53 protein-coding genes and 1 pseudogene (2 of these 54 cut by a window edge) are annotated in these 57180 nt (G+C 62.1%); 19 read left to right on the top strand and 35 right to left on the bottom strand.

Annotation, left to right across the window (positions count from 1 at the left end; translation table 11 throughout):
- The 3 genes in view from FJ443_RS07705 to FJ443_RS07695 are tightly spaced (at most 16 nt apart) and all read left to right on the top strand, a layout consistent with a single transcriptional unit that may run on beyond the window.
- Positions 1-688 carry the 3' portion of a D-amino-acid transaminase gene (locus FJ443_RS07705; RefSeq protein ID WP_140498074.1) on the top strand. The gene continues 203 nt to the left of window position 1, outside the view, so only the last 688 of its 891 coding nucleotides appear in the window; the start codon falls outside the window, past its left edge; its stop codon occupies positions 686-688.
- 16 nt (positions 689-704) lie between these two features.
- Positions 705-1733: a P1 family peptidase gene (locus tag FJ443_RS07700; RefSeq protein WP_140663376.1), complete on the top strand. Its 1029-nt coding sequence runs from the start codon at positions 705-707 to the stop codon at positions 1731-1733.
- Between the two features lie 2 nt (positions 1734-1735).
- On the top strand, positions 1736-2536 hold the full coding sequence (locus FJ443_RS07695; protein WP_140525154.1) for a M55 family metallopeptidase: 801 nt from the start codon (positions 1736-1738) through the stop codon (positions 2534-2536).
- Here the strand turns inward: FJ443_RS07695 and FJ443_RS07690 are convergent.
- Positions 2523-3503 (bottom strand): LysR family transcriptional regulator, encoded by a 981-nt coding sequence (locus FJ443_RS07690; protein ID WP_140497338.1) that lies wholly within the window; start codon positions 3501-3503, stop codon positions 2523-2525. The genes FJ443_RS07695 and FJ443_RS07690 overlap by 14 nt on opposite strands.
- 295 nt (positions 3504-3798) lie before the next feature.
- Here FJ443_RS07690 and FJ443_RS07685 point away from each other — a divergent pair, with 295 nt between their 5' ends.
- From FJ443_RS07685 to FJ443_RS07655, 7 genes are all read left to right on the top strand, one after another.
- On the top strand, positions 3799-5424 hold the full coding sequence (locus FJ443_RS07685; protein ID WP_140663374.1) for an amidohydrolase: 1626 nt from the start codon (positions 3799-3801) through the stop codon (positions 5422-5424).
- 67 nt (positions 5425-5491) lie between these two features.
- On the top strand, positions 5492-7084 hold the full coding sequence (locus tag FJ443_RS07680; protein ID WP_140515182.1) for an ABC transporter substrate-binding protein: 1593 nt from the start codon (positions 5492-5494) through the stop codon (positions 7082-7084).
- 111 nt (positions 7085-7195) lie between these two features.
- Positions 7196-8131 (top strand): ABC transporter permease, encoded by a 936-nt coding sequence (locus FJ443_RS07675; protein ID WP_140497345.1) that lies wholly within the window; start codon positions 7196-7198, stop codon positions 8129-8131.
- A 3-nt stretch (positions 8132-8134) separates the two neighbouring features.
- Complete coding sequence (locus FJ443_RS07670; RefSeq protein WP_140497347.1) at positions 8135-8956, top strand: ABC transporter permease; 822 nt, start codon at positions 8135-8137, stop codon at positions 8954-8956.
- A complete protein-coding gene (locus FJ443_RS07665; RefSeq protein ID WP_140497349.1) occupies positions 8953-9870 on the top strand; it encodes an ABC transporter ATP-binding protein in 918 nt (305 codons plus the stop codon). Before FJ443_RS07670 ends, FJ443_RS07665 begins: the two co-directional genes overlap by 4 nt.
- Entirely contained in the window at positions 9867-10817 is a 951-nt protein-coding gene (locus FJ443_RS07660; RefSeq protein ID WP_140663372.1) for an ATP-binding cassette domain-containing protein, read from the top strand. Before FJ443_RS07665 ends, FJ443_RS07660 begins: the two co-directional genes overlap by 4 nt.
- A gap of 9 nt (positions 10818-10826) precedes the next feature.
- Positions 10827-12353, top strand: coding sequence for a M81 family metallopeptidase (locus FJ443_RS07655; protein ID WP_140663370.1), 1527 nt, complete (start codon positions 10827-10829; stop codon positions 12351-12353).
- 143 nt (positions 12354-12496) lie between these two features.
- Here the strand turns inward: FJ443_RS07655 and FJ443_RS07650 are convergent, their stop codons facing one another.
- From FJ443_RS07650 to FJ443_RS07640, 3 genes are all read right to left on the bottom strand, one after another.
- Positions 12497-13408 (bottom strand): alpha/beta hydrolase, encoded by a 912-nt coding sequence (locus FJ443_RS07650; protein WP_140663368.1) that lies wholly within the window; start codon positions 13406-13408, stop codon positions 12497-12499.
- A 395-nt stretch (positions 13409-13803) separates the two neighbouring features.
- On the bottom strand, positions 13804-14544 hold the full coding sequence (locus FJ443_RS07645) for an SDR family oxidoreductase (RefSeq protein ID WP_140497357.1): 741 nt from the start codon (positions 14542-14544) through the stop codon (positions 13804-13806).
- Between the two features lie 33 nt (positions 14545-14577).
- Complete coding sequence (locus FJ443_RS07640) at positions 14578-14790, bottom strand: 4-oxalocrotonate tautomerase family protein (protein WP_140497359.1); 213 nt, start codon at positions 14788-14790, stop codon at positions 14578-14580.
- A 125-nt stretch (positions 14791-14915) separates the two neighbouring features.
- Between FJ443_RS07640 and FJ443_RS07635 the strand changes: the two genes are divergently transcribed.
- Entirely contained in the window at positions 14916-15854 is a 939-nt protein-coding gene (locus FJ443_RS07635; RefSeq protein ID WP_140623821.1) for a LysR family transcriptional regulator, read from the top strand.
- 58 nt (positions 15855-15912) lie between these two features.
- Here the strand turns inward: FJ443_RS07635 and FJ443_RS07630 are convergent, their stop codons facing one another.
- From FJ443_RS07630 to coxB, 5 genes are all read right to left on the bottom strand, one after another.
- Positions 15913-17283 carry a cytochrome c gene (locus tag FJ443_RS07630; protein WP_140663366.1) on the bottom strand — a complete coding sequence of 457 codons (1371 nt, stop codon included), beginning with the start codon at positions 17281-17283 and terminating at the stop codon, positions 15913-15915.
- Between the two features lie 107 nt (positions 17284-17390).
- On the bottom strand, positions 17391-17732 hold the full coding sequence (locus FJ443_RS07625) for a hypothetical protein (RefSeq protein WP_140497365.1): 342 nt from the start codon (positions 17730-17732) through the stop codon (positions 17391-17393).
- Between the two features lies 1 nt (position 17733).
- Positions 17734-18336: a cytochrome c oxidase subunit 3 gene (locus tag FJ443_RS07620; RefSeq protein WP_140515191.1), complete on the bottom strand. Its 603-nt coding sequence runs from the start codon at positions 18334-18336 to the stop codon at positions 17734-17736.
- Positions 18333-20276, bottom strand: a complete 1944-nt coding sequence (gene ctaD / locus FJ443_RS07615; protein WP_140663364.1) for a cytochrome c oxidase subunit I — start codon at positions 20274-20276, stop codon at positions 18333-18335. Before ctaD ends, FJ443_RS07620 begins: the two co-directional genes overlap by 4 nt.
- Positions 20273-21487, bottom strand: coding sequence for a cytochrome c oxidase subunit II (coxB, locus tag FJ443_RS07610; RefSeq protein ID WP_246681200.1), 1215 nt, complete (start codon positions 21485-21487; stop codon positions 20273-20275). Before coxB ends, ctaD begins: the two co-directional genes overlap by 4 nt.
- A 128-nt stretch (positions 21488-21615) precedes the next feature.
- Between coxB and FJ443_RS07605 the strand changes: the two genes are divergently transcribed.
- The 3 genes from FJ443_RS07605 to FJ443_RS07590 all read left to right on the top strand — a co-directional run bounded on the left by FJ443_RS07605 (position 21616) and on the right by FJ443_RS07590 (position 24225).
- Entirely contained in the window at positions 21616-21927 is a 312-nt protein-coding gene (locus tag FJ443_RS07605; protein WP_140497373.1) for a hypothetical protein, read from the top strand.
- Between the two features lie 428 nt (positions 21928-22355).
- Positions 22356-23651, top strand: a complete 1296-nt coding sequence (locus FJ443_RS07595; RefSeq protein ID WP_140663360.1) for an Nramp family divalent metal transporter — start codon at positions 22356-22358, stop codon at positions 23649-23651.
- A gap of 85 nt (positions 23652-23736) precedes the next feature.
- Positions 23737-24225, top strand: a complete 489-nt coding sequence (locus FJ443_RS07590; protein WP_140497376.1) for a hypothetical protein — start codon at positions 23737-23739, stop codon at positions 24223-24225.
- A 69-nt stretch (positions 24226-24294) separates the two neighbouring features.
- On the opposite strand, the gene FJ443_RS07585 is transcribed toward FJ443_RS07590, so the two are convergent.
- A complete protein-coding gene (locus FJ443_RS07585) occupies positions 24295-26406 on the bottom strand; it encodes a catalase (RefSeq protein ID WP_140663358.1) in 2112 nt (703 codons plus the stop codon).
- A 293-nt stretch (positions 26407-26699) separates the two neighbouring features.
- Here FJ443_RS07585 and FJ443_RS07580 point away from each other — a divergent pair, with 293 nt between their 5' ends.
- A complete protein-coding gene (locus FJ443_RS07580; RefSeq protein WP_140555722.1) occupies positions 26700-27263 on the top strand; it encodes a sigma-70 family RNA polymerase sigma factor in 564 nt (187 codons plus the stop codon).
- On the opposite strand, the gene FJ443_RS31930 is transcribed toward FJ443_RS07580, so the two are convergent.
- The 12 genes and pseudogenes from FJ443_RS31930 to FJ443_RS07525 form a co-directional block, all read right to left on the bottom strand.
- Positions 27264-27392 carry a hypothetical protein gene (locus FJ443_RS31930; RefSeq protein ID WP_263485998.1) on the bottom strand — a complete coding sequence of 43 codons (129 nt, stop codon included), beginning with the start codon at positions 27390-27392 and terminating at the stop codon, positions 27264-27266. It lies immediately after the preceding gene.
- A gap of 209 nt (positions 27393-27601) precedes the next feature.
- Positions 27602-27820, bottom strand: a complete 219-nt coding sequence (locus FJ443_RS31590) for a hypothetical protein (protein ID WP_224519089.1) — start codon at positions 27818-27820, stop codon at positions 27602-27604.
- Positions 27821-28033: 213 nt separating this feature from the next.
- Positions 28034-28750, bottom strand: a pseudogene (locus FJ443_RS31585) (class I SAM-dependent methyltransferase); the annotation flags it as partial.
- A 70-nt stretch (positions 28751-28820) separates the two neighbouring features.
- Positions 28821-29801 (bottom strand): GNAT family N-acetyltransferase, encoded by a 981-nt coding sequence (locus tag FJ443_RS07565; RefSeq protein WP_181169760.1) that lies wholly within the window; start codon positions 29799-29801, stop codon positions 28821-28823.
- An 8-nt stretch (positions 29802-29809) separates the two neighbouring features.
- Positions 29810-30874: a glycosyltransferase family 4 protein gene (locus tag FJ443_RS07560; protein WP_140497386.1), complete on the bottom strand. Its 1065-nt coding sequence runs from the start codon at positions 30872-30874 to the stop codon at positions 29810-29812.
- Complete coding sequence (locus tag FJ443_RS07555; RefSeq protein ID WP_140497388.1) at positions 30871-31707, bottom strand: PIG-L family deacetylase; 837 nt, start codon at positions 31705-31707, stop codon at positions 30871-30873. The genes FJ443_RS07560 and FJ443_RS07555 overlap by 4 nt, the downstream gene beginning before the upstream one ends.
- Positions 31708-31714: 7 nt before the next feature.
- On the bottom strand, positions 31715-32641 hold the full coding sequence (locus FJ443_RS07550; protein WP_140497390.1) for a beta-xylosidase: 927 nt from the start codon (positions 32639-32641) through the stop codon (positions 31715-31717).
- Positions 32634-33395: a TIGR04290 family methyltransferase gene (locus FJ443_RS07545; RefSeq protein WP_140497392.1), complete on the bottom strand. Its 762-nt coding sequence runs from the start codon at positions 33393-33395 to the stop codon at positions 32634-32636. Before FJ443_RS07545 ends, FJ443_RS07550 begins: the two co-directional genes overlap by 8 nt.
- Before the next feature lie 2 nt (positions 33396-33397).
- Entirely contained in the window at positions 33398-34195 is a 798-nt protein-coding gene (locus FJ443_RS07540; protein WP_140497394.1) for a sugar phosphate nucleotidyltransferase, read from the bottom strand.
- Entirely contained in the window at positions 34195-35295 is a 1101-nt protein-coding gene (locus FJ443_RS07535; protein WP_140663356.1) for a glycosyltransferase, read from the bottom strand. Before FJ443_RS07535 ends, FJ443_RS07540 begins: the two co-directional genes overlap by 1 nt.
- Positions 35296-35309: 14 nt before the next feature.
- Positions 35310-35906: a histidine phosphatase family protein gene (locus FJ443_RS07530; RefSeq protein WP_140663354.1), complete on the bottom strand. Its 597-nt coding sequence runs from the start codon at positions 35904-35906 to the stop codon at positions 35310-35312.
- A complete protein-coding gene (locus FJ443_RS07525) occupies positions 35903-37006 on the bottom strand; it encodes an inositol-3-phosphate synthase (protein ID WP_140497400.1) in 1104 nt (367 codons plus the stop codon). The genes FJ443_RS07530 and FJ443_RS07525 overlap by 4 nt, the downstream gene beginning before the upstream one ends.
- A 467-nt stretch (positions 37007-37473) precedes the next feature.
- On the opposite strand from FJ443_RS07525, the gene FJ443_RS07520 reads away from it, so the two are divergent.
- A complete protein-coding gene (locus tag FJ443_RS07520) occupies positions 37474-38913 on the top strand; it encodes a hypothetical protein (RefSeq protein ID WP_246675860.1) in 1440 nt (479 codons plus the stop codon).
- 3 nt (positions 38914-38916) lie between these two features.
- Here FJ443_RS07520 and FJ443_RS07515 read toward each other — a convergent pair whose 3' ends face one another.
- The 9 genes from FJ443_RS07515 to FJ443_RS07475 form a co-directional block, all read right to left on the bottom strand.
- Complete coding sequence (locus FJ443_RS07515) at positions 38917-39102, bottom strand: hypothetical protein (protein WP_140497402.1); 186 nt, start codon at positions 39100-39102, stop codon at positions 38917-38919.
- A gap of 139 nt (positions 39103-39241) precedes the next feature.
- Positions 39242-40282 (bottom strand): UDP-glucuronic acid decarboxylase family protein, encoded by a 1041-nt coding sequence (locus tag FJ443_RS07510; RefSeq protein WP_140497404.1) that lies wholly within the window; start codon positions 40280-40282, stop codon positions 39242-39244.
- A 23-nt stretch (positions 40283-40305) separates the two neighbouring features.
- On the bottom strand, positions 40306-41409 hold the full coding sequence (locus FJ443_RS07505; protein ID WP_140655449.1) for a glycosyltransferase: 1104 nt from the start codon (positions 41407-41409) through the stop codon (positions 40306-40308).
- A complete protein-coding gene (locus FJ443_RS07500) occupies positions 41409-42500 on the bottom strand; it encodes a glycosyltransferase (protein ID WP_140663352.1) in 1092 nt (363 codons plus the stop codon). Before FJ443_RS07500 ends, FJ443_RS07505 begins: the two co-directional genes overlap by 1 nt.
- Positions 42497-43627, bottom strand: a complete 1131-nt coding sequence (locus FJ443_RS07495) for a glycosyltransferase (protein ID WP_140663350.1) — start codon at positions 43625-43627, stop codon at positions 42497-42499. The genes FJ443_RS07500 and FJ443_RS07495 overlap by 4 nt, the downstream gene beginning before the upstream one ends.
- A 2-nt stretch (positions 43628-43629) precedes the next feature.
- A complete protein-coding gene (locus FJ443_RS07490; protein WP_140663348.1) occupies positions 43630-44730 on the bottom strand; it encodes a glycosyltransferase family 4 protein in 1101 nt (366 codons plus the stop codon).
- Positions 44715-46007: a TIGR04295 family B12-binding domain-containing radical SAM protein gene (locus FJ443_RS07485; protein WP_140497414.1), complete on the bottom strand. Its 1293-nt coding sequence runs from the start codon at positions 46005-46007 to the stop codon at positions 44715-44717. Before FJ443_RS07485 ends, FJ443_RS07490 begins: the two co-directional genes overlap by 16 nt.
- Positions 46004-47083: an NAD-dependent epimerase/dehydratase family protein gene (locus FJ443_RS07480; RefSeq protein ID WP_140663345.1), complete on the bottom strand. Its 1080-nt coding sequence runs from the start codon at positions 47081-47083 to the stop codon at positions 46004-46006. Before FJ443_RS07480 ends, FJ443_RS07485 begins: the two co-directional genes overlap by 4 nt.
- Entirely contained in the window at positions 47080-48186 is a 1107-nt protein-coding gene (locus FJ443_RS07475; protein WP_140663342.1) for an SDR family NAD(P)-dependent oxidoreductase, read from the bottom strand. The genes FJ443_RS07480 and FJ443_RS07475 overlap by 4 nt, the downstream gene beginning before the upstream one ends.
- Before the next feature lie 216 nt (positions 48187-48402).
- Between FJ443_RS07475 and FJ443_RS07470 the strand changes: the two genes are divergently transcribed.
- Positions 48403-48675 (top strand): hypothetical protein, encoded by a 273-nt coding sequence (locus tag FJ443_RS07470; RefSeq protein WP_140497420.1) that lies wholly within the window; start codon positions 48403-48405, stop codon positions 48673-48675.
- 40 nt (positions 48676-48715) lie between these two features.
- Here the strand turns inward: FJ443_RS07470 and FJ443_RS07465 are convergent, their stop codons facing one another.
- Positions 48716-49414 carry a response regulator gene (locus FJ443_RS07465; RefSeq protein WP_224655943.1) on the bottom strand — a complete coding sequence of 233 codons (699 nt, stop codon included), beginning with the start codon at positions 49412-49414 and terminating at the stop codon, positions 48716-48718.
- A 185-nt stretch (positions 49415-49599) separates the two neighbouring features.
- Between FJ443_RS07465 and FJ443_RS07460 the strand changes: the two genes are divergently transcribed.
- Together FJ443_RS07460 and FJ443_RS07455 are read left to right on the top strand one after the other, a co-directional pair.
- Entirely contained in the window at positions 49600-52707 is a 3108-nt protein-coding gene (locus FJ443_RS07460; protein WP_140650290.1) for a CheR family methyltransferase, read from the top strand.
- A complete protein-coding gene (locus tag FJ443_RS07455; RefSeq protein WP_140663340.1) occupies positions 52704-53075 on the top strand; it encodes a response regulator in 372 nt (123 codons plus the stop codon). The genes FJ443_RS07460 and FJ443_RS07455 overlap by 4 nt, the downstream gene beginning before the upstream one ends.
- A 404-nt stretch (positions 53076-53479) precedes the next feature.
- Here FJ443_RS07455 and FJ443_RS07450 read toward each other — a convergent pair whose 3' ends face one another.
- The 3 genes from FJ443_RS07450 to FJ443_RS07430 form a co-directional block, all read right to left on the bottom strand.
- Positions 53480-54658 carry a zinc-dependent alcohol dehydrogenase gene (locus FJ443_RS07450; protein WP_140497428.1) on the bottom strand — a complete coding sequence of 393 codons (1179 nt, stop codon included), beginning with the start codon at positions 54656-54658 and terminating at the stop codon, positions 53480-53482.
- 72 nt (positions 54659-54730) lie between these two features.
- Complete coding sequence (locus tag FJ443_RS07445) at positions 54731-55516, bottom strand: SDR family NAD(P)-dependent oxidoreductase (RefSeq protein WP_140663338.1); 786 nt, start codon at positions 55514-55516, stop codon at positions 54731-54733.
- An 806-nt stretch (positions 55517-56322) separates the two neighbouring features.
- A protein-coding gene (locus FJ443_RS07430) for an FdhF/YdeP family oxidoreductase (protein ID WP_140561668.1) crosses the window boundary here: on the bottom strand, positions 56323-57180 show its 3' end. 1476 nt of this gene lie beyond the right edge of the window; 858 of the gene's 2334 nt are visible here — the last part of the coding sequence; its start codon lies off the right edge, out of view — the gene reads right to left on this strand; its stop codon occupies positions 56323-56325.

Here is a 57180-nt window from a genome sequence, read left to right as displayed (position 1 = left end):
GACGCTGCCTGAGATAGAAGCCATTCAATTGGAACTGATCTCGCTCAACGGATTGGATGAAGGAACGGTCTATCTTCAGATTTCGCGCGGCGAAGCCAAGCGCAATTTCCTGTTTCCCGATGATCTTGAGCCGACCATGGTCGCCTTCACAAGCGCCCGCAAACTCGTAGGAACCAAGGCTCAGGCCGAAGGCGTCGCCGTCGACCTGGCGCCTGATCCGCGCTGGGCACGGCGCGACATAAAGACCGTCATGCTGCTGGGGCAGGTTCTGGCAAAGCATGCTGCAAGCGAGAAAGGCTTCGATGATGTCTGGTTTGTCGAGGGTGGACAGGTGACCGAGGGCGCATCGGCGACGGCTTTCATCGTTACGCACGACGGCCGTGTCATTACTCGCGCCAATTCTCAAGCCATCCTGCCCGGCTGTACGCGGCGAGCAGTGGCGCGTCTATGTGAAGACCAGGGCATTTTGTTTGAAGAGCGTGCGTTCTCGCCAGAGGAGGCGTTTTCGGCGGCGGAAGCGTTCCTGACCTCCGCCTCGAGCCTGGTCACCCCCGTCATCCGTATTGCCGGCCACAGGATCGGAAACGGCCAACCTGGTCCATTGACACGCCGCCTGCAGGAAATTTACGTCCAGACAGCTTTTGCAGAGATGAACGGGCATGCGGCCGGAAGAGCGGCCCTTGCTTGATGAGTGGGATGTGAAAATGGGCGCGGCACGGCGTTTAGGCCTTGGCATGGGGCGGCTGCCGCCCGGCCCGAACAATGCGATCACGGACGTGCCGGGTGTCCTGGTCGGCCACAAGACGATCATCGCCGACGGGCTGGCGACAGGCGTCACCGCCGTCTTGCCCCATGGCGGCGACCTGTTCAGATCCAAGGTCAGGGCGGCGGTCGATATCATCAACGGTTTCGGCAAGTCCGTCGGGCTCATGCAATTGTCCGAACTGTGCACGATCGAAACGCCGATCCTTCTGACCAACACGTTCTCGGTCGCACCATGTGCGGAGGCGCTGATCAAGCGTGCCATTGCCGCCAACCCGGAGATCGGGCGCAAGACCAGCACGGTCAATCCCGTCGTTTGCGAATGCAACGACGGCGGCATCAATGATATTCAGGCAATGGCGGTCACCCGGCATGACGCCGAAGCGGCGCTGGATGCCGCGAGCGCCGGTCCGGTCGAACAGGGCAGCATCGGCGCCGGCACCGGAATGACGTCGTTTGGCTTCAAGGCGGGTATCGGCAGCGCGTCCAGGTCTGTCGAGATCGGGTCTCGCGCCTTCACGCTTGGCGCTCTGGTGTTGTCCAATTTCGGCAGGGCAGGGGATCTTGTCCTCCCGGATGGCCGCAGAGCCGATCCCAAAGGGCTCGGCGAGCCTGAAAGCGGGTCGATCATCATCATTCTCGGCACGGATATTCCTCTTGACGACCGGCAATTGAACCGTGCCGCCAGCCGGGCCGGCGCCGGCATTGCCCGCCTCGGTTCGTATTGGGGACACGGCAGTGGCGATATCGCCATCGCCTTCACGACCGCCGATCCTCTGCCGCACGTCTCGCCTTCACCGTTCATTTCGATTTCGCGTGTCGATGACAGATACATCGACCTCGTTTTCGAAGCGGTTGTGGAAACCACGGTCGAGGCCGTTCTGAACGCCCTGTGCGCCGCGCAAGGCGTGGTTGGACGAAATAGACGCAGGATTCCGGCGTTGACCGACTGGCTGAAGGAGCCCCTTTGAGCATGAAGATTTTCATTTCGGCCGATATCGAAGGCACCGCGGGCATTCAATCCTGGGACGAGGCGGAAAGAACGCATGCCGACCACAGGGAATTCCGCGAACTGATGACCGGGGAGGTCCTGGCCGCCTGCGAAGGAGCGCGAGCCGCTGGCGCCACCGAAATCATGATCAAGGATGCGCATGACAGCGGGCGCAACCTTATTCTCGAACGCATGCCGCCTTTCGCGCGCATCGTGAGGGGCTGGTCGGGACATCCGGACGCAATGATGTTCGGGATCGATGAAAGCTTCGATGCCGCGCTTTATACCGGCTACCATTCCAAGGCCGGCGTCGAGGACAACCCGCTTGCACACACATCGACATTGCGAATATCGCGGCTGATCCTGAATGGCGAAACAGCGTCCGAATTCACATTGAATGCGTTGTGCGCCGCGCGCTATGGCGTGCGCTCGGTATTTCTTTCCGGCGACGAAGGCATTTGCGCCGACGCCAGAGCCCTCGTCCCGGGGATAGCCACTGTCGAAACCCTCAAAGGCATCGGCGCGGCCACCATCTCCCTGGCGCCTGCGGCGGCGCGCGGCGCAATATGCGAGGGCGTTGAAAGGGCGTTGCGCGACAGGGCGCGGCAAGCTTTGCCGTCAATGCCGGAAAGGGTCGAGATCATCATCGAATTCAGCAACCCCGTCGATGCCTATCGCGCCTCCTGGTATCCCGGAGTGCGCCGGCACGGGCCACGTGCCGTCGCCTTTGCATCGAACGACTATTTCGAGGTGCTGCGCGCCTTCCGCTTCATGAAGAGCTGAAGGTCGCCGTGCCCGCGGCTGGCGCGGCGGGCTTCAACGTTTGCGCCAGCGCCTTGGATGATTGCCAAAGAGCCTCTACCATGGTGCTTCGCGTCTTCTCCGAGCTGCGATACAATCGTATCTCGAGATCGAGCGTCCATGTGCTGTCATTCGAACAGATGACAAGGGCTCCATTGGAGATGTCGTTCTCGACGAGGCTTTCTGGCAGCCAGCAGATGCCCGCGCCGGTCAGCGCAAGTTCCTTGAGTCCGGCGCTTATTGTGCTTTCATGCACTGTCTGACGCCGGAACGGCGAGTGCTTCGAGAACAGTTTTCCGAGGGCGACACCAAAGAAAGAGCTGTAACCATAGCCCAGATAGGGCAAAGCTCGCTTTGCCGTTTCCGGACTGTCCAGAATGCCCGCCGCGGGCACGGTCGACTTGTCGAAGCGCAGTTCCGGCGCCGCGACCGGGATGAGCCGATCCGATCCGATAGCCAGATGAGAAAACTTGTCGCGATCCAGGTGAAACGGCACTTCACGGTGCGCATAGGTCAGGAAGAAGTCGGTTTCGCCATCGGTCAGTGCAGCCAGGTTCGCCTCGATGCCACCCCTGTCAGCCATGAAGGATGTGCCGAAGGTGCGAGTGTTCCGCTGCACCTCCCGCAGCCAAACCGGAAAGAACGTGATGGTCAATGTGTGAAGGGCCGCAAAGCGTACAAGCCCCTGTTCCGCAGGCGGGCGCAGAGACTCGCGCACCGAATAGAACATCCTGATGGCGTCTTGCGCCATCGGAAGAAAATTGCGTCCGGCCGATGTCAGTTCGGCCGGCATGGTGGCACGACTGATGAGCGGTGCTCCGAGCCACGTCTCAAGCTGCTTGATGCGCCGACTGAAGGCCGACTGGGTGACATTGCGGATTTCGGCTGCCCGCGAAAAGCTCGATGTTTCTGCAAGTGTCACGAAATCTTCGAGCCATTTGATTTCCACGCGGCCTCTCCTCCACTGCGTTCGAGCATTGATCGAACCGCAATGGGGAACATATTTCATTATAATTGCTATGTTATGCAAATTTTGCATGCTTGATTGCGAAAACCGAATTGGCCTTGTGATCGCCGACGCCCCAACGTCTGCAAAACGAAAAAGCTGGCAACTGGAGCCGGTGGCAGGGGGAACGTGACGTCGAGCGCGGGAGAAGAATCTGACCGCGCGCGAAACGGAATGCCACTCAAAGTCAAATCTATGTCGGCGACGTCCGTGAACGCCGGGGAGAAGAAAAGGCAGCATGAATTCGCAGAACCAAGCCGATCTCGTTTTGCATGGCGGCAAGATTTGGACCGGTTACGGAAATCCGATCGCGGAGGCGATTGCGGTCTTGGGCAACCAGGTCGTGGCCAGTGGCTCCAACGCCGAAATCAAGGCCCTGATCGGAAAGGGCACGAGGGCCGTGGATCTGGCCGGGCGCTTCGCAATGCCCGGTCTGAACGATGCGCACCTGCATCTGATCTCGACGGGGCTCCTGCGCGGCAAGGTCGATGCGACGCCCGATGCCGCGCCGACCCGCGGCGCGCTGATGGCTGCGTTGCAGGCGCGGGCCGCCGAAACGCCCAAGGGCGCATGGGTGACCGCGCGGGGTTTTGACCAGACCCGATATCCCGACGCACTGATGCCGACCGTGAAGGAACTGGACGCCGCCCTGCCCGATCATCCCGTTTCGGTCACGCGCGCCTGCGGCCATGTCACTGTCGTGAATTCGCTGGCGCTGGCGCTGGCGGGAATCGATATCGACACGCCCGATCCGGATGGTGGCGTCATTGGGCGCGAGGCCGGGCAACTGACCGGAATGCTGGCTGAGAACGCCCAGAACTTCGTCTACGACGTCCAGCCGACACCCTCTTTCGCCGAGATACTCGATGCTATCGAAGCGGGGGGCCGTGACCTCCTGCGGTTCGGCATGACGTCCTGCATGGACGCGGCCACTGGCCAGATCGACGGTATGACCGAGATCGAGGCTTATCATGAGGCCGAGCGCAGCGGCCGGCTCCCGGTACGGGTCTGGGCAACACTTCTGGGCGACCCCGGTTCGTCCATCGTCGAGCCTTGCCATGCCGCGGGTCTCGTTACCGGGGTCGGCAGCGACATGTTCCGCATAGGCGGCGTAAAGATATTCACGGACGGCTCGGCCGGCGGACGCACGGCCTGGATGCGCCAGCCATATATTGACCAGCCTGACAATTTCGGTGTCCGGATGCTGCCAGACGCTCAATTGTTCGAACTGGTCGACCGCTACACCGCAATGGGCTACACCATGGTCTGCCATGGCATTGGCGATGCCGCCATCGACCAGCTCGTGCGCGCTTATGAACGTGTGCGCGCCGCCAGGCCGGATCACAAGCACCGGCACCGGATCGAGCATTGCGGCTATGCCGATGATGCCATCAATCAGCGGATGTTGAAGGCAGGCATCCTGCCTGCGCCGCAGCAGGCCTTCATCTATGATTTCGGCGACGCCTACGTCTCTGTTCTCGGGCCGGAGCGCGGGTTGCGCTCCTATCCGATCGGAACCTGGGATCGCCTCGGCATGAAGCCGTCCACCGGCAGCGACTCGCCGGTCTGTTCGCCCAATCCCTTCCCGGACCTCTACGCCATGCTGACGCGCAAGACGCACAAGGGCACGGTAATGGACGCTTCCGAGATACTGACGCCCGAACAGGCGTTGCGCGCCTATACCGAACATGGTGCCTACTCCCAGCGCGCGGAAATGGTGAAGGGCCGGCTGGAGCCTGGAATGCTCGCGGACATCGCCGTGTTCTCCAACGACCTCCTGACGGCCACACCGGAGACAATCCTGCGTGAAACGCGCTGTGAGATGACAATTCTGGATGGTCGCATCGTCCATGAAGGAAGTTGAGGCGGAATGCCGGCTGGGCCCGTCTCTGACAGGAAATCAACAACGAACCACAGGGAGGAATTGAGGGATGTTGAACAGACTTGGCTTGATCGCGGCGCTTGCGCTTGGGACGGCGACCGCCGCGCTGGCGCAGGACGCCACACCGAAGGATGGGGGGAAATTGGTGTTCACCGCGCCCTATGGCAACTCCATCACATCGCTGGACATCACGGCGACACCGCATACGCAAGACGAGATCGTGGCCAAAGCGATCAACCGCTCCCTCTACAAATGGAACCCGGAAAGCGGCAAGCCTGAGCTCGACCTCGCCGAAACGGTAGAGAAGTCGGCGGATGGCAAGACCTATACCTACAAGCTCCGGGAAGCGACCTTTCACAATGGCGACAAGCTCGACGCCGATGACGTGATCTGGTCCTACAACCGTCTGGCCGATCCCAAGAAGGCCCTGCCGGGCGCCGAGCAGATGTTGCAGATCGCCGGCGTCGCCGAATTTCAGGCAGGCAAGGCCGATCATATTTCCGGGTTGAAGAAGATCGACGACAGGACCATCGAAATCACCTTCATCAACCTGGCCGATCCGGGCTGGAACCTGATGTCCAACTATGCGCCGATCTACTCCAAGGACTATCCGGAGGATCAGCTCGCTTCCAAGCCGAACGGCCTTGGCCCGTTCAAGCTCGCCAATTACGTCGCGGGCTCGAAGGTCGAACTGGAGAAGTTCGACGGCTACTATGAGAAGGGCAAGCCGCATCTCGACAAGCTCGACATCATGCTGATGGGCGAAGCTTCGGCTCGCGACGTCGCCTTCCGCAACGCGGAGATCGATACCAACGTTCTCGGCCCTGTGCAGTATGAGGCCTACAGCCAAGATCCGGCGCTGAAGGATCACATCCTTGAGGTGGCCGAAGTCTACACCCGCAATATCGGCTTCAATCCGAAGGTCGAGGCATTCAAGGACAAGCGCGTCCGGCAGGCGATCAATTATGCGATCAACAAGGACCTGATTGTCGAGAAGCTCTTGAAGAACAAGGCTTATCCTGCGGTCTCCTGGCTGCCGATTTCATCGCCGGCCTTCGACAAGGACGCCAAGCCCTATGCCTATGATCCGGAAAAGGCCAAGGAACTGCTGAAGGAGGCAGGGTTCGAGACCGGTCTGAAGTTCTCGGTCACCGCGACCTCGAACGAAAGCTGGGGCCTGCCGATCGTCGAGGCGATCATCCCGATGCTGGCCAAGGTGGGCGTCACCGTGACGACCGACCCGGTGGAAAGCTCGGTCCTGTCCGACAAGATCCTGTCCGACAATTTTGACGCCTTTATCTGGTCGAACTCGTCGGGCCCGGATCCGCTGAAATATCTGAACTGCTTCTATTCGAAGACATCGCAAACCGCCTGCAACTACGTCAAGTTCAACAATGCCGACTTCGACAAGCTGATCGAGCAGGCAGGCAACGAAACCGATCCGGCCAAACAGAACGATCTTCTGAGGCAAGCCAACAACCTGCTGCAGGACGAGGCTCCGGTCTGGTTCTTCAATTACAACAAGGCCGTCATGGCCTACCAGCCATGGGTCCACGGGCTGAAGCCGAACGGCGCGGAACTGGCTATCCAGGATTACGAGGACATCTGGATCGACGACAGCGCACCCGCATCACGCAAGTAGCGCGATGGCATGGCTGGCGGGCGGGACCGGTTTGTACGGCCCCGCCCACCGCATGGCGCCCACTCCTCGCCCGCCGCATGGCGCCCAGTTGTTGAAAGGCAGGATTCGCGGATGTCGCGCTTCATCTTTCGTCGCACGCTGCAGATGATTCCGACCCTGCTGGCGGTCGTGCTGATCATTTTCGTGATATTCAGCGTCGTCCCCGGCAGCTTCATATCGAGCCTGATGTCGGAGGGGCGCAACGCCACGAATGCCGATGTGATGGCGCATCTGAACGAGCAGTTCGGGCTGGACAAGCCTCTGCCGGTCCGCCTGTGGGACTATCTGTGGGGGCTGGCGCATTTCGACCTTGGAATTTCCTACCGCACCCGCGAACCGGTGTGGAACGTGATCGAGCCGCGGCTCTGGCCTTCGATCAAACTGGCGCTGGCGGCGATGGGCTTTGCCGCGGCAGTCGGTATTCCTCTGGGATTTCTGGCCGCGCTGAAGCCCGGCAGCGTGTTGGACACCGGCACGATGATGCTGGCGGTTTCCGGCCTGTCGGTTCCCGAATTCTGGCTAGGCTTGCTGCTAATGTACGTCTTTGCGCTGCAGCTCGGTCTGCTGCCGAGCTTCGGCTACCAGCCCGGCGGCATCCGCTACATCATATTGCCTGCCATCGCGCTCGGCGTATCGCCGATGGCGCTCTTGGCGCGAACCACCCGCGCTGGCGTTCTGGACGTGATGAACGCGGATTTCGTGCGAACGGCGCGAGCCAAAGGGTTGACCGAACCGCGTCTGGTGCGCAGTCACGTCACCCGCAACGTGCTGGTGTTGATCCTGACCACGCTTGGCCTTCAGATCGGTTCGCTCATGGGGCAGGCGATCGTGATCGAGAAACTGTTTTCCTGGCCAGGGATCGGGTCGCTTCTGGTCGACAGCGTGTCGGCACGCGACATTCCCGTGGTTCAGGGTACGGTCATCGTGATCGTGTTGTGGTTCCTTGTCATCAACATGCTGGTCGATATCGCCTATGCCATGATCGACCCGCGCATCAAGGTGGCCTGATCCATGCGGTTGCGTTTCAATTTCGCCCTTGGCCTGGCGCTGGCGTTGCTCGTGGTCGCCGCAGCCGTCAGCGCCGGCTGGATTGCCCCGTACAACCCGATATTCGACGCCGACCTGATGAATTCTGAAATGCCGCCGAGCTGGGACCATCTTTTGGGCACGGACGGGCAGGGTCGCGACGTCTTTTCCCGTATCCTCTACGGCGCCAGGGTGTCGCTGACCGTCGGCCTCGTTTCGCAGTTGATCAACTCGTGCATCGGTATGGCGCTTGGGGTTTCGGCCGGTTATTTCGGAGGCTGGTGGGACGACCTGGTGAACGGGCTGACCAACGTCATGCTGGCGATCCCATCCCTGGTCTTCGCGCTCGCCATCATGGCGGTGTTGGGACCCGGCTTGCCAAGTCTCCTGATCGCATTGGGCCTGACCAACTGGTCCTGGACCTGCCGCATCGCCCGCAGCTCCACCTTGTCGCTCAAGAATCAGGGCTTCGTGCAGGCCGCCAGGGCGGCCGGCTTCAGCGACGCCAACATCATGCGCACGCAGATACTGCCGAATATCGTCGGTCCGGTGCTGGTCATCGCGACACTTGGTATCGGCGGCGCGGTTCTGGCGGAAGCTGCACTGTCTTTCCTCGGCGTCGGCATCCGGCCACCGCAGCCGAGCTGGGGGAACATGCTGACCGACGCGCGCGAACTGATCCGCACCGCCCCCTGGGCCTCGCTGTTCCCCGGCCTCGCAATCTTCGCCACGGTCCTTGGCTTCAATCTGCTCGGTGACGGGCTGCGCGACATGCTGGATCCGCATATGAGGATAAGGCAGGCATGAGCGGCATTCTTCCCGACCCTGTTCTGTCCATCCGCGACTTGCGCATCGGCGTCGGCAAGCGGAACGAAATCCTTCACGGCGTGTCTTTCGATATCCTGCCTGGGGAAACTTACGGACTTGTCGGCGAATCCGGTTCGGGCAAAAGCATCACCGGCCTTTCGGTGATGGGGTTGCTTAAACGCCCGCTGGAGGTGACCGGCGGCTCGATCTTCTTCCGGAGCCAGGACGTATTGAAGCTTGGCAGCCGCGCCAGGCGCCGTCTGCGCGGCGACCGTATGGCGATGGTGTTTCAAGAGCCCATGACGGCGCTCAATCCGCTGATGGCGATTGGCCGTCAGATCGCGGAAATGTTCGTCGTTCACAGGGGCTTCGGGTGGTCGGATGCGCGCAGGAAAGCCGTCGAGGCACTGGAAAGTGTTCGTGTGCCGGCGCCCGAGGAACGCGCCCTGTCCTACCCCCATCAACTGTCGGGAGGGATGCGCCAGCGCGTCATGGTCGCCATTGCACTGGCCTGCCGTCCCGACCTGCTGATTGCGGACGAGCCGACCACCGCACTTGATGTGACGGTCCAGGCAGGCGTCCTGGAATTGCTTGCCGAGCTTTGCACGGCTGAAGGAACGGCCGTGCTGCTGGTCAGTCACGATTTGGGCGTGATCGCCAATATGTGCCGGCGCGTCGGGGTCATGGACCGGGGGCGGCTCGTCGAGGAGCAGGACACCAAGGCTCTGTTCGAAAATCCGCTGCATCCCTATACCCGAGGCCTGCTCGCGGCACGCCCTCGCCTGGGGTCGCGAACGCTGGTTGGACGCGCACGCCTGACCGAACTGGACCAGGTCGTGGGCAGCGAGGAGCGTGGACGCGACGCACCGACGCTGACCACGCCGCGCGGCCTTGGTCTAGAGGCGACCGCATGAACCAGCCTCTTCTGGAAATCCGCGACCTCAACGTCCATTTCCCGCTGCCGCGTCGCTCACTGTTGGGGCCAAAGCGGACGCTTCGTGCCGTTCAGGGCGTGAACCTGACCCTGAACGAAGGAGAGTGCCTGTCCATCGTCGGTGAATCCGGCTGCGGAAAATCCACCACCGCGCTGACCGTGATGGGCCTGCAGGAGCCGACTTCGGGAAAGATACTGTTCCAGGGCAAGCCGTTGGCAGGCCCTGGCGCTCCCGCCCGCAAGGAGCGCGCGCGCATCGCTCAGATGGTGTTTCAGGACCCGTATGCGTCGCTGAATCCGCGCCAGACCATCGGTCGCATGCTGTCCTCGCAGCTTTCCCTGCATGGAATCGCCAGGGGAAGCGAGGCCAGCCACCGCGTCGCCGAGATGCTGACCCGCGTCGGCCTGACGCCCGATCACGCCGACCGTTATCCGCATGAATTCTCCGGCGGGCAGCGCCAGCGGATCGGCATCGCGCGGGCGTTGATGCTCGATCCGAAGATCCTGGTGCTGGACGAGCCGGTGTCGGCGTTGGACGTGTCCATCCAGGCGCAGATCATCAACCTGCTGATGGACCTGCAGGAAACGCTGGGCTTGAGCTACATCATGATCTCCCATGATCTGAGCGTGGTCGAGCATGTTAGCGACCGGGTTGCCGTGATGTATTTCGGCCGCGTGGTGGAAGAGGGTGACTGGCATTCGATTTTCAGCCGCCCGACGCATCCCTACACGCGTCGCCTGATCGGTTCGGTTCCCGATCCCGACGCGATCCTGACCGGGGCACGCGCCTTGCCGGATGCTGCCTTCGTCCCAGACGCCGCCCGCTTTTCGCCCGACATTTCGCGCCGTCCGGACCCCGACGAAGAACCCGAGTCAAGCGAGCTTGTCGAGATCGGCCGCGGTCATCGCGTGCGTCTCGCGCAATAGGAATTGCCCATGACCTTCAATGTCCTTACCTGCGAATTCATGCACGAGAGCAATACGTTCTCGCGCTTCCGTACCGACTTGCCGCAGTTTCAGGTGGACACGCTTCTCCTTGGCGACGACGCGATCCGCGCCCGGCGCAACGCCAATACCGAACTTGCCGGATTCATGGATGTGGCGGAACCGGCGGGCTGGAACGTGATCCACGCGATTTCGGCACATGCCGTGCCCGGGGGGCGGGTGACGAAAGCTGCCTATGACCACATCGCCGGTATTATCCTGGAGGCAGCGCGTTCGAACAAGAGCCGCCTCGACGGAGTGCTGCTTGGACTTCATGGCTCGATGGTGCCTGAGTTTTGCCCGGACGGGGAAGGGTATCTGCTAGGCCTTCTGCGGGCCGAACTTGGAGCGGACATTCCTGTCGCGGTAACGCTCGATCTTCATGCGATGGTGTCGGAAGACATGGTCCGGGACGCGCAGATCCTTGTCTCCTACAAGACCTATCCGCATGTGGACATGCGCGAAATCGGCGCGCATGCCGCCCGTATCCTGGATCGCGCAATGAAAGGTGAAATCGCGCCCCGGACCGTCAGGGCGCATGTGCCGATGCTGGACGAAGCGAATTCCGGCCGCACCGACATTCCCGAGACGCTGGCCCTTTATGACCGCGCCCGCGAGGCCGAGGCCGAGGGCTTGCTCGCGGTTTCCGTCAATGCAGCCTTCACGGGCGCCGACGTGTCCTGCGTCGGTCCCACCGTGCTCGCAACCTATGACAGCCGTGATCCCGGCGCCAAGCCAGCCGCCATGCGTGTGACAGAGGAACTTGCGGACAGGATCTGGCAGGGCCGGACCAGGAAGCGCAATGTTTTCATCGAGGTCGACGAGGCTGCTGCCGAGGCGCATGCCTGGCGCGGCGACAAGCCACTTGTTATCGCTGATTACGCCGACAATCCCGGCGCCGGCTCCTACGGCGACTCGACCGCGCTGTTGAAGGGCCTGCTTGATGCAGGGGTAAAGGGTGCGGTTCTCGCGCCGATGATTGATCCTCAAGCGGCAAATGAATTGCACCGTCACCGGGAAGGCGAGACTGTGACGGTGACGATTGGCGGCAAGGGCGACGCCAACTTCGGCGGTGGCCCGCTAACGGTGACGGGTGTGCTGACCAGGCTTTCGGAGGGCAGCTATGTCGGCGACGGACCGATTCAGGGCGGGCTCACCCATAGTTTCGGACCCACCGCCGTAATCGATGTCGACGGGATCGAAGTCCTGGTCGTTTCAGAAGCGCAGCAGATGGTCGACCTTCAGCAATTGCGCGCTTTCGGGATAGAACCGACGGCTCGCCGCGTGTTGGTCCTGAAATCGATGCAGCATTTCCGGGCGGCATTCGAGCCGATATCGGGCAAGGTCATCGTCTGCGATGCAGGCGCGCTGGCAACGCCGCGGGCAGAGCGGCGCCCCTATATCCACGCGCCGCGCCCGCTCTGGCCGCTCGACAAGGATTTCGAGCGCTTCGTTCGTCCCTTGGTCGACACATTCTAAATTACCAAAGCGGGCCAGTGCAGACGGCCCCTTCCTGGATGCGAATGCTGACAGCGAGCGCACTCTTCGCAGGCCCTGCGTGGCGACGGCGGTGCGATCGATCATCGACCGTCAAGTCACAGACATCGCCGATACGCTTCAGCTCATCTATTCGCTCCGGCCTGCGCGCCTGCCCGGGCCGTTCTTCGAGGCTGGGAAAACGGCGGCGTCCGCGCTGCATCGTGACGCGGGTCGTCCCGGTGCCAGAAGTCGAGAACGGCTGCGGTGATAGCCTCTGGCGCGTCCTCCTGAACAAGATGCTTCGCATCCGGTACGACAACGAGTGGAGCGTTTGGAATGCGCCGTGCGAGTTCTTCACCATCTTTCAGCGGGATGAATTCATCCTCGGCGCCCCAAAGAATGGTCACGGGGCAGCGGATTTCGCCGTAACGATCCTCGATCTCCATGCTGTATTTGTCGTCCATCTGCGCCACCTGGCGCCAGAACGCCTTCTTACCCTCCTCGGTAAGCCAAGGCTGGAGATAAAGCCGCATCTCTTCTTCGCGCAATCCGTGCTTCACAGCGGCACCAATATACGCGCGCAGGACGGCTTCATGGATATAGGCCGGTAGACCGGCAAAAACGTCTTGGTGCGTCTTGGCCGCCTGCACCAGCGCGGATCCCTGCGGGCTGATTGCGACAGGATCGATCAGCATCAGGCTGCTGTAGTCGATGCCGTCCATGAGATGGGCGCGCAGCGCGGCGGACCCGCCAAAGTCATGCGCGACGACGTCCGGGCGCTCTATACCCCAGTGCTTTACCAGCGCCGCGAAAAGTCCATTCTGAAGACCATGCAGGACGTCGGCGTCCGGCTTGTCGGACTGCCCGAAACCCAGCAAATCATAATAGAAAACCCGACGGTGCCGCGCGAGCCACGGTGCAATTCGCCGCCACACCAGCGAGGAAAATGGCGAGCCGTGCAGGAGGATCGCAGCCTGTCCCTCGCCGAGCGTGCCCCAGGCGATCGCATGACCGCGGTAGATGAAGCGTTCAGGCAGAGTCCAGTTCGCAATCATCTCGTCCTCCGTATCCAGAGACTTGTCGAGGAATCCGACAGGAAGCGGGTCGGACCGAAACTCTCAGCCATGGTGCGATGGTGCGAATTCCGGCCCTGGACAATCTCTCGGCGACAGAAACCCAGGTGGTAGCGTCGTCAGGCCAGCCGTGCAGCAGCAAAGCCGCTGTGTCATGCTTCGCGCCTTCCTCCAGAAAGGCGATGTCGAGCATTTGTGGCCGCGGTTGACGGCATGATGAAGCGCGCGTGGGTCTGCATCCCTGCCCAACGAGGACGGCGCGATCGGGTTCCTTGGCATGCGACCATCAGGCCGCTCTTGTCGACCTCCGTCCGAGGCAGCCCGTTCACGGAAAGCCTTCCCCTATCCGAGCCGGACTTGCTTCATGATCCTGTTCCTCAGATGACCCCGCCATTCGCTCGGACGATCTGGCCGTTGATCCAGCCGCTGTCCGGTCCAACCAGCAGGGAGACGACGCGCGCGATGTCGTCGACCTCGCCCAGACGGCCGAGCGGGTTCATCTGTTTGATACGATCGAGCGTAGCCTGATCCTTGCCTTCGAGAAAAAGCTCGGTGGCCACCGGCCCCGGCGCAACCGCGTTGACCGTGATGGCGCGGGATCCCAACTCCTTCGCCACAATGTGGGTGAGCGCTTCGACCGCGGCCTTGGTGGCCGCATAAACGCCATAGGTCGGCTGATAGAGTCCGACGACGCTGGTCGAGAAGTTCACGATGCGGCCGCCGTCGCGCAGGCGCCTCGCCGCCTCGCGAAGGCCGTTGAACGTGCCCTTGAGATTGATCGCGATGGTCTGATCGAAAGTCGCATCATCAAATTGAGCGACCGGTGCGAGCTTCATGATGCCGGCATTGTTCACCAGCACGTCGACGCCGCCATGGGCCGCTTCGGCGGAATCGAACATCCGTCTCACAGCTTGCGGGTCGCTGACATCGGCCTGGAAGGAGGTGGCCCGACCGCCGGCCTTTTCGATCTCATCCACCAGCTTGGCGGCCGCTTTGGTGCTACCTGCATAGTTGACCACGACCGTGAGGCCGTCGCTCGCCAGCCGGCGGGCGATGGCCGCTCCGATGCCGCGAGAGGCTCCCGTGACGATTGCAACCCTATTCGTTGAGGTGGTCATTGTGGTTGTTCCTTTGCCGTGTTGTTGCCGATATCAATCCTTCGCTCGATATTCCTGCGGGATCACGAAGACCTCGTCGGCGCGGGCGTAACCGCCGTCCTTGACCTCCTCGATCAGGACCATGGTATGCGGCCGAGCGGCCTCGGAGAAATATTCCACGAGCATCGCGGTGGCCCGATGGACGATCTCTTCTTTCTGGGCCCGGTTCAGCGCCGCCTCGGGGACCTTGAAATTGACGAAAGGCATGATCTTCACTCCTGTCGATCTGAGGACTTGAATGGTGTGAAGGTAGCCGTTTTTAAAACCAGCACTAGAAAGCCGATTTCAACATCACCATTTCAAAAACCATAACAATCGACTACGAGATGGTCATGGATCGTATCGACGTCATGCGGCTCTTCGTCAGGATCGTCGAGCGTGGGAGCTTTGCCCAGGCCTCGCGGGACCTGCAGGTTCCGCGGCCCACTGCCACTCATGCGATCCAGCGCCTGGAAGCGGATCTCGGCGTTCGGCTCCTCGAACGGACAACCCGAAATGTGAGGCCGACGCTCGATGGCGCACTCTACCATGAACGCTGCATCCGGCTCCTTGCGGACCTGGATGAGGTGGAGAGCGTCTTCAGGAATGCTGAACCCAAGGGTCCGCTTCGTGTGGATATGCAGGGGACCATCGCGCGGTTTTTCGTCATGCCCGCCTTGCCCGAGTTCATCACGCGCTATCCCGGCATCTCGCTCAGCCTCAGCGAAGGCGACCGGATGGTCGACCTCATCACTGAAGGCGTCGATTGCGTCGTGCGAGCCGGCGAGCTGTCCGACTCGTCTCTGATCGGTCGCCGAATAACCGCATTCGAGCAACTCACCCTGGCGAGCCCAGCCTATCTTGAACGTTACGGCGTCCCTTCGACACCGGATGATCTCGGCGGCCATCACATGGTTGCCTATACCGCCTCCGCGACAGGGCAGCCGTACCCGCTGGAATTCGAGATGGACGGCGCGGCAAGGGAGGTTCCACTACCCTACGATATCGTCGTCCGGGGCGCCGAAATCTACACGGCCTCCGGCGTCGCCGGGCTCGGGTTGATACAGGTCCCGCGTTATCGCGTAGAGCATCAGATCGCCACCGGGCAATTGGTTCCGATACTGGAAGCCTTCCCACCACCGCCGATACCCGTATCCGTGCTCTATCCCCAGAGCCGCCATCTGTCTTCGCGGATCAGGGTGTTCATTGATTGGCTGGCGGAGGTTTTTCGGGCCCCTCGCGGCGTTGCCGGGAGTTCCTCTCAGAAGGGCTCGGTCGAGATATCAAGCTGAGGCAGTTCATCGTTGCACGGAAAGGCGGAACAGGTCCGCCACGCTTCGGCACACCGTCTCATGGCCTGCCCCTTGACACGAATGTGAGATGCCTCTGGTGCCTTCTCAGGCCAAGGCGTCTGGCGAGCAGAAGCGCCAGACCAAGCACAAATACGATGCCGCCCCCCACCAGCCCCTGGGCCGCCAAAACCAGCACCGTCTGCTCTGTCGTCGAGCCTGCCCGTATCTGGCGCACATCGGCTGCCGTGACGCTGACTTGCGGGTTTCCGAAGCGCGCTGTCACATAGTTTGCAAGGGCCGCCACCTGGCCGTCGTCCAGCCAGCCGTCAAAGGCCGCCATCGATTTGCGGCCCGCGACGCCGCCTGCCTTGACGCCTTCAAGGATGGTCATGACGACATTCTCAGGCGAGGTTACGCCGAGAGTGCTGTTGTTGGTCAGTGATGGATAGGTGCCATCCGCCGATCCGCCTCCATTCAGGCCATGACATCCCGAGCAGAGCGACCGGTAGAGATCGTCGCCCACCGCGACCCCGCTGCCCTCCACGCTGGTCTTCGTCCCGGCATCGCGGGCGACTGCGGGTGGATTGGTCCACGCGAAGCGCGGCCGCTTCTCGTCTCCCGATTGGGCGGGCACGGTCCTGAGATAGGCGACGATGGCATGAATGTCGTCGTCCGAAAGATATTGCAGACTGTTCATGACCGTTTCCGCCATCGGACCGCCCGCATATGCCTTTCCAGGCATGGCGCCGGTCTTGAGAAACCGAAACAGCTCCTCATCGCTCCAGCCGCCTATGCCCGCGATCTTGTCGCCGCTGATGTTGAACGCCTGCCAGATACCGGCGCTGCCGCCGGCAAGCTTGCGATCTTCATCCATGCCGAACGTCGTATTCCTTGGAGTGTGGCAGGCGCCGCAGTGGCCAAGCACCTCCACCAGGTAGGCGCCCCTGTTCCATGCGCCGGTTCGGCTTGGATTTGGTCCGAAGCCGCCGGCGTGGAGGTTGGCAAGTTTCCACAACCAGAGCGTCCAGCGCTGGTTAAATGGAAAGGGCAGTATGTTTGGCGGCGGCGGCTGAGAAATCGGCGCGGTCGTGAGCAGGTAGGCTCGGATCGCGAGCACATCCTCGCGATTCATCCCGACGAAGCTGTCATATGGCATGGCGGGATAGAGATCGGCCCCGTCGCGTCTGACGCCTTTCTGCACGGCTCGCACGAATTCGTCGGCGGAATAGCGCCCGATGCCTGTGTCGAGGTCCGGTGTGATGTTGGTGGAATAGACATCGCCGAACGGCGTCGGCACCCGATAGCCTCCGGCGAAAGGCCGGCTCGGATTGGACGTGTGGCAGCCGACGCAATCGGCGGCTCGGGCAAGATATTCGCCTTTCTGGATCTCGTTCGCCCGCAGCGGCGTGCCAGGCGCCAGCGACGCCATGACGGCCGCGACTACACGTAGGAGAACGGCGAGGAACGGAACGCTCGCAGCAGGCCACCGCAAACGCTGCCCATGGCGGATGACCGCTCGTCGGCTCCGCTGCACAGTCACAGTTCGCATCCGCTGAAGATCAATCCGGCCGCCATTTGCGCCAGCATGACGAGCGTGAACAGGGCCCCGATGCCTACCGAAGTCCTGGCCAGAAACGCGCGCGTGCGCGCCTTCAGGGGCGGGCTCGTGCCGTGCCCTGGATCATGAACGGCGCGCCATGACGACAGGACGCCCAGCGCCGCGACGGCGGCGCCTGTCAGCGAGAACAGAACAGTGGGCCGAAACCCGGCGTCGCATTGCCAATATGCGATTGAATAGTCGAGCTGCAGCGATATCGCCCACGCCGTTGGTCCGGTGGCCATGCCTGCCCAGGAAACGCCCGTGCGGATCGCCTGCATGTTACATCCTCGGAACCCAGTAGATTACGAGATAGAGCACGACCCATGAGACGACCACGAAGTCCCAGTAGAAGGCATTGTCCGACACGTCGCTGAAGTGGCGTCCGGTGTTGCCTTTCTTGGTGAACATGAGAACGGCGAGCACGATCGTGTCCCCGACATCGGTGAGGAGGTGTGTCGTGTGCAGGCCGAGCAGGAACCAGACGATCGACCCGTAGGCGTTCTGGTCCCAGGAGATCCGGAGCGCGGGAAATTCCCAGATGCGCACGATCAGGGGAAGAATTCCGGCGATCGACATGACGACGATGCCGATGCGCACCTTCACAAGGTCCTGCCGCCGCGCCCAAAGATCGATCAGACGGTTGGGGACGGCGCTGGCAAGCAGAATGATCAATATTGCCGTGCCCGGCAGGAGGTCGGGTGCTGGCGCTCCGATCGGCCAATGCCGCGCCTGCACAGCCAGGTAGAAATAGGTGCCGATCGCCAGGGCAAAACCGGTTGCTTCAAGGGTGATGAAGGCCACCGTTCCCCACCAGATCGGGCTTGCCGATCCAAAATCATAGGTGGGCAGGTGGCTGACGTCGACGGTTGGCCAGTGTCTCATTCTTCGTCCTCCGGCTCGCCTTTCGGCCAGAACCAGCAGATAAAGCCGATCGAGACCGGTATCGCGCCCCAGACCACCGCCCATGGCGTGTAAATCGAGCCCAGAAACGCGCCACCCACGGCGACGGCCGAGAGCAGCGGCCAGATCGAGTTGTCGGCCGATGGCACGCGCAGTTGCGGCACCGCATCGGCGACCGTGCCGGCAAGCACTTCGCGCGCATCGACGCGCAGGCCCTCGACCACCGGGAGTATGTCGGGTTCGGCCCAGAGCGGCTCGCGATGGGTCACCACTGGCAGGCGCGAAAAATCGTAGGAAGGTGGCGGCGACGTCGTTGCCCATTCCAGTGTGCTCGCCCCCCAGGGATTGTCTCCCGCGAGGCGACCGTTGCGAAGGCTGAGCAGCATGTTCAGGACGAGAAGCGCGAAGCCGGCGAACACCACCAGCGACGAGATGCTGATGAACAGGTTCGTGCCGCCCCAGCCGCTCGCCGGCGGATACGTGTAGACGCGCCGCGGCATGCCTTGCAAGCCAAGGATGTGCATCGGGAAGAAGGTGAGATTGAAGCCGATGAAGACAAGCCAGAAATTCCAGCGGCCGAGCCTTTCGGACAGCATGCGGCCAGTGATCTTGGGAAACCAGTAGTAGACGGCGCCGAGCAGGGGGAAGACGGCGCCGCCGACCAGCACATAGTGGAAATGCGCGACGACGAAATAGGTGTCGTGCATCTGCAGGTCGAGCGGCACCGAGGCGACCATGACTCCGGTCAGCCCGCCAATCACGAAGGTGAAAATGAAGCCGAGCACGAAAAGCAGCGGCGTGGCAAAAATCGGCCGGCCGCCCCAGATCGTCGCGATCCAGCAGAAGATCTGGATGCCGCTCGGAATGGCGATCATCATCGAGGAGGCGGTGAAGAAGCTTTCGCCGAGCTGCGGCAGGCCCGTGGCGAACATATGGTGCACCCACAGGCCGAAGGAAAGAAAGCCGATCGCGATCAGCGACAGCACGATCCCGAGATAGCCGAAGACCGGACGGCGCACGAAGCTCGGCAGGATAGCCGAGACGAAGCCGGTCGCGGGAATGAAGATGATATAGACCTCCGGGTGGCCGAAGAACCAGAACAGGTGCTGCCAGAGCAGTGCGTCGCCCCCCGCCGCCGGGTCGAAGAACCTGGTGCCGACCAGCCGGTCGAGGATCAGCATGGTGCTCGACACCATCACCGCGGGCATGGCGAACAATATGATGAAAGCCATGACGAGGACTGACCAGACATAGAGCGGGATGCGATCGAGCGACATGCCAGGGGCGCGCTGCTTGAACACAGTCGCGATGATCTCGACGGCGACCGCGAGTGCGGACACTTCGGTGTAGGTCACCATCTGCGCCCAGAAATCGGGGCGCTTGCCGATCCCATATTCAGGTCCGGCGAGCGGCACGTAGGAAAACCAGCCGGCATCCGCGCCGGTGTCGAAAGCGAAGGCGATCCAGATCATCAACCCACCGGAGAGATAGACCCAGTAGCTGAAGGCGTTGAGCCGCGGGAAGGCGACGTTTCGGGTGCCGATCATCAGCGGCACCAGGTAGATGGCGAACGCTTCCATGACCGGTACGGCGAACAGGAACATCATCGTCGTGCCATGCATGGTGAAGAGCTGGTTGTAGAGATCGGGGCCGATATGGCGTGCCTCCGGCGTGGCAAGCTGGAACCGCATGGCAAGTGCCGACAGGCCTGCAAGGGCGAGGAACAGGAAGGCCGTCACCATATAGCGCCGGGCGATCAGCTTGTGGTCGACCGTGACCAGCCAACCATAGAGGCCGTTCGGCGTCCGCCAGGCATGCGCCAGATAGTCGTGCAGTCTTGCCTCGTCGAGCCCGGTGTCGCGGATGCCTTTCAGGGCCGCTTCCTGTTTTCGCCTAGCCGTCTTCCTGGCAACGCCACTCATTCAAGACTTCCAAGATAGGCGACGACCGCACGAAGATCGTCGGCGCTGAGAGCAATGCGCGGCATCTTCGCGCCGGGTTTTATGGATTGCGGATCGGCGATCCACGCGGCGAGCGCGCCGGGTGTCATGGCCAGCGTGTCGGCGGCCAATGCACGCCGGTGTGCGAGATGGGTAAGGTCGGGCCCGACCGCTCCCTTGGCCGGCGTCCCCCTTATCGTGTGGCAGAGCGCGCAACCGGTGGAAAGAAAAGCCCGCTGGCCGCGGCGTTCCTCCTCGCTGGCAGGCGCGATGGCGGCGGCGTCTTGTCTGGACCGCCATGCCTCGAACGCTTCGCGGCTTTCCGCGATGACGGTGACGGCCATGTGAGCATGCTGGTAGCCGCAGAACTCGGCGCACTGGCCGCGATAGATACCAGGCCTGTCGGCAATGAGGGTGATCTCGCTCGGCCGGCCCGGAATGAGGTCCCTTTTACCGGCGAGGCTTGGCACCCAGAAGCTGTGAATGACATCGGTCGAATCGAGTTCCACCTTTACCCGTTCGCCGACGGGAAGATGGATCTCGTTCGCCGTGACAATCATGCGCGACCGATCATCGTTGGGATAGCGTATTTCCCACCACCATTGATGCCCTGTGATGCGGATGGTGAGCGTCTCCTTTCCGCCCAGCGAGGCAATGGATTTGCCGGCGAAGAAGCTCGTTATCGTCAGCGCGGCGAGAACCAGCACGGTCGCCGCGACGGCGCTTCCGACCGCGCGGCTAAACCTGTGCTCCTGATGGCTGTCGATGACCAGCGGCGGGGGTCCTGCTTGTGCCCGGCGCTGATGGAAGAGCGCCATTGCCAGGGCCAGCATGACGAGCAGCCAGGTGATGGTCGCCACCGCGCCAAAAGACCAGATGAGATCGAGAATCGCACGGGCATTCGCACCATGTGCGTGGAGTGCGGATTGCCAGCCGCTGCACCCGCTCAGGACCGGTGCCGAGACCACTGTAGACGCGAGGCCGAGCCATTTCAGGACGCCTGGAAGACGGCTGCCGGACGTGCTTCGAGCTGGACGTGCAAAGGCGGACGCAATGGGCCATTGCCGCCGTTGCCGCAGGCGGATGGACGGGCCCGTGCATCTTGCCATGTGAAATCCCCATGGATGCCAAGGCGATAACGCGAATCGCTGTAAAAGGATGCTTGGCAACGATGGCCGGCTTTTCTCCGCCATGCGATTGGCGCCGGGCCGATGCTTGCGCGCCGGGAGCGCAACCAAATGGCGGATATGTCCGTTTCTCCAGGCAAAGGCGCGGGACGCGCATCGGACGGTTCCACGCCGCGAAAGCTTAGGAACTAGCCATGAGCAACACAGACAAAACGGCCGGCGGAAATCGAAGCGTCGCAGGCAAGGACGATCGCAGCCAGGACGCGACGCGCAACGACCGCCGAGGCAGGGAAGAGACGCGGCAGGAACAGGCTGCGGACAGCCATCCGGAAGAGGATCCGGCGGAGGGCTCTCGCCAAACGGTCGAGCACGAGTTGGACAGGCTGGATCGGTCGGGGCGCAGCGCCTCGCAATCCGCGGGCGAGGGCCAGGTGGAACGCGCGCGTGAGGAGCTGCGGAAGCAGGTCAGCGAAGAGACGCAATTACCGGGACGAGGTTCCGCCTGACAGCGGCTGTGGATCGCCCCGCGGTTGGCTTTTTGTTCGATTCTTCGGTGTCAGACGGCGCGCAGGTCGTGTCGGGCCTGCCGCCTTCCGCTTTCCCGGATCCAGACCTTCCGCTTTCCCGGATCCAGAGGGTCGCCATGAGCAGCGCCGCCCCGCCATAGATCAGGCCGGCGAGGGGAAGGTGCGGGTGAAGAGCCTCACCGCACTCTTTCGACCGTCGGCCCCAGGCATATTCCATGTCGATCTTCAAGGCGATGCGGCTCCAGCCGCATCAACGGCCAAGCCGGGCGCTGCGTTTCATTGGCGGTTGGCTTCCACAGGAACAAAAAGCTTGACCGGAGGTTCGAACCTCAATCTCGGCATCGGCACTTGGTCGGAACAATCGACATGATTTTTTCCCGTGTGGTCTCGTTGGACACGCATCTCCCATGAGTGGAGCAGCTGACGATGCCGGCCGAAGCGAGGGAGAGCGAAAAGACGGCGGCATCACACGCGCTCTCGGGCTCGGACTGATCACTGGGGCGGCTGACGACGATTGCTCGGCCATTGGCACCTATGCGAGTGCCGGAGCCCGGTTCGGGCCCGACCTTTTGTGGACGGCTCCTGTCACTCTCCCGATGATGTACATCGTCGTCTATCTCTCGTCCAAACTTGGCCAGGTGTCGGGCCGTGGTCTTTTCAAGGTCATTTCCGATTTCTATCCGCGTTGGCTGCTGTGGTCCGTGCTGGTGGGCGTGCTGATCGGCAACACGATCGAGGCAGCCGCCGACCTTGGCGCGATGTCGGCGGCTGTCGTGCTGTTCGTTCCGCTGCCTTCAAACTCGGTCGTCATCGGTGTCGCGATGATTATTCTTGCCTTGCAGATGTTCGGATCCTACAAGCTAATCCGCAACATATTCCGATGGTTGGCACTGGCCCTGCTCGCCTATGTGGTCTCCGCTGTGCTCGCCAAGCCGGATGTGGTCTCGGTGCTGCGCGGCACCTTGCTGCCGAAAATCGAGTTCAGCCGCGAATATCTGTCCATCATCGTCGCCATCATCGGCACGACGCTGTCCGCCTATCTCTACACCTGGCAGTCCAATCAGGAGGTGGAGGAGGAGATCGCCAAGGGCAGGACGAGCCTCGAAGAGCGCAAGGGAGCCACCGAGGGTGAACTCCGCCGGTCCCGGCGCGATATCCTGATCGGCATGATCTTTTCCAACCTGATCATGTATTTCATCATCCTTTCGACCGGATCGACGCTGTACGAGGCGGGGCATACCCAGATCGAAACGGCAGCGCAGGCGGCCGAAGCGCTGCGGCCGCTTGCGGGCGACGCGGCCGGAATTCTCTTTGCGGCCGGGGTGATCGGCGTCGGCTTCCTGGCGGTGCCGGTCATGACGGCCGGCGCCGCTTTCGATTTCGCGCAGGCCATGGGGTGGAAGAATGGCTTGAACGCCAAGCCCCGGCATGCGCCCAAATTCTACATCGCGACGGGAGTGATCACCCTGGTGGCGGTGGGTCTCAATTTCTTTGGCTTCAACCCGATGAAAGCCTTGGTCTGGTCCGGCATCGTGCAGGGTTTTTCGACGCCACCTCTGCTGCTTCTCATGCTCATCATGACCAACAATCGCAAGATCATGGGCGACAAGGTCAACAGCAGGGCCACCAACATTCTGGGCGGCGTGACGACCATAGCGGTCTTTGCGGCGTCCGCGGGACTGGTGGCGACCTGGTTCATGTAGTTCGCCGGCGCGGAAGGACGTTCAGGCGCAGTGGAACATCCACGGTCAACTCTCGTTGAAATGCGTGTGAGAGAAAGGGCTGTCCATGTCAAAGCTCCAAGCCGCCACTCAAGAGCATTTAGAGCAACTGAGACTCGAGGCTTCGGCTCGTTTCGCCCCGATGATGCTGCATGAGGCATTGTTGCGTCTTTCCCGGGCCTGCGGGGGTGATAGCCTTGCCCGGTTCGAGAAAGCCATGGTCGATCAGATCGAGGCGACCAAGGACGATCGAGCCGATTTCGAGGCAATCAAGGAATTCGCGATCGAACAGCTTTATGCCTGGATCAGGAACGCGAACGAATCGCCGGATAAGAAGCAACCGCTGGAAAAGATAGAGGACCGCAGAACCCCCGGCCGCTCGGAAGAGCCGCAAACGCTGGAGGATCAGCTGCAGGCCGGTCTGGAAGATTCCTTTCCCGCCAGCGACCCGCCAGCGGTGGTGTCCACCTCCATTCCAGGCGGAGCCAAGAAGCTGGTCGGAACCGACGAAGTGCTGAGAAAACAGCGGGAGGCCAAGGAGCAAGACCGCCCCTAGCCCGCACCGACTGGAATCCCGCTGGCCGAACCGCCGCTCACGGACGGGAATCCGTGCCGGTCGATAGCGTCACAGCTTGACGGCCGCTTCCCGGGCCCACAGCCGCAGCTTGCGGCAAGCCTGCACGAATGTGTTGGCGGAGGCTGCGGAGTCCAGCCGCATCAATCCCTCATCGGCATCGGCTGCGATGCCTGCCTTGGCCAGGAGAGGCGCGGCTCCCGGTGTGAAGCCGATGAATTTGCAATGCGCAAAGGCATCCGACACGAAGTCCTTCGCGGCTGCCTCCTTGACCAACAACTCGGCGCCCGGCTCGGACAGGAGCAGTACCACGGCGTCGAACAGGACCGACGGACCGCCGTCGATCATGTGTCTGGCTTCGATGTGGGTGCCGTCTGCGGCCTCGACGCCGCCCACCTTGGGCGCTATCACCTCCATGACCGCGCCTTCCGTTTCGATGGCCGAGCGAAGTTGTTCGAAAAGGGCCGTGTCGGCCCCGTCGCTCAGCAAGACGCCGACCTTGCGGCCTTTGAAACTGTCGGGGCCGTTCTCGATAATGCTGAGAGCCGGAGACGGCGGCAGGTCGTCGCGCGGCGGGACGGCGGCCTCGGCGGGGTCGGGCATGTTTCGAATGCCAAGCTTGTCGGCGACTTGAGTCGCCAGCGTTTCATCTATGTTCAGCAGATGCGCCACCATGCGTTCGCGGATCGCCGGTGCCTGCACCTTGCTCAATTCGAATGTCAGCGCCATGGCGATATGGCGTTGCTCCGGCGCTGTCTGGCTGTTGAAGAATTGCCGCGCCTGGCTGTAGTGGTCGGCGAAGCTCTCCGCCCGCAGACGCACCTTCTGCCCCTCTTCGGCGTCGGCGAAAGAGCGGAAGCCGCGTTGCGGATCCTCGCGGGGACCCGAGCCCCACGAATTCGGCTCATAGTTGGCGCGGCCGACCGGGTTGTGCATGGCCATGTGCCCGTCCTGCTGAAAATGTGCGAAGGGGCATTTCGGAGCGTTGATTGGAATATGGGTGAAGTTCGGGCTGCCCAGCCGCTTCAACTGGGTGTCGAGATAAGAGAAGTTGCGGCCCTGCAGAAGCGGGTCGTTGGAGAAGTCGATCCCGGGTGGCACGTTCTGGGTCATGAATGCAACCTGCTCGGTCTCGGCGAAGAAATTGTCCGGCATACGGTCGAGCACCAGCCGCCCGACCGGGATTGGCTCAATGATCTCTTCAGGGATGATCTTCGTGGCGTCCAAGATGTCGAAGTCGAAGCTGTCGGCAAAATCCTGGTCGAACAATTGCACCGTCAGCTCCCATTCCGGGAAGTTTCCTGACTGGATCGCTTCCCACAGGTCGCGGCGGTGGAAGTCGGGATCGGCGCCATTGATCTTGACCGCTTCGTTCCAGATCACCGACTGCATGCCGAGTTTCGGCTTCCAGATGAATTTGACGAATGTGGATTCGTCGTCGGCATTGACGAGGCGGAACGTGTGGACGCCAAAGCCTTGCATGAAACGGAAGGAGCGCGGTATCGCTCGATCCGACATGATCCACATGACCATGTGCATCGATTCCGGCATCAGGCTGATGAAATCCCAGAAATTGTCATGTGCGGTCTGGGCCTGCGGGAAAGCCCGGTCTGGCTCCTGCTTGGCAGCATGGATGAGGTCCGGAAATTTGATGGCGTCCTGGATGAAGAACACGGGAATATTGTTGCCGACGAGGTCCCAATTGCCTTCTTTGGTATAGAGCTTGACGGCAAAGCCGCGCACGTCTCGGGCGAGGTCGAACGAGCCCTTGTTGCCGGCAACCGTCGAGAACCGCACGAAGGCAGGCGTCTTTTCGCCGGCGCGCTGGAAAATGTCGGCACGCGTGTATTTGGCCAGCGATTCATAAGTCTCGAAATAGCCATGAGCGCCGTAACCACGGGCATGCACCACCCTTTCCGGGATGCGTTCGTGATCGAAGTGGAAGATCTTGTCGCGAAAGTGGGAGTCCTCGATCAGAGACGGTCCGCGCTCGCCAATCCGCAATGTGTTCTGGTCGTCGGAGACAGGCGTTCCCAGGGCAGTCGTGAGAACAGGCGTGTCGGCTTCCGCGATCTGGTGCAATTCGCCGCCATTTCCGCGCGCGGCATTCTGATCGTGCATACGCGCCGATTTGGGAGCTGAACGGTGTGCGGATTTGGCCATGATTTTTTCCTCGATTGACGCCCGTGGGCTGACTTGGCTCAAGGCGCCGAACTGCCGGTGCATGGCTTTGTTCCCGCACAACGGCGCGTCGCGCCTATCCTAAGCCAGCGCGAACACGCTGGTGGACGGCGCGCAAGGGGGGCGCGGCCGCAGCAGGATCGTTCGGCCGCATCAGAATTTTCTGGAGAGTTGTCTTCAACGCCCGGAACGATACAAACGTCCATGCATTTAGCTGGGGTCTGCATTCATACTTCTTTCTGGGAGCTGGACCATTGTCAGGCGAAGGCTATCTTTTGGCCGACCAGGAAACCCATGAAGTTTCCATCGTTGACCTGATACCCGCGCTACGGGCTTTCGCGCGCACCTTCTGCCGTATCCCCGACGATGCCGACGATCTGGTGCAGGAGACGTTGACGAAGGGCCTTGCCAACATCGACAAGTTCGAACCCGGCACGCGCATGAAGTCGTGGCTCTTCACCATCATGCGCAACACCTACTACACCCGGGTCAAGGTCGCGGCCAGGGAAGCGCCTGGCCTGCTCGACTGCGCGTCCTCGAGGCCGATTTCGGAAGCCACACAGGAATGGACCGTTCAGAGCAAGGAAGTTCACGGCGCCATCCAGAGGCTCCCTGAACACCAGCGCGAGGTGCTGATGCTGATCGGCGTCCTAGGTGTCAGCTATGAGGAGACGGCCGAGATATGTGGCTGTGCGGTGGGAACGGTCAAAAGCCGGCTCAACCGTGCCCGCGCCGCCGTTCTTGAGTTCCTGGGGGAGAGTTCGCTGCAGACGCTGATGGAAAGACGAAATCATCTGTCGGACGGGCAGATCGATATTGATGCCGACAACCGCAGATAGTCAGTTCTTTATGTCGCGCCGGCGTTTCGCAAGGAGCGCGTTTTGCAGTTCGATCGCCAGTCTGGTCAAGCGATCAGGAACCTTTTCCTGCTCGATCGCGATCAGCAGAGAGGCAATCTCCTGATCCATCGCCATTCCTGCGCGCGGGTCCATTCTATCATCGCTCGAACGAGACATCGTATTCCCTGGCTGGATGGATGGCAGTCCGTCATCCTATTGTGATGACAAGCAACCGCCATTACAAGGAGATGCCCGGTGCCGAAACCGTTGCCGGCAGCCCTTGCACAGGTTTTTCTTCCACTCTCGATTGCCGAGGTCACAGATCCACTGCGGCGCTTTCAGTCCTTCGGCAATCGATTTGCGGCATGATCCTGATATTGATCGGACTTGATCTGATTGCCGTCCAGGCCGCGTTCCTCGCTGTGCTGCTTCTTGTCCCTGTTGGATAAAACGGCATTCTCTTCGATTTTGTCCTTGGCCAGTTCGGTCATTGCTCCGGCGCCGGCCCCTTTGCCGTGGCTGCCACGGCCGATATGTTTCTTGCTGCCGGATGCCATGCTGTCCTCCTTCGAATTGGCGCCGCTCTTCAGCGTCGCTGTGTTCGACGCCCGAACTGGCATTGGCTGGTAATGTTCCGTCACGCCGGCAAGCAGGAAGGCGTCGCCGTCCCACAGCCGAAACGCTTTTTCGCCATCGATGACGACCTGCAATCCGTGACGTTGCGCCAGGTGACGGATATCGGAGCGGTCCAAAAACAGTGATTCGCGATATGAGTAGTTCAGCAAGGCCAGCCTGCCCGGCCTTTTGAGGACGCGCGCAATTTCGCCGAAATGCCGCTCCGCCACGCCGGCTAGCACCAGATAGGGGAAACTGTCGACCGCCAGAACGCAGTCGAAACTCGCGTCGCCGAACTCCGCCAGATCCAGGCCTGAGGTCCGCCGCAACTCTACATTGCCAAGCGCTGCGCATTGCTCACGGGCGATCGATATCATCCTCGACGATATGTCGATACCGACGACCCGCCCACAGGATGCCGACAGCGCGCGTTCGAAACGCCCGATGCCGCAACCGATGTCCAGAATGTTGCGTCCAGCACCGGTGAAGTCTTGCGCTGTCAGCCATGCAACGATTTCGTCGGTCGTGGCTGCCAGCCTTTCCTCATCGCCAAGGGAAGCCAACTGGACACTCGCCACCCGGGAAATCGCTGCCGCGGCATCAAAGCCCGAGGCCAGCCGCGTCACGACATCTGCATCCGTCTCGTCGTCGTCGCGTTCGTGACGAACGGCAGAACCCGTTTTCTGCAACGTGGCAAAAACCTTCGATCCGCGGCGAAGCAGCCCGGCTATCTGCTGGAGCCTTTTCCTGTCTCGAGTATCGACCGGATCGATCTCCGCCACGATCTCCGCCAATTCGACTGCCCCGATGCCTGGGTGGAGATGCAGCGCCAGCCTGGCGATGACGGCCTCGGCACTGACAGCGTCCGCCATACAGTCCTCGACCGCCAGCCTGACCGCTATCCGGCGGCGCACGGATGTTGGTTCCATCGAAACCATGGTCTCATTTCCGCGTCCAAGTCCTTCGCATCGTCCACCTGTCGCCAGCGCCCCAGCCATATTTGTACGGCTCCTGGCCGCGCAGGAAGTCGAACTCGCGCGCACCTTCGCGGATCGATTCGGCGATTGCGTGGCCGACCAGGATCGCGCCTGGACTTTCCTCGGCATAGGCAGGATCGAAACCGCCAAGATAGGCATAGGCACGGCCGCGATGGTGAAATCCGTAGTAGGCGCCGATTGGCTTGCCGTCGATGGCGAGCACCCAGCGTCGGGTCAGATCTCGAGCGTCGAGCAGGGGAAGCGAGCACCTGTGGAATTGCTCGACGGCGGGGTCGGCCAGCACGCCGCCTCCGTTTCCGGCCCAGCGCGCGCCGTGCAGGCCTATCAGGTGGTCGAGGAACAGTTGAGGATCGCCTCGTGCCGGCGACAACTCGACCCGGCCGCGTCTGGATGCGGCGCGGCGCGCCCGGCGCAACTGGCGTCTGCGCCGGGCAGGGACGCAGCCCGCCAGCGTTTCATCGCCGTCGGTGGCAAGCACGGGACAAACGGCGTGGCCGACCAGTCCATCGGCTTTCAATTCGGGATGTTCGATCGCCAGACCGGCACTGCCTTGCGGCAGATCCGGCAGGATCCACTGCGACCACTCGATCGAGAGTATCTTCTCTGCAAGGGCAGTGGCGACCTGGGCCTCGCTGCCGGGCACACACAGCACGTCCAGATAGTCGCTGAGGGAAATGCCGATCGGAAGCAGTTTCGAGCCTTCCGTGCCATGTTCGAGATAGAGCGGCGCCAGGCCCACCAGATCGTTGCCGCGCCAGATGGCGACCGTCGCCAGCTCCCCCGGAGCGAATGTGCGCCACCACGGCAGCAGCCAGGCGGGACATTGAAAGGGCGTCGCCGACGAACTCTGCTCCCACAGGTTCCACCAGTGCGGCGCCAGTGCATGCAATTGCTCTGGATCGCCGATGATCTCGCTGCGCAGCATCTGCTCTTTCACCGCACCGCGGCGAGACGCCTGCGGTCGGCGCCGAGCCGGGCCAGCGCCAGATAGGCGCTCATGTAGGACGAGACCATGCGCTCGAGCGAAAACCGCCGGCGCGCCTCGCTTCGGCACGTCTCGGCATCAAGGCTGGGTGCCGCGACAATTGCTTGCGCCATCTCGTCGACATTGTTGACGATAAAGCCGGTCTTGCCGTGCTCGACCACTTCGGGAAGCGCACCATTTGGAAAGGCGATCACCGGTGTGCCGCAGGCGAGTGCTTCCATCGCGACCAGCGAACTGGTCTCGGCGGCGAGGCTCGGAACGACTAGGCAGCGTGCTGCATTGAGCAAGCGCCGCTTGGCGGCGAAGCCGAGCGGACCGAGGAAGCGGCGCCGGCCGTCGAGGCGAGGTTCGACCTCATCGCGAAAGTACTGGATATGCGTCTCGTAAGGATAGACCCGCCCGCCGATGACCAGCGGCACATCAGCCTGCCTGGCGGCATCCAATGCCAGGTGTATGCCCTTTTCCGGGCAGATGCGGCTGAGCACGACGGCGAAGTCGCCCCTGGGCCGCGGCTGGTTCAGCGCGTCGATATCGACACCATTCGGGATCGGGGCAACCAAGCTTGCGTCCGGCGGTGCGGTTCTTTGCTGGGCTGACGAGACGGCGTGAAGCCAGAGATCGTCGCGCCCTGGGCGCAGCGCCCCGGCCGGGTACCAGTCGAGCGGCAGGTGAAGCGTCACCAGGGTCGGACCGTCGGCAGGCAGGTAGGCGTCGAAGTCGATGCCATGCAGGTGAACCACGTCGATCGGCCATTGGGCGCGGGCAGCGGCGATCGCGGCGCGATGGGACTCCTGTGCCCGGTTTTTTGCTGACTGGTCGAGCACGCCGGCTTCGGCGGGCGTTTCCACCAGAATGCCGCTTGCACTGGAACCCTGGCAGCCGATGACGATGGATCGGTGACCGGCGCGGGTCAGGGCCTGATCGAGCATTGACAGCACCTGCTCGGCGCCGCCAACGGCGTTCGGTCCCACCGGCGCGAGAGGATAGGCAACATTGAGCACTGTGAGCGTCATGGCTGGTCGAGCCGGAGCGCCTCGTGAGCACGGGCGCTTGCATGCAGCCAGGTGCCGGGCTCGAAACCCAGCGGCAGCGATTCATAGTAGAGCCTGCCATCGTTGGGCAGCTTCAGGAAATCATAGGTCGGCGCCAGCCGGAAACGCTCGGTGCGGGTCGAGAACGGCGCCAGCGTCCGCTGCTGCGTCAGGTGGCTGGCCAGCATGCGCTGCTTTTGCTGAAAGGCCGCTTCGGTCAGGCAGACCTCTATGCAATCACTGCCGGTGCCGCTGGCGAAATCCTGAAATACCGGGCCGTCCGGGCCAGCCGAATAAAAGGCCATTTCGATGATGGTGGGCACGGGCCGGCGGTCACGGCGCAGAAGATGGCAGGCCGCGTGAACGGCAAAAGCGGTCGCGTCGTGGTCGGGATGGCCTCCCTCGAAAGGATGTGTGCAGACGAAGCGGATGTCGGGTTCGCAAACAAGGCAGGCGAGTTCCTGCGCGAGCGCCACGAGATTCGCCGCAGCCTCCTTGTCGGGATAGCCAAGAGCGGTCAGGCCCGATGGCGATATGCCGGCCGCGGCCAAGGCTTCCGTCAGTTCCGCACGGCGGGCATCGGCATAGTCCTGCCATGTCTCGAAACCATGCGCTTGCGCGTCGGCAAGATCGCGTGGTGCTCCGTCCGTGACATGGACGATGCGGCATGACCGCAGTCCGGCAAGATGCCCGCCGATGCCGATCGTCTCGTCGTCCGGATGCGCGACGACGACCATGATCGCGGAACCATGTGCTGCGTCACTGCCCGTCAACAGGGCCGCGAATTCGCCCAGGGTTGCCGACGGTTGATGCATGGGAGCCTCACGCTGCCGAGGCTCGCCGCTTCGACGTGGAAGCCACGCCGGGCGCGTAGCGGCGGATCATGGTTGCACAGAATTCGGCGAATTCCTCCGGCACCAGCGGCGGACTGGTGTGGTGAGGCATCATCCCGCGATGCTCTGGCGTGAAGCAGAAGGTGACGGTCACGTCGAAATCGGCGAGCGCTTCCATCTGTCGGTCGAACCAGTTCAATGCATTCGGCCTGAAACTGTCGGCCCAGGAAAGTCCGGTCCGCATATTGGTGACCCCGAGCCGCTTCATCCAGGCGACGGCGTCGTCCAGCCGCGGGTCCTCGAAATGAAACCACTGCACCAGCCCCATCTCGGGCGTATGGCGCAGGAATTCCTCCAGTGCCGGTTTTGGCGTGCCGTCCTGGCGCAGCAGCCCCATATGGAAGTGACGATAGTAGGAGGAGCCTTCCGCTTCGCGATGGCGCGTTGTTGCTTCCCATTCGCGCGGGAGATCATAAAGGCTGTACCACTGGATGCGCGGAGCGTTGCCGAGCAGCAATTCAGCGGTGCGCCTGAGGCCCCAGACCTGGATCTCGTCGGCGCCGAAGGTCGATACGCCAACTTCGCTGACCCAGATCGGGAGATCGGTGACGGCCGCGATCTCACCGATCTTCTGTGGCCATTCCTGGATCTGCCACAGGTTCCAGTCGAGCGGAAAGCCATGTACCGCGACGGCATCGACGTGGTCCAGCAATCTGAGTTCCTTCATGCGCGTGACGAAGCCGGGGTCGATCGGAGAGATGCCGCCGAGCACCTTGGTCAGGGCCGGGTTCTCGGACGCTATCGCATCCGCCGACAACATTGCCATGGCGGCGAAGCGGCTCCAATCGGGGTCGAGCTCGGGATCCCAATGCGATTTGTTGTTGGGCTCGTTCCAGATCATCGCGGCTTCAATCATGGATCTGTCCTTTCGACGGGTAGACGGCGCCGCCGCCGGCCGGATCGCCGGCGGAACGGCAAAAATAAACCTCCTGCTCGGGGTGCAAAAAAATCTCGAAGCCGGCGCTGCGCAACATCGCTTCGGTGCAGGCGCGGTTGGGAATCCACCAATTGGTCGGATCGTCGGCATATCGATGTTCGATGAAATGCAGTTTCGGAAATTCCGGCCGCTCGAACAGGTCGTGCGTCCAGAAATGATAATTCTGCTCAAGCGCAGGCAGATCGGCGCTGCCGCGTTGCATGGACTGGAAGATCATCAGGTCGCCGGCGACATGCCCGCGGATCAGGTCGAGCGCGAGCAGGGGATGGCGCAGGTGGTAAAGAACCCCCATGAACAGCACGATGTCGAATGTCTCGCGCAGGGCGCCGACGTCATAAACCGAAAGCTTCTGGAACTCGATGTCGCAGTCCGCGATCTCGGCGGCAAAGCGCGCCTGTGCCAGATAGGCCTCGTCGAAATCGATGCCGAGGACGCGACCGGCGCCGCGCCGTTTCATTTCGATGGAATAAAAACCGGCATTGCAGCCGATATCGAGCACGGACTTGCCGGACAGGTCGGCTGGAATGGCATAGGCGAACTTGCGCCATTTGACCAGCGGGTAGTTACCGAGAAAATGGTCCGGAGCAGTTTCGACGCCGGCTAGTTCCATGTTGTGGAACCATGGGCCGAGGGCATCGATACGGCGTTGGATTTCAGCATGGGAATGCAGCATGGCTAAGCTCCTTCGCCCGGAACGGCATGCGAATGTGCAGTAGGCGCGATCATCGTGGGCCGGTGCTGTTTGGACGCAGCATCGTCGTCGAGCAGCCGAAGGGCCGCGCGATAACCGTTGAAAGTGCCGACATCGACGTAGGCGGCCCCTGCCTTCACCCCATACGCCTGACCGCCCGCCGTCAGGTAGGCGTTGATCAACGTGCCGATATATTCGTCATAGCAATCCCGCTCGCGCCAGAGTGCCGCGAGCTGGTGCAGGACATGGCCCGGCATCTTGAACGCGCCCCATATCCAGTTCGTCGCCGCGTCCTGCCGCTTGACCTGGATTTCCCGCACCCGGCCCTCCTCGTCGAGAACCACGGCATCGAAGAATTCCGGCCGATCCACCGGGAAGAGCAGGAATGACAGCCGGTCGTCCGGCAGACGGCAGAAGCCGTCTTCGGGAAACCAGATCGTATCGGGAAGCCCGATCAACACCGTCTCGTCCGGTGCGACGAGGGGTGCTGCCCGGAAGATGGCGTCGCAAAGGCCAACGGGGTTGGGTTGTACCACGAACAGAGCGGTCGCCGCTCCGTAGCCCGCGGCATAGTATTCGAGAATGTCGGATTTACCCGATCCGATGATGAAACAGACCTTGTCGACGCCGGCGCGCACCATCCGCCGCACCAGGTACTCGCTTACGGCACATGGGCGCTCTGTCTGTCCATCGATCCGGCTCCCGACCGGCAGCAGCTCTTTCGAGAAGCCGAGCGGTTGAATGCGGCTGCCGCGTCCGGCAGCGGGCACGATGCCCAACATCAGACTGCTTCCTTCATCGGTTCGCCGGCCGACCTCTGCAAGGCTTCGTTCAGGATGCGATCCAGTTCCGCCGCGCGCCGCGTGGATGTGTGTTCGTCCAGAACCCGTTCACGCGCACGGCTTCGAATTGCATCGAGCTCGTGCGATGTCAGTTTGAGCGCCGCGATCACGTCGTCTGTGTCGTACGCCAGCAGGATCTCGCTACCGGGTTCGAAGAAACTGCTGAGGCCCGGCCAGGTGTCGGTGACGATCGGTACGCCGCATGCCGCTGCTTCGAACAGCCGGCCCGAAGGGCACCACCCCTTTTGCGCCATCGCCTCGCGCGTCACATTCAGCGTCAGGCGGGACGACGAAAAGAAGGCTGGATGATCTGCCGGCGGAAGATGCCTGACGAAGAAGATGTTGTCGCTCCACGGGAATTCCTGTGGATATTGTGCACCGCCGATGATGAAGCGGTGGTCAGGCAGGAGTGCGGCCGGACGGACCAGCAGTTTCTCGACGCCGGCCTGGCGATCTGCCGCATAGGTCCCGAGATAGGACAGATCGCCCGCAAATTCCGGCCTAGGTACTGCCGGCCGGTGTTGGTCGGGATCGACATGGCCATAGAGCGGCACCACGTGGCGTGCACCGAGGACCGACTTGAGTGCATCGATTGCCGAGCCGCCCGTGTAACTCAGGACGAGATCGAAATCGGCAAGGCCCTCGGGCCCGAAATAGGGTGGGCGTTCACCTTGATCGAGGCGCGCCAGAGTGACCGGAGTGTCCAAGTCGTAAAAGACGCGCAGCCCGCGGCATGCCTGCTGCGCCAGGCGCGAAGCGTCCACGGCGTCGGGACAGTAGGAGGTAATGATGACGACGTCGGATTGCTTGATCGTCTGCTCCGCGACCCTCCGGATGTCCTCCCAGTCGGGGTAGAGCACGATATTGCCGCCATCCAGTTGATCGAGGTCCCGCGCACCGGCATAGTAGGGGGTGTTGCGCTCGAAAAAGGTGATGGACCAGCCGTGCCGGGCCAGCGCGCGGATCAGGCCACGCCACAGGGTGGCGTGGCCGTTTCCCCATGAAGACGTGACGGTGAGACCGAAAATGACCATCTGCATCCGGCAAGTCCTCGTCAGGCAAGTTCGTTCAGACGGATGAGCTTTGCTCCCCAGTCTCCGGACACGATCGTCGTGATTGAGGCGGGGTCGATATCGAAGCGAAAACTGTCGCCGACGGGCAGACCAAGCACATGGCAGATGGCTGCCTTGATCACGTCGGCATGGCTGATCAGCGCGACGCATTGATTCTGATGCCGCTCGCGAGCCTGATCCATCAGCGAGACGATACGCTGTTGGACATCCAGCATGGTTTCGCCGCTTGGGGTGCTTGCTTCCTGCCGCCGGCTGTTCCACGCCTGCCAGCCGGCATCGCCGTTCAGTTCCTCGAACGTCTTTCCCGACCAGATGCCGAAGTCGATCTCGTCGAGTTCAGCGCAGATCGCGATTTCGCCGACACTACAGGCAGTCGCGATCGGCTTGGCGGTTTCCTGCGTGCGCTCGCGTGGGCTGCACCAGATAGCGGCAATCGGCTCGCGGGCCATGCGGCGGCCAAGATGCGCCGCCTGAGCCCTGCCGGATTCGCCAAGGCGAACTCCGCCCATCCGTCCGGCCAGATAGGAGCCGACATTGTCGTGTGCCGCGTGCCGGATCAGGAAGAAGGTCGTCGTCATTCCGCGGCATCGAGCATAGGCTCGTCCCTGCCTGTGATGAATGCGAGCGTGCGCTGCCGAGCTTCGGCATCGGTGAACTGCTCAGGCGGAGACTTCATGAAATAGCTGCACGGACCGGTCAGCGCGCCGGCGATGCCGCGGTCAAGCGCCAGCTTGGCGCAGCGCACGGCGTCGATGACCACGCCGGCCGAATTGGGCGAATCCCAGACTTCCAGCTTGAGTTCGGCGTTGAGCGGCACTCCACCGAAGGTCGTGCCTTCAACCCGGATGTAGGCCCATTTGCGATCGGTGAGCCATGGCACATGGTCACTGGGGCCGACATGAATGTTGCCCGGCTCCAGGGGAACATCGAACTGGCTGGTCACGGACTGCGTTTTCGAGATCTTCTTCGATTCCAGCCGCTCGCGTTCCAGCATGTTGAGGAAGTCGGTGTTGCCGCCGAAGTTCAACTGATAAGTGCGGTCGATGCGGACGCCGCGCTCGCGGAAGAGATTGGCCAGCAACCGATGCACGATGGTCGCGCCGACCTGGCTCTTGATATCGTCGCCGACCAGCGGCAGCCCGCGTTCCTGGAAACGCAGGCGCCATTCGGGCCGTGACGCGATGAAAACCGGTATGCAGTTGACGAAGGCGCAGCCGGCCTCGAGGGCGCATTCGGCATAAAAGCGCGTCGCTTCCTCCGACCCCACCGGCAGGTACGAGACCAGCACATCGGCACCGCTGTTCCGCAGGATTTCGCTGACATTGGCAACCGGCTCCGGCGCTTCCTCGATTTCCGTGCGCAGATATTTGCCGATGCCGTCCAACGTGGGGCCACGCTCCACGCGAACCCCGGTTGCAACCGCATCGGCAAAACGGAACGTGTTGTTCGGGGCGCTGTAGATCGCATCGGCCACGTCGCACCCGACCTTGCCCTTGGCGACATCGAACGCACAGACGACCTCGATGTCGTCGACGTGGTAGCCGCCGACATCGGTATGCATCAGCCCGGGGATCGGCTCATTGCCTTTTGCGTCTCGGTAATAGGAAAGGCCTTGCACCAGGGAGGATGCGCAATTGCCTACACCGACGATACCGACACGAACTTTCTTCGATCCCACGAAACTGCCGTCCTGTGCTGTCCAAGGTAAGTTCCTGGGCCCGAACCGTCAGCTTGCCGGAATGTTCCTTGGCACGTGGAAAAATTGCGCGCGGCAGGATGGATCAAAGCCGCGCATGCCGCGTTGGCGCACGGCGAGCTTGGAATCGGTGGATGATCGTCTACGGCGACCACAAACGAACAGAAGACGCGCGACAGCTTCGCGAGGCTGCAAGCGAAATGGCTGAAAGCCTCGATTGCAGGCCCTGCGGCATTCAACGCCACGCTGCGCTGGTAGGGTTGTTCGTCAAGGTCTCGGAACTGGTCCAGGCACTGGCCGATGTCGAGTTCGAGGCCCGCGGCGGGGACACCCCTTCGCCGAGGCAGCGGCAAGGTGCCAAGCTGCTGGTCGGCCTTGCGGCGGAAGTGGCGAGGTCCTGGCGAAGCGGCTTCACAGTGACTGGCGCCGTCGATCCCGTGCTGAGGCATATGCTGGCCGCGCTCGACTGCCGGGGCAAGGTTCTTACCGGCACGGCCGAGGGATACGCCCATTATGCGCTCTATCCTGAAAGCTACCTCGGCGCGGGGCGGGCATCAGGCCTCGACGCGAATACATGCGTCATCGGCATCCGCAGCATTGGCCTCGGGCTTGCCGCCTTGGTCGCCGCGGCGATCGACGCGCCGGCACCCATCAGCGTGCGCCCGATCGGCCATCCTTTCCGCAGGTATGTCAACGCCGACCCGGAATTGATCGGCGCCTGGAGGGGCAAGCCGTCGGCTTGCTTCGCTGTCGTCGACGAGGGCCCCGGCCTGTCGGGCAGTTCAATGCACTCCGTCGTCGCATGGCTGCGGCGGCTGGGCATCGATAGGGATCGCATTCACCTGTTCCCCAGCCATTCCGGCGGCCCGGGTGCCGAAGCCTCTAAGGAGGTTCATGAGACATGGTCGGGTTGCCGCAAACATGTGGCGCGGGCCTTCGAACGCACCTTCCCGGGCGGCGCGCAAATGCCGACGCTACGCGATTGGGTGGCGGAGGCTGCCGGCAGCCCGCAATTGGCCCTGACCGAAATATCCGCTGGAGAGTGGCGAAACCTCCACTACGCCGAGGAGAGGCTCTGGCCGCCGAGTCAACGCGGCATCGAGCGGCGAAAATTCCTGGCGTCCGCGGGACGCGATCGGTGGCTCGTCAAATTTGCCGGCCTCGGTCAAACCGGGCAGCGCAAGATGCAAACCGCGGAGATGCTGCACGAAGCCGGCTTCGGACCGCAGATCGTCGGGCTTTGTCACGGTTTTCTGGTTGAACGGTGGGTCGAGGGAAAGACAATGGATCAGGTAAACCTGTCCAGAGACAGGCTTGTCGCGGAGCTCGCACACTATCTCGCTTGGCGTGCGGCCAATCTCAGAACTCCGGAACTGGGTGCTGGATTGCCGGAACTCGCTGAGATGGCCGTCCACAATGGCGCCGAAGCCCTGGGTGAGCGGCGCGCGGCGGAGCTGCGGAACTGGTTCTCGAAGCGTGCCCCTGCGCAAGCGCTGCCACGGGTCGAGATCGACGGAAGGCTTCACCCGTGGGAGTTTCTCGTTTGTGCCGACGGGACGTTGATCAAGACGGATGCCGTCGATCACTGCCGGGGACATGATTTGATCGGCTGCCAGCCCATAGAGTGGGATATTGCCGGCGCTCGCGTCGAATATGGATTTTCCGACAGCGAGCTAGCGACGTTGGTCCACCGCATGGAAGCCGGGGAGCGGCTCAATATCGATACCGGCCTCATTGACTGTCTCGAACCTTGCTACCTGGCGTTTCAACTGGGACTCTGGGACGTTGCTGCCCGATCCGAGCATGGCCCGGAGAAGCCAAGGCTGGTAGCTGCGGCAACGCGGTACAAGAAAGGGCTGCTACGCTTCCTGGAGAGGTCCGGGCCGTGACGATCAGTCCAGTCTCCGCAGCATGTCCGCTTCGCGTTCGAGAATGGTGGCCACTTCCTCGCGCTGCAGATGCGTCATCATTAGGCTGACGCAGCACTCGAGATAGGTGATGGAGGCCCGTCGCAGAAAGGCAGCCGTCTCTCTTTCCGCAATCTGCTCGATATCCTTTGCGGATCGTTTGGGTTGCACAGGTCCGTTCTCCATAGCGGGATCTCATCGTCAAACCCCGAGCTTGCCAGGATGTTCCGCGCAATCCGCAAAAGTGCGGCAGGAGGCATGACCGTGCTTGAGCGGTCATACCGGAACACGTGGCTGCGGCGGCCTGGCCTCAGGCCGGAAGGTTCTGCAACCTGCCCGATCTTGCGTTTGTCGCAATAGCTGTCATCCGGCCGTCGATCCCGCTGGTTTCGAGATTGGAGAAGTATCCGATCGTCTGCATCAGCCCTTGCCTGAGCGGCACTTTCGGCGTCCAGCCGAGCAGCGCCTTCGCACGCGAGATGTCGGGCTGCCTCCGGCGGGGATCGTCTTGCGGCAAGGGCAGGAATTTCAGATCCGATTTGGTTCCGGTCATGTCTCTCACCATGGATGCTAGTCGCATGATGGTGAATTCTCCGGGATTGCCCAGGTTGACAGGTTTTCCGGGATTGGGGTCGAGATCCATCAGGCGCATCATACCTTCGATCAGATCGGAGACGTAGCAGAAGGACCTTGTCTGCAACCCATCACCGAATATCGTCATCGAGCGCTTCTCAAGCGCCTGCATGATCAGGTTCGAGACGATGCGGCCGTCGGCGGGGTCCATCCTGGGACCGTAGGTATTGAAGATGCGAGCCACGCGAATATCGGCTTTTGCTGCTCTCAGATAATCGAAGCAAAGCGTTTCGGCGGTGCGCTTGCCTTCGTCGTAGCAGGCGCGCGGGCCGGTGAAGTTCACATGGCCAACATAGTCTTCCCGTTGCGGATGTTGTTCCGGGTCGCCATAAACTTCACTTGTCGACGCCTGCAGGAATCGCGCATTGTTGCGGGCGGCGAGTTCGAGCAGGTTGAGCGTTCCGATGACGCAGGTGCGTGTCGTGTGTATCGGATCGGCCTGGTAGCGCGGCGGCGAAGCAGCGCATGCCAGGTTGAAAACGCGATCGACCGGCTCGCCGAGGTTCAGCGGCCGGCAGATATCCTGCTCGATCAGCCGGAAGCGCGGCTGGTCCATGATCGAGACGATGTTGTCCATGCGGCCGGTAAGGAAATTGTCGACGCAGATCACACGCCAGCCGTTGCGGAACAACGTTTCGCAAAGATGCGAGCCGAGGAAACCCGCGCCGCCGGCGACAAGCACTGTCTTCGCCCTTCGCGCTTTTCTTGTTTGCCGCATCGCTGTTTTCTCCTGTCTTTCAGTCATGCTGCGGTTCCGATATCGAGATCGATCATCGCCGCTCTCGGTCGTGTCAGCAGCGACACGAATTCGCGGGCCCTGGCCGCACCGGTATGTGCTGCCAGGACGAGTTCGCGCGCCCGGCCGGCCATGGCGAGCCGGGCGCGCTCGGATTCCCTGAGCAGGATATCGACGATGTCATCCGCCTTGTCGGCCGTGCGGATCGCCGAAGCAGGAAAGAAGCTGTCGAGACCCGGCCAGCGATCGCTGATAATCGGCGTGCCGCAAGCGGCAGCCTCGAAAAGCCGTACGCTGGGCGACCATCCGGCGGCGATCATCGATCTGCGCGTGACGTTCAGCGTGTAGCGCTGGCGGCTATAGAATGCGGCATGGTCGGCCGGCGGCAAATGTTCGATTCGTTCGACATTCTCAGGCCAGACGATGTCGGACGGATATTGCGAGCCGGCGACGACGAAACGGCGCTCCGGCATGCGCCGTGCGGGCTCGAGCAACAGCGCGTTGAGCGTTGCCTGCCGGTCGGTGCTGTAGGTGCCGAGATAACCGAGGTCCCAGCCGACTGGGTCGGCGGTTCGGTGATGCCGTTGCGGATCGACCGAACAGTAGAGCGGTTCGGCACGGCGCGCACCGAAATCCTGCGCCAGTCGGCCAAGCGTCGGCCCGCCGGTGAAGGAGAAATAGACATCGAAATACGGAATCTGGCGCCGACTAAGATAGTCGCATTCATCCGTCGAAAGCTTTGCCAGGGTCACCGGCGTGTCAATGTCATAAAAGCAGAGCGCCCCTTTGCAGAGCGCCGCGGCAATGTCGATGACCGCGCGCCCCTCCGGAACGAAGGACCCGACGACCACGACATCGGCCTGTTGCAGGCGTCGTGCCCAGTCCTGTTGTAACTCCTGCGTCGTTTCGTAGTAGCGCAGAGTGCAGAAATCGGGATCGCGCAAGTCGCGGTGATTGGCATACCACGGCACGTTGCGCTCCAGGAAGGTCACGCGGTGACCGAGTTCATGCAGGCCTTTCAGCAGGCCTCGAAATGTCGTGGCGTGGCCGTTTCCCCAGGACGAGGAGAGGGACAGGCCGAGAAAGACGATGTTGAGCCGCTTGGTCATTACGCCGCCTCCACGGTCCCGCGCTCGAAGTGCCGCCTCAAGACCGTATCGGTCACGGCCGCTCTCATGGCGTAGGTATGTTCACCGCGGACGCGGCGCAGCGCGGACGCGCCGATCGCCTTTGCCCGATTGGGGGTCAAGGTGCGCATGATTTCGGCGACATCGCCGCCGTCGCGCGCGACCAGGATCTCCTCGCCGGGTTTCAGGAACAGTTCGACGCCCAGCCACGCATCCGTGATGAGGCAGGCACCGGCGCCCGCCGCCTCGAAAACCCGGGTGGCGGGCGAAAAGCCGTTTGCGGCCATGCTGTCGCGGCTGATGTTCAACACGGCCTTCGGGGTGACGTTGAAGGCGTTGTGGTCGCGGGTGCCGACGTGGCCGAGCCAACTGACATTGGCGGGAAGCGGCTTGTCGCCCCAGCCCGATCCGCCAAGCAGGAAACGCTGCTCCTGCAAACGGCTGGCCGGATCGAGAAAAAACGCCTCGACGCGCGCCTCACGGTCCGGCAGCCGGTTTCCGAGGAAAGCGAGGTCGCAAGCAAAACGCGCCTGACTGGCGACTGGATGATGCGTTTCAGGATCGAGCGCATTGTAGATCGGCACGCATTCCTTCGCTCCCATGGCGCGATAGGCCCAGACCACGGGGTCGCCGCCGCCATAGGTCAACACAAGATCGATTTGCCGCAGCGCGGCATGCAGCGGATGGTCCGGTTCATCGCGCAATTGGCCGAGCGTCGCCGGAGCATCCACGTCCCAGAACACGACGAGCGCGTCAGGACGCGCGTGATCGAGCACGGCGCGCAGCAGCGCCTCATCCTCGAAACCGACGCCGCTCGCCTTGACGACGATATCCGCCTCGGCGGCGCACGCCGCCACCTGCATCAGCGCGTGCTGGGTCGCCTCGTACACGACGACGGCGCACCAATCCGGCGCCTCGATGTCGCGGTTGTTCCGGCGGTCATAGACGTCAGGTTCATAGAAGGTGATTTCGTAGCCGAGTTGGGAAAGCGCCTTGAGCAACCCACGGTAATAGGTAGCGGCGCCGTTCCAGTAGGACGACAACAGGCTCGATCCATAAAAAGCGATCTTCATTCAGCAGCTTCCTTTGCGGCGGTCGGATTGGTGATGTGTTGAGGTCCGCATTCGGCGAGCACGCCGAACAACTCGTCCACGCGGTGCCGGCATGTGTGCCGCAGGCGGATGGTCTCGAGACCAGACGCCGCCAGGGAGGCAGCGAAATCCGCGTCGCCGAGTACGGCCCGGAGGTGTCGCCGCATTTGGGAGCCATTGTCCGCAAACAGGAAATCGACGCCTGGCCTGAACAGTTGCTCGGTGTCGGACCACGGGGCCGAAATCAGCGGAATGCCGCAGGCGAGCGCCTCGAACACGCGGATGGTCGGAATGCCGGGCAGGCCTTCCCGATAGGGGCGGCGCGGAACATGCACCGTGACACGATGCGCTGCGAACGCCTTCGGCACGTCGGCATTGGCGATCCAGCCTTCATGGCGCAGGCCGGCGGCTGCGAGATCGGCGAGCGCCTGCCTGGGGTAGCGCACGCCATGAACGGTGGCATCGAGGCCGAGTTCGTGCACCGGCTCGATCAGAAATTCCTTGAGCTCCGCGGTACGCTCGTCGTCGCCCCAGTTTCCAATCCAGATCAGATCGGAGGTCGGGCGGATCTCAGGATGCGGTCTGAACAGGCGGTCGTCAGCCGCCTCGTGCCAGGTGAAGACGCGTTTGCCCCACCCGGCCCGCAGGTAGCTCTCGCGCAACGCTTCGCCAAAGGCGAGAACGCCGTCGTAATGCTCCAGCCGGAGCGCCGAGATCGCCTCGGTCGCCGACACGGCGCGGTGGTGGGTGTCGTGAAACAGGAGGATGAAATTGCCGCCGCTGGCCCTGGCGCGACCAATGCGCGCGACGAGGTCCGGCTCGGTCCATTCATGGACGACCACCACGTCCGCATCGGCGATCCAGGCCTCGTGGTCAAAGCCGGCATCGTAGGTCACCGGCATCAGCTCGGGGAAATCATTCCTGAAGCGCTCGATGGCGAAGGAGCCCTTCTCGGCCAGCAGATTCGAGCGGCTCCAGCCGTCCGCCGGCTCCAGCGCGATCGCCTGATGCTGGCGTGCGACCAGCTCCCGCATGACGCCGCGCAGGAAATGTGCGTTGCCGTGGTTCCAGTCGGAAACGACCGAATGGGTATAGAACAGAAAGCGCATGATCAGCGCTCCGCCATCGCTAAGGCCGCTTTGTCGTAGACGTCGCGCATGGCCGCTGCCTGCCTCGCCAACGAAAACCTGCGGCTCCGGCGCAGGGCTGCCCGTCCGAGCTCCCGCCTGTGCTGCGCATCCGCGGAGAGACGGTTGATGCAGGTGGCGAGATCATGCGGATCGCGCGCGTCGTAGAATAGCGCGGCCCCGTCCCATAACTCGCGGTAGGTGGCGATGTCGGATAGAACCAGCGGCGTCGCCGACATGGCCGCTTCCAGCGTCGCCAGGCCGAACGGCTCGTAGAGCGATGGCGACACGAAGATTCCGGCGCGTGCCATCAGGGAGCGCATCTCATCATGCGGTAGCGCTCCGAGAGCGACGGCATGGCTGAAGCCGGCGCGCTGGCCGTCCGGACCTAGCGTGGAACCGGCTGCAAAGACGGGCCATTGCGTTATCGACGCGGCCTGGTCGATCACCGCGGCGTTCTTGGCTTCATCCCACCAGCGGGCGGCGGCGAAGACGAGCGGTTGACGCTTTTCGGCTTTCGCTACCGGGCGGGCGCCGTTGGCGACGACATTAAGATGCGCGATTTGTCCATAGCAGGTTTCGAGCATGCCGGCGTGGCTGTGGCTCGGCGCGATAACGGCGTCGGCCCTGTCGAAGCCGCGCCTGTTGCGCTGCCTCTGCCAGTCCCATGCTCTGTCCACCGCCTGTCCCTTGACGGCATGGAACCATGTGACCACGCAGGAATGCGAGACCACCACGACAGGGCAGGGCGCATCGAGCCCCACTGCCTGCGTCGGCGCATTGAGATGAACAAGGTCGATGGCGTGGTCACGAATGGGCGCATGCAGCTCCCCCGGCAACGCATCGAGGTCGCTGGCATTGCGGGTCATCCAGTCCGGCGGCGTGTTCAGCCAGCTCAGTGTCGCCAAGGACTGTGCTTCTTCGGCCTGTTGCGTGGATGGTTCCGGACCGAGACCGGCGAGCAAAACGCTGTCCCCGCCATCCACGAATTCCCGCGCCAGATCAAGCGCGTACCGCCACACGCCGCCCACGGCATCGACCGTCATCAAGATGCGCCGCGAACGCGGGGTCAGTGTCCGCAACATGTCGCCTCCAGTTCCGCCAGCGGACGCGGGCGCTTCTCCTGGATGTCGCTGAATTTTTGGAACGAGGCGAGATAGTGTTCATGCGCGCGCTCCCACGCGATGTCATCGGGCTCGCCCCAAAGCTCGCGATAGCTGGGCGAACTCGGGTAGGGATAGAGCGGTACCGGCTCATTGGCCCATACCCCGTTGTCGATCAGGTGGTTTCGCCAGTAGTCGACCAGGGCAGGGTCATCTTCGACCACGCCGATCAGATTGGCCTGGACGAACGGAACATGGCGTCTTGCATCGACGAGCAGCGCGGCGAGTTCCTCCGTGCCCAGGCGGCAGCGCTTGGCCAGCATGGCCCGGCCCTCCACTGTCAGGCTTTCGAGGCCCGCTTCGATTGACACGCAACCGGCCGCGCCAAGCAATTCCAGCAGTTCGGGCTTCCACAGGTCGATGCGGGTCTGTACGCCGAATTTCACGTCACGGTCGACCAGTGCCTCTAGCAAGGCTTTCTGCGGCAGGAAAATCTCGTCGATGAAGTAGATATAGCCGACACCTTGGGCGATCAGCCGGTCTATTTCCGTCACGACCGCCTCGTGATTTCGGCGGCGATAGGCATCGCGGAAATCCATCTTGGCGCAGAAGCTGCAATTGTAAGGGCAGCCGCGCGACGCCTCGACTTCCGCGCCGAACCCCACCTGGTGGTCGTCGAACCTGTGATGGTGGTGCGCGTGCGCGGCGATCCAGTCCGATGGCCATTCGAGCGGCGGATGGTCGATGAACGAACTGGCGTGAACGCCGCCGTTCGAGATCAGCCTTGCTTCGCTAAAGTAGGCGGTTGACGACACCGCACTCCAATCATCGCGCCGTGCAAGGTCGGCCACGACCTCCTCGCATTCGCCGCGCACGATGATGTCGACGCCGAGCTTGCGCAGCGTTGGCGCCGGTGTCGCCGAGCCATGCGGCCCGACCGCGACGGTGCGCCCGCCCCGCCCGGCAAGGCGGTTGAGAAAATCGGCCGGCACGCGCAATTCCGGCGGCGCGCAGCGCCAGAACAGATAGGTCGGCGCTGTGGTGACGACCGTCATTGCCGGCGCGAACTCGGCCACCCGTTCGGAAAGGCTGGAATTGTCAAGCTTCTGAAGCTGTCCGTCCAGCATCAGCACCTCATGGCCAGCCCGTTCGAGCAAGGCTTTCGAGTAGCCGAGTTCCAGGGGTAGATGCGGTTGGCGGCAGCCGAAATAGATGCTGTCGTCGTAGGTCCAGAATGGGTTGACCAACGCGATTTTCATGCGACGTACCTCTCGGCTTCGGCGTGGGGTTCGAGCCGGTGACGCTGCAACCATTCGGCGAGGTCGCGGATGCCTTCTCGCCACGAAACATGCGCCGTCCAGCCAAGCGTGGTTTGCATCTTTCTCGTATCGGCGACGAAGAAGGGCTGGTCGCCCGTCCGCTCTGCCTCATAGCGGATCGACAGTGCTCGATCCGTCAGGCTGCCGATCTCGCTCAACAGCATGCGCAGGCTGAGCGCATTTTTCGGTCCGCCGCCGAGATTGAACGCCTGGCCCGTGATCGTCTCGATCCGGTCGAGCACGGCCCTGTAGGCTGCAACTGCATCGGAGACGTGCAGAATGTCGCGCACCTGCCTGCCGTCGCCGTAAATGGTTATCGGCCGCCCCGAAAGCGCGCAAAGGAGGAAGTGCGCAACCCAGCCCTGGTCCTCCGTTCCGAACTGGCGCGGGCCGTAGATGCAGCTCATCCGCAGGACCGCCGTCGGCAAGCCATAGGACTTGGCGTAGTCGAGCACGTACTGGTCGGCCGCGCCTTTGGAGCAGCCATAGGGTGTGCAAAAGTCCAGGCTGCCGCCCTCGCCGATGCCCTCGGTGCGGATCGCAGGGTCGCAGGGCACATAGCGCTCGCCCTCCGGGCGAACCGCAATGTCGGGGAGGCTGCCGTACACCTTGTTGGTGCTGGCGAAGATCACCGGGATTCGTTCGCCGCTCTGTCGCGCCGCCTCCAGGACGTTGAAAGTTCCTCTAAGGTTAATGTCGAAATCCTCGCCCGGCCGAACCAGGCTGGTGGTAACGGCGGTCTGCGCGGCCAGGTGGAATATGGCTTTCGACCCCGTGAGGGCCGAAGCCAAGGCGTTGGCGTCGCGCACATCGACGGTTTCCACGGTGAGGCGGCTTCCATGCTTGTGCGACAACCATTCAAGGTTCTGTTCGACACCAGCGCGACTGAGATTGTCGATCACCAGCACCGGCTCGCCGTCCGACAACAGGCTGTCGGCAAGATTGGACCCGATGAAGCCGCTGCCGCCGACGATGGCGACAGGTGCTTCGCGACGATTGCGCCTACCCGGCTTCATGACACCAGCCCGCGTTCTTCGAGCTCGCGTTTCATGTCGGCGCCGCGATCGATGGCAATCGTGTTGCGCACCCAGGAAACGAAGTCGCCGAGGGAATTCTCCAACTGCCGCCCTGGTTCGAAACCCAGCAGTTCGCGCGCCTTGGAAATGTCGGCGAAGCAGTTGCGAATGTCACCGGAACGCGCTTTGCCGAGCAGCTCGGGCGAGCGGTCCGGCGTTCCCATGGCCTCGGCCAGCAGGCGCGCGACATCGCGGATCGCATAAGCCCGGCCGCTTCCGATGTTGATGACGTGGCCTTTTGCCTGGCGTTGCTCCAGCGCCAGGCGAAAAGCGCGGGCGACGTCACGTACATGAACGAAATCGCGCTTCTGCTGGCCATCTTCGAAGATCATCGGCCGCTTGCCGTTGGCCAGACGCGAGGCGAAGTTGGCCAGCACGCCGGTATAGGGGTTTGAAAGCGCCTGTCCGGCGCCGAAAACGTTGAACAGGCGCAGCGCCACCGCATCGACGCCATAGGCTTCGCCGAAGATCAGCACGGCGCGTTCCTGGGCATATTTCGTCAATGCATAGATGGAGGCGAGATCGATCGGCTTTTCTTCGTCTGTCGGCAATGGCGAGAGAGGTTCACCGTCCGCAGACAAGGGATTCCATTGTCCGCCTTTGAGGTCGTTGGCCTTGCGCCGGGCGTTGCCGACGCGCCGGCCGTCGGGCGTGGCATACAGACCTTCGCCGTAGACGCTCATCGAAGACGCGACGACGATCCGCTCGACCGGGTGCTTGATCAACACCTCGAGCAGTGTTGCAGTGCCGAGATCGTTGGCGCCGACATAGCGGGCGATCTCGTACATGGATTGGCCGACGCCGACTTCCGCAGCCAGGTGAACCACCCCGTCGACGCCCTTCAGCGCCTTGGTGACGGCTTCGCGATCGCGCACGTCGCCCTTGATCAGTTCGGCTCCAGCGGGAAGGTTGACCGCTTCGCCGGCATGCACCTGATCCAGCAATGCATCTAGTATGCAAACCGAATAACCGTGATCGGCGAATTCTTGTGCGACGTGGCGACCAATGAAACCACAGCCCCCTGTGACCAGTATACGTTTCACGACAACTCCTCGGACTGGTGACCTCGGCGTCCCCAACTTCTCGGCAAAAGCTTTGTTCCCTGCGCATCAACAAAGTTCTCCTGGCGGTTTCATTCGACAGCAGGCGCATCGCACCACGCGACGGGTGCTGGAACATTGCCTGCCGTGTGCTGTTAGGACGCTCAACAGTTGCCGCGGTGCGTGCGCGGGGAGAGAGCTGGCTGAAAGGAGATTTCAATGTCGCAATCGCAGACGACCACCAATCACGAAGAGATTCGCAAATGGGCCGAGGAGCGGAACGGCCGGCCGGCAGTGGTGCGAACCAAGGGCGAGGGCGGCATCCTGCGGATCGATTTCGGCGAGCCCGAGGAGGCATTCGAACCAGTCGAATGGGATGAGTTCTTTCGGATATTCGATGAGAACCGTCTGGCTTTTCTTTACCAGGCCAACACCGGCGGCGGGCAGACCAGCCGTTTCAACAAGTTCGTCGAGCGTGACCAAAAGGGCTGACCGAGGCCCGGCCGGCGATCAATCGGAAACCTGGTTCGGCTCAGTTCAGAAGCCTTGCGCCGCTGGACTTTGCCAAATCGCGCATGATGGCGTTAAGCCAGTCTTCGGTGGACTGGCCGATCCGCCTTTGGTCGATGTCACGGATCGCTCGCTCGAGCGTCCTTTCGACAAGCCGGTCGGAGGCTTCCACATCCCCCAGCAACAGACGTGCCGCAAGCCTGAGTTTGGGCAGGAGCGAAAACACGTCGTCCGGCGAACTTGGCACAAAGCCGCTCGCCGCAGCCGGGCTTTGCGGCGGGAAAAGAGCATTGAATACAGCCCCGCTGCCCGAGGATTTTCGCAGGTTGCTGGCATGCCGGAGATGTTCGGGAATGGCGATATCGCTGTCACCGCTGAAAAACACGAACGGCACGCCGCGGCGCATCAGTTCGTCCGCGATCGGAAAGACCCGTCGCCCGTTGAGGTTGACGTCGAGGATGGCAGCCTCGGCCAATTCAGTGTGCAATGATGCTTGTTCGACCGTCGCTGCCGGTCCCAGGATGATCGCACCCATATTGCTGAAATAACGGGCGAGATCTCCGGCTACCATCCATTCGTCTTCGACGATCAGAAGATGCACCCCTTGCAGATCGCGCACCTCGTCATCCTTTCTCGACCGGTATCTCGTGGAAACAGTCTCCCTGGCCGAGCCTGCTGGCGTTTCGGCACGAGCCCGGCCGAAATCGTCGAGCAATTCCACGCCGCTGACTCCATGTGCGTCGGGAGCTTTGTTTCAGAATGGACGTTTGGTCATTGAACACGTGAACTCCAAATTCAACGCCATCCGTCGCGACTTGTTCCGTATCTCCGCCGCGCCTATGCTTACCTGCTGTCCGCCTGCTTCATAAGTGATTTCGCACACAGGTGCCGAAAGGGGAACTTCCAGTGACAGCCCAGTCGAAAAGATTTCCCATCGTTGGCGTCGGCGCGTCCGCCGGCGGGATTCCGGCGATGGAAGGGCTGTTCAAGGGTATGGCCGATCAGCCCGGCATGGCGTTCGTCGTCATCACTCATCTCAGCCCCAAGCGAGAGAGCCTGTTGCACGAGGTCGTCGGCCGCTACACCGAAATGGCGGTCGAAATCGCGGCGGACGGCATGATCGTTCAACCAAACCACGTCTATGTCATGCCGCAGAACGTGACCATGACCATCGACAAGGGAATGCTGCGCCTGCGCCGGCCCAATGGGTTCAGCCAGGAGCGCAAACCCATAGACATCTTCTTCAGCGCACTTGCCGAAGACCAGGGCGAACATGCCGTCGGCGTCATCCTGTCGGGCGGAGATTCCGATGGAACCTTGGGCGCCAAGGCGATCAAGGAGCATGGCGGGCTCACCGTCGCGCAGATCTCCGACGGCTACGGCCCGCGCAACCCCGATATGCCGCAGAGCGCCATCACCAGCGGACTTATCGATATAGCCGCGCCCGCCGAGGAGATCGGCACGAAACTGGAAGCCTTCACGCGCGGCTTCGACGCGTTGAATGGGTTGGCGGAGGAGGATAGCGTCCGCACGGCGGGTATGGAAAAGGTCCTGTCCCAGATCTACGGCATCCTGCGCAGCCACTCAGGCCATGATTTCTCGGGCTACAAGACCAAGACGTTCCTGCGACGCATCAAGCGGCGCATGCAGATCGCGCAGATGCAATCCATTGGCGCATACGTGGAATGGCTGCAGAAGGACCCTCGCGAGGTGATGAACCTTTTTCGCGACCTGCTGATCAACGTCACCAACTTCTTTCGCGATCCCGAGGCCTTCGAACTGCTCGAGCGAAAGATCGTACCGCAACTCTTCGAAGGCAAGACCGCCAACGACATCATCAGGGTGTGGATTCCCGGCTGCGCCACAGGCGAAGAGGTGTTCTCCATCGGCATCCTGCTGCGCGAACATGTGGAAAAGCTCCCGGTCGTTCCGCGAATCCAGATATTCGCGACCGATATCGACGAACCGGCGCTGGCGGTGGCGCGGGCAGGGCGCTATCCTGAAGCCCTGCTGCAGGGACTTTCCCCCGAACGCCGCCAGCGGTTTTTCAATGGCGACGGGGACACCTATGTCATCAGCAACGAGATACGGGAGCTGTGCATCTTTTCGCCGCACAGCGTCGTTCGCGACCCGCCTTTCTCACGCATGGACCTGGTGTCGTGCCGTAACCTGCTGATCTATTTCGGCCCCGCCATTCAGAACCGGGTCATTCCTATTTTCCATTACGCCCTGAAGCCCGGCGGTTATCTTTTCCTCGGCACCTCGGAGAGCGTCGGACAGAACGACGATCTGTTCGCTACCGTCGACAAGAAACATCGCATCTTCCAGGCGCGGGAGCATGCCTCGCCGCATGTCAGGCTGCCGGCCCTGATCGGCGATGGCCGTTCAGGTGCATTCCCGTCCGAGAGCACTGGCTTGAGGAAGGGAGCCGCCGGTTATCCCCTACGCCAGGCGGTCGAGGCGCAGGTGCTGGAGCGCTTCGCCCCCCCGCATGTGCTGGTCAACGCCGAGGGCGATGTCGTCTACTACTCAGCTCGCACCGGCAAATATCTCGAAGCGCCGCAAGGCATTCCCAGCCGGCAACTGTTGACAATGGCGCGCCGTGGGCTGCGACTCGACCTGCGCGCCGCGCTGCGGGAAGCGACGTCGACGCGCCGGACCGTCATACGGGAAAATCTCACGGTCGAGGAGGATGATGAGCGGATCCAGCCGATCAAGCTCACCATTGAGCCGCTGGCGGAACGCGACAATGGCGAGCCGCTCTATCTCGTCCTGTTCGAACCGTCGGGACCTACGCAGATCCGCACAGACGAAGGCGGCAGCCATGACACCGACAGCACCGCCGATCTGGAGCGAGAACTGCGCGATGCGAGGGAGCGCCTGCAATCGACGATCGAGGAATATGAGACCGCACTGGAAGAGGTGAAATCGTCCAACGAGGAACTCGTCTCTGTCAACGAGGAGGCCCAGTCGACCAATGAGGAACTTGAGGCCTCGAAGGAGGAAATGCAGTCGCTCAATGAGGAACTGAACACTATCAATGCCGAGTTGACGAACAAGATCGAGGAACTCGATCACGCCAACAGCGATCTGCGCAACCTGTTCGAAAGCACGGAGATCGCGACCATTTTCCTCGATCGCAATCTAGTGGTGCGGACCTTCACGCCCGCGGCTTCGTCGTTCTTCAGTCTGCGACCCTCCGACGTCGGCCGGCCGCTGACGGACCTGTCGAGCCAGTTGGAGTATCCCGAGTTGAAGCAGCATATCGCCGAGGTGTTCGAGACAGGCGAGACCCTGAACCACCACCTTGCGCGCGACAGCGCCGGGCGGTTTCACATGGTCCATATCAATCCCTATCGGGACAAGAGCAACCGCGTTCAGGGTGTGGTCGTGACACTGGTCGACGTCACCACTCTGGCTCAGGCGGAAGAACATCAGCAGGTTCTCATCTCTGAGCTCAACCACCGGGTCAAGAACATGTTGGCGGTGATCGTCAGCATTGCGAGCCGCACGCGGGAGAAATCCGTCTCGAAGGATGAATTCGCGGAAGCCTTGATCGGACGCTTGCATGCGATGTCGCGGGCCTATGGATTGTTGAGCCGGAAAAGCTGGAAGGAAGCTTCGGTCAGCGAGCTGCTTCACCAGGAGCTCGAGCCGTTTGGCATTGAACGGTTCGAACTGAACGGCCAGGAGATAGAACTTGGACCGCAACAGGGCCTTTCCCTTAGCATGGCCGTCCACGAACTGGCCACCAACGCGGCCAAATATGGCGCTCTTTCCAAACCTCGTGGCAAGGTGGTGGTGATGTGGTCGATCGCTGACGACATGTTTACGCTTACCTGGCGCGAGAAGGACGGTCCCCCTGTCAATGAACCCGTCGGCAGCGGCTTCGGCCTCACGCTGCTGCAGGGAGAGATCGGCTACAGGCTTGGCGGCCATGTCGAAACCGTTTTTCGCAAGGAAGGCCTCAACGTTCAGATCGCATTTCCCGTTAACCGGAAGGAGGGGTCGTGAACGACGGACCGCGCGTCCTGGTTGTCGAGGATGAATGGCTAATCGCGGAAGACACCGCGTTAGTCCTGCGTAGCGCCGGTTACCAGGTGGTCGGTCCCGCGCCTTCGGTAGCCGCGGCGCTTCGTCTCGTCGGCTCGGACAAGATCGACATGGCGTTGCTGGACATTCAGCTGAACGGTGAAACGAGCCTGCCCCTCGCGGAGACATTGCAGGCGCAGGGTGTTCCCTTCGCCCTCATGACGGGATTTGGCGCGCGCGACCTACCGGCACCCTTTCGCGACTGCAAATTCGTGCCCAAGCCGGCGACTGAAGCAGCTATCCTGGCTGCGCTGGCCGACCTGGGGTCGCTGCGCGACGTTTCGCGTTGACGGGCACTCGAAGGGCGCCACAGGATCAGTCCAAGGGCTTGTCCGTCGGTCGCGGAGTCGTGCTGGGCTGACGGGGACGACCGGCATTTCGATTGGCTGTGGGATTGTCCAGGGGAGGGGCTGAAGGGTGAGATCCTCCGGCAGTCTTCGGCGTCGGCGATTTCGCCCCTGCGTCCGTATCACCGGCGTCTCGCCTCGGGTGTGGCAAACCATCGGTGTTCGGAGACCGAATAACGGGTTTCGAGCGAGAATTCTCGTTGGCCATGGCGGCACCCTTCTTCCGAACCGAACTCAGCGGGTCAATCGCCGACACAACAGAAAGTTCCGAACTGCCAATGCCGATCGGGCGGGCGTCCAACGGATGCCGGGAATGACACAGCTCTTGCCTCTGGAATTGCGACATCTCAGCCATGCGGCCGCATAACCACCTTGATGCAACCATCCTGCTTGTCTCGGAAGGTCTTGTAGAGGTCCGGCCCGGCTTCGAGCTCGGCTCTGTGGGTGATGACGAAAGACGGGTCGATCTCGCCATTCTGGACCTTGGCCAGAAGTGGTTCGAGATAGCGCTGGGTATGGGTTTGGCCCATTCGGAAGGTCAGCCCCTTGTTCATCGCGGCGCCGAACGGGATGTGATCGACCAGGCCGATATAGACGCCGGGAACCGAGATGGTGCCGCCCTTGCGGCAGCAATAGATCGCCTCTCGCAGCACATGCGGCCGATCGGTGCCGAGATAGACGGCGGCCTTCACCTTGTCGAGCATGGCGTCGGCGCTGGCGCCGGGGTCGGATTCAGTGCCGACGCAGTCGATGCAGCGATCCGGGCCGCGGCCGTCGGTCATCGCCATCAGTGCGTCGTAGATATTGGAATTGCTGAAGTCGAGCGTCTCTGCTTTGCCGTGTTCACGCGCCATGGCCAGCCGCTCCGGCACCTTGTCGATGGCGATGACGCGGCCGGCGCCGAGCATCCACGCGCTCTGGATGGCGAATTGGCCAACCGGGCCGCAACCCCATATCGCGACCGTATCGCCCGGCTCGATGCCGGCGTTCTCTGCCGCCATGTAGCCGGTCGGGAAGATGTCGGAGAGAAACAGCACCTGTTCATCTTCCATTCCCTCCGGCACCTTGATCGGACCGACATCGGCGAACGGAACCCGCAGATATTCCGCTTGTCCGCCCCAATAGCCGCCGACAAGATGCGAATATCCGAAAAGGCCGGCCGGCGATTGACCCATCGCTTCGGCGGCCTGTTTTGCGTTGGGATTCGAGCGGTCGCAAAGCGAAAACAGCCCGTTCTGGCAAAACCAGCACTCGCCGCAGGAAATGTTGAACGGCACCACCACCCGGTCACCCTTCTTGAATTTCGAATGGCCCTGACCAACCTCCACCACTTCGCCCATCGTCTCGTGGCCAAGCACGTCGCCCGATTTCATCGTCGGCATGTAACCGTTCATCAGGTGGAGGTCGGAGCCGCATATGGCGCAGCAGGTAACCTTGATGATCACGTCGCGGTCATCCTCGATGACGGGATCGGCCACTTGGTCGCAGCGTATGTCGCCTTTGCCGTGCCATGTAAGGGCTTTCACGATGTTGCTCCTGAGTTTCGAGGGCGCGTTTCAACGCGCGTTTCTCGTGCGTGGCGCCGAAGATGCCGCCGGTCAGTCCTGGGACGCCGAGCCCGGCGCAGCCATCTCGCGGTGCTGTTCGGCCAGCGTACCCGCTGGCGTGACATGCGCAGCGGCGACCTGCAGCTTGTTCTTCCAGCCGCTGACCACCTGTTCTTCGCCAGTCATCATCGCTTCGTAGCCGGCCTTGGCAACGTCGGCCGGATTGTCCTTCTCGTCGGTGCCCACCTTGGTGTCCATCATCTCGGCGCGTTCGAAGAAGCGTGTCTGCGTGGCGCCGGGCATCAACACGGTCACCGTGACGCCGGTATCCTGCAATTCGTGACGCAAGGCGATCGCGAAGGAATCGATGAATGCCTTGGTGCCGTTGTAGACGGCTTGGAAAGTCCCGGGCATGAAACCGGCGATCGACCCGGTGAAAAGAATGCGCCCGCGCCCGCGGCGAGCCATCTTGGCGCCGAGTTCATGCGCGAGATACACCGTTCCGGTGATATTGGTGTCGATGATGCGCCGGATCTTCCCCCAGTCCTGGTCGACGAAGCCATTGCCGAGCCCGCGTCCAGCGTTGAGAAACAGCAGGTCGATGTCACGCTCGCCAATTCGGGAGATCAGCCGATCCACGCCTTCGACGGTCGCGAGATCGGCCTCGACGGCTTCGACTGCGATATTATGTGAGCCGAGTGCCTCGGCGGCCTGCTGGATTGCCGGTTCATCAGCCGCAACGACGAGATCGTAGCGATCCTTCGCGCAGAGTTTCGCAAGTTCCTTGCCTATGCCGCTCGAGGCGCCGGTGACCACTGCGAGTTTTGCATCCGTCATGATTTCCTCCGTCGTGCCGGCCGAACCAGCAGAGGAGATGATTGTTCCGTGGATCGGTATCGTCCGGTCGGCGCCTGTCGGGAGTCTGACTTCTGCTCTTGGCCGGGCGATGGATTTTCGGAATTCGGGCGGGAACAACCGGATGGTCCCGCAGTTCGGCGCGTGCAGGAGGAACATGATGCAACATGCTGATAAGATCGCGCTCCGGCGTGTGAAAATGCTGGTCGAGCAATATGTGCTGACCAGGAGCAGGCGATATGATTTCGTGTCGACGGAGTTGGCTTGCAGGGCCATTCGTGAGGTGATGCGCAGCCCGATCGAAGATGCCGAACTGGATCGCATGTTGGCCAGAAGCGCGGCCAGGCAGGGGCTTTCGGTGCGATTCGACCGGATGGAAGCTTGGCAGGCTGCTTCGCCATCTCCCACCGAAGGAGTATCGATATGAGAGCCGTGTTGCTGATCCTGGCACTGGTCTGTCTGGCCGGGTGCAACAATCCCGATCCCGACAAATCCAAAGCGGATACGAACAGTCAGCCGGTCGACAAAAACCCCACAACCGACACGAACCCCACCCCACAAACCACCACCGGCGGAGATCAGCAGGGCACCCAACCGGCCCAGCCGGCATCCCCTAAGCCGGCTGGCGGCTAGCTACCGGCCTGGCCCACCAGACTGGGACCGCCATAGAGCAGTTCATCGTCTGCGGAAACGGCTAACCACTCTGTGTTGTTGTTTTTGCGCAATTCCTAAGGGAAAGCGCACCGCGCTTTTCCCCGGAAAGCCGTACACACTTTTCCTGGATTGCTTTAGTGGCGCGCCGAGCTTCTCGTTTTGGGTTCCCTGGCAACAATTCTGACGGGAACCGACTTTACGGCGGGGACGTGAGCCTTCTTGGCCCGGTGCCACAGAGGAACCAGGGGATTGAGTTCCGGATAATAACCGGCGCAGTTGCCTTCGGGCACGGAGTAGGGGGTGATGCGCAAACCTCGAACCCGCCGCTCCACGCCATCGTCGGCATGGGTTTCCAGATCGATTTCCTGCCCGGCGCTCAATCCGAACCGCTGAATGTCGGCCTCGTTCATCAACAGGACCATGCGTGTGCCGTGTATGCCGCGCAGTCTGTCATTGTACCCATAGACGGTGGTATTGAACTGGTCATTGGAGCGCACCGTTATCAGCGTCAGCACATTGTGACCCGAAACATCGATGTCCGGGTCTGTTTCAAGCGTCGTCGGCAGCTTGAAATTGGCTTTCTTGTTCGGCGTCTCCCAGACCCGTTTCGAGGCCTTGATATCGCGGTGAAAGCCTCCCGGCGTCAGGAACCGCTTGTTGAACTCACGAAAATGCTGCGGGTAACAACGCTCGATCTCATCGCGGATAAGGGAATAATCGGCGACCCATTTATCCCACGGGATCGAACTCACCCCCGATACGGTGGCCTTGGCCAGTTCCGCCACGATCTTCGGTTCGGAAAGCAGATGCGGTGAAGCCGGCGGACGCGAACCGAAGGAGCCGTGGATACAGGCGGTGGAGTCCTCCATCGAAACGGTCTGGTCGCCGCTCGCCTGATGGTCCCTTTCCAGCCGCGACAGGCAGGGCAGCAGATAGGTCACCGCCCCTGGCAGCAGATGGCTGCGGTTGAGCTTGGTGGCGACTTCGACATG

Source organism: Mesorhizobium sp. B2-6-1 (genome assembly GCF_006440475.1).
Lineage (GTDB): Bacteria > Pseudomonadota > Alphaproteobacteria > Rhizobiales > Rhizobiaceae > Mesorhizobium.
The sequence above is the reverse complement of the archived record's forward strand: the minus strand, read 5'-3'. Positions and strand labels throughout refer to the sequence as shown.

Bases quoted from the DNA above. Each gene is read 5' to 3' on its own strand.
- FJ443_RS07535 (WP_140663356.1), bottom strand. From the start codon at position 35,295: ATGCAGATGGTCATTTTCGGTCTCACCGTCACGTCTTCATGGGGAAAC.
- FJ443_RS07520 (WP_246675860.1), top strand. From the start codon at position 37,474: ATGCTGGCCGCGCTCGACTGCCGGGGCAAGGTTCTTACCGGCACGGCC.
- FJ443_RS07675 (WP_140497345.1), top strand. From the start codon at position 7,196: ATGTCGCGCTTCATCTTTCGTCGCACGCTGCAGATGATTCCGACCCTG.
- FJ443_RS07470 (WP_140497420.1), top strand. From the start codon at position 48,403: ATGTCGCAATCGCAGACGACCACCAATCACGAAGAGATTCGCAAATGG.
- FJ443_RS31590 (WP_224519089.1), bottom strand. From the start codon at position 27,820: ATGGCATCCGGCAGCAAGAAACATATCGGCCGTGGCAGCCACGGCAAA.
- FJ443_RS07445 (WP_140663338.1), bottom strand. From the start codon at position 55,516: ATGACGGATGCAAAACTCGCAGTGGTCACCGGCGCCTCGAGCGGCATA.
- FJ443_RS07560 (WP_140497386.1), bottom strand. From the start codon at position 30,874: ATGACGCTCACAGTGCTCAATGTTGCCTATCCTCTCGCGCCGGTGGGA.
- FJ443_RS07655 (WP_140663370.1), top strand. From the start codon at position 10,827: ATGACCTTCAATGTCCTTACCTGCGAATTCATGCACGAGAGCAATACG.
- FJ443_RS07490 (WP_140663348.1), bottom strand. From the start codon at position 44,730: ATGTTGCGGACACTGACCCCGCGTTCGCGGCGCATCTTGATGACGGTC.
- FJ443_RS07485 (WP_140497414.1), bottom strand. From the start codon at position 46,007: ATGAAAATCGCGTTGGTCAACCCATTCTGGACCTACGACGACAGCATC.
- FJ443_RS07660 (WP_140663372.1), top strand. From the start codon at position 9,867: ATGAACCAGCCTCTTCTGGAAATCCGCGACCTCAACGTCCATTTCCCG.
- FJ443_RS07650 (WP_140663368.1), bottom strand. From the start codon at position 13,408: ATGATTGCGAACTGGACTCTGCCTGAACGCTTCATCTACCGCGGTCAT.
- FJ443_RS07685 (WP_140663374.1), top strand. From the start codon at position 3,799: ATGAATTCGCAGAACCAAGCCGATCTCGTTTTGCATGGCGGCAAGATT.
- FJ443_RS07640 (WP_140497359.1), bottom strand. From the start codon at position 14,790: ATGCCTTTCGTCAATTTCAAGGTCCCCGAGGCGGCGCTGAACCGGGCC.
- FJ443_RS07550 (WP_140497390.1), bottom strand. From the start codon at position 32,641: ATGATTGAAGCCGCGATGATCTGGAACGAGCCCAACAACAAATCGCAT.
- FJ443_RS07595 (WP_140663360.1), top strand. From the start codon at position 22,356: ATGAGTGGAGCAGCTGACGATGCCGGCCGAAGCGAGGGAGAGCGAAAA.
- FJ443_RS07605 (WP_140497373.1), top strand. From the start codon at position 21,616: ATGAGCAACACAGACAAAACGGCCGGCGGAAATCGAAGCGTCGCAGGC.
- FJ443_RS07510 (WP_140497404.1), bottom strand. From the start codon at position 40,282: ATGCGGCAAACAAGAAAAGCGCGAAGGGCGAAGACAGTGCTTGTCGCC.
- FJ443_RS07565 (WP_181169760.1), bottom strand. From the start codon at position 29,801: ATGCTGCGCAGCGAGATCATCGGCGATCCAGAGCAATTGCATGCACTG.
- FJ443_RS07495 (WP_140663350.1), bottom strand. From the start codon at position 43,627: ATGCGCTTTCTGTTCTATACCCATTCGGTCGTTTCCGACTGGAACCAC.
- FJ443_RS07670 (WP_140497347.1), top strand. From the start codon at position 8,135: ATGCGGTTGCGTTTCAATTTCGCCCTTGGCCTGGCGCTGGCGTTGCTC.
- FJ443_RS07700 (WP_140663376.1), top strand. From the start codon at position 705: ATGGGCGCGGCACGGCGTTTAGGCCTTGGCATGGGGCGGCTGCCGCCC.
- coxB (WP_246681200.1), bottom strand. From the start codon at position 21,487: ATGGCGGAGAAAAGCCGGCCATCGTTGCCAAGCATCCTTTTACAGCGA.
- FJ443_RS07680 (WP_140515182.1), top strand. From the start codon at position 5,492: ATGTTGAACAGACTTGGCTTGATCGCGGCGCTTGCGCTTGGGACGGCG.
- FJ443_RS07530 (WP_140663354.1), bottom strand. From the start codon at position 35,906: ATGACGACGACCTTCTTCCTGATCCGGCACGCGGCACACGACAATGTC.
- FJ443_RS07665 (WP_140497349.1), top strand. From the start codon at position 8,953: ATGAGCGGCATTCTTCCCGACCCTGTTCTGTCCATCCGCGACTTGCGC.
- FJ443_RS07590 (WP_140497376.1), top strand. From the start codon at position 23,737: ATGTCAAAGCTCCAAGCCGCCACTCAAGAGCATTTAGAGCAACTGAGA.
- FJ443_RS07635 (WP_140623821.1), top strand. From the start codon at position 14,916: ATGGATCGTATCGACGTCATGCGGCTCTTCGTCAGGATCGTCGAGCGT.
- FJ443_RS07555 (WP_140497388.1), bottom strand. From the start codon at position 31,707: ATGCATCAACCGTCGGCAACCCTGGGCGAATTCGCGGCCCTGTTGACG.
- FJ443_RS31930 (WP_263485998.1), bottom strand. From the start codon at position 27,392: ATGGATCAGGAGATTGCCTCTCTGCTGATCGCGATCGAGCAGGAAAAG.
- FJ443_RS07500 (WP_140663352.1), bottom strand. From the start codon at position 42,500: ATGAAGATCGCTTTTTATGGATCGAGCCTGTTGTCGTCCTACTGGAAC.
- FJ443_RS07540 (WP_140497394.1), bottom strand. From the start codon at position 34,195: ATGTTGGGCATCGTGCCCGCTGCCGGACGCGGCAGCCGCATTCAACCG.
- FJ443_RS07620 (WP_140515191.1), bottom strand. From the start codon at position 18,336: ATGAGACACTGGCCAACCGTCGACGTCAGCCACCTGCCCACCTATGAT.
- FJ443_RS07585 (WP_140663358.1), bottom strand. From the start codon at position 26,406: ATGGCCAAATCCGCACACCGTTCAGCTCCCAAATCGGCGCGTATGCAC.
- FJ443_RS07630 (WP_140663366.1), bottom strand. From the start codon at position 17,283: ATGGCGTCGCTGGCGCCTGGCACGCCGCTGCGGGCGAACGAGATCCAG.
- FJ443_RS07645 (WP_140497357.1), bottom strand. From the start codon at position 14,544: ATGACCACCTCAACGAATAGGGTTGCAATCGTCACGGGAGCCTCTCGC.
- ctaD (WP_140663364.1), bottom strand. From the start codon at position 20,276: ATGAGTGGCGTTGCCAGGAAGACGGCTAGGCGAAAACAGGAAGCGGCC.
- FJ443_RS07505 (WP_140655449.1), bottom strand. From the start codon at position 41,409: ATGACCAAGCGGCTCAACATCGTCTTTCTCGGCCTGTCCCTCTCCTCG.
- FJ443_RS07480 (WP_140663345.1), bottom strand. From the start codon at position 47,083: ATGAAGCCGGGTAGGCGCAATCGTCGCGAAGCACCTGTCGCCATCGTC.
- FJ443_RS07545 (WP_140497392.1), bottom strand. From the start codon at position 33,395: ATGCTGCATTCCCATGCTGAAATCCAACGCCGTATCGATGCCCTCGGC.
- FJ443_RS07625 (WP_140497365.1), bottom strand. From the start codon at position 17,732: ATGCAGGCGATCCGCACGGGCGTTTCCTGGGCAGGCATGGCCACCGGA.
- FJ443_RS07695 (WP_140525154.1), top strand. From the start codon at position 1,736: ATGAAGATTTTCATTTCGGCCGATATCGAAGGCACCGCGGGCATTCAA.